The organism is Proteus alimentorum, from assembly GCF_002607735.1.
Taxonomy (GTDB): domain Bacteria; phylum Pseudomonadota; class Gammaproteobacteria; order Enterobacterales; family Enterobacteriaceae; genus Proteus; species Proteus alimentorum.
The window spans coordinates 1-57,671 of record NZ_NBVR01000027.1 but is presented as its reverse complement, the minus strand read 5'-3'; the positions used below and the strand labels follow the sequence as shown (position 1 = coordinate 57,671).

Annotated in this window: 54 protein-coding genes and 9 tRNA genes (1 of these 63 running past the window's edge); 21 read left to right on the top strand and 42 right to left on the bottom strand. The window is 39.1% G+C overall.

Annotated features, from left to right (window positions below; genetic code table 11):
• From gshA to gpt, 21 genes are all read right to left on the bottom strand, one after another.
• A protein-coding gene (gshA, locus tag B6258_RS10145) for a glutamate--cysteine ligase (RefSeq protein WP_099075161.1) crosses the window boundary here: on the bottom strand, positions 1–1,115 show its 5' portion. It extends 466 nt beyond the left edge of the window; 1,115 of the gene's 1,581 nt are visible here — the first part of the coding sequence; the start codon lies at positions 1,113–1,115; its stop codon lies off the left edge, out of view.
• Positions 1,116–1,299: 184 nt separating this feature from the next.
• A tRNA-Arg gene (locus B6258_RS10140) sits at positions 1,300–1,376 on the bottom strand.
• A 51-nt stretch (positions 1,377–1,427) separates the two neighbouring features.
• Positions 1,428–1,504, bottom strand: a tRNA-Arg gene (locus B6258_RS10135).
• A 51-nt stretch (positions 1,505–1,555) separates the two neighbouring features.
• Positions 1,556–1,632, bottom strand: a tRNA-Arg gene (locus B6258_RS10130).
• 51 nt (positions 1,633–1,683) lie between these two features.
• A tRNA-Arg gene (locus B6258_RS10125) sits at positions 1,684–1,760 on the bottom strand.
• A gap of 55 nt (positions 1,761–1,815) precedes the next feature.
• A tRNA-Arg gene (locus tag B6258_RS10120) sits at positions 1,816–1,892 on the bottom strand.
• 89 nt (positions 1,893–1,981) lie between these two features.
• Positions 1,982–2,058, bottom strand: a tRNA-Arg gene (locus B6258_RS10115).
• 89 nt (positions 2,059–2,147) lie between these two features.
• A tRNA-Arg gene (locus B6258_RS10110) sits at positions 2,148–2,224 on the bottom strand.
• 9 nt (positions 2,225–2,233) lie between these two features.
• Positions 2,234–2,326, bottom strand: a tRNA-Ser gene (locus B6258_RS10105).
• 465 nt (positions 2,327–2,791) lie between these two features.
• Positions 2,792–2,980, bottom strand: a complete 189-nt coding sequence (gene csrA / locus B6258_RS10100; RefSeq protein WP_004244778.1) for a carbon storage regulator CsrA — start codon at positions 2,978–2,980, stop codon at positions 2,792–2,794.
• A 221-nt stretch (positions 2,981–3,201) separates the two neighbouring features.
• Positions 3,202–5,829 carry an alanine--tRNA ligase gene (gene alaS, locus B6258_RS10095; RefSeq protein WP_099075160.1) on the bottom strand — a complete coding sequence of 876 codons (2,628 nt, stop codon included), beginning with the start codon at positions 5,827–5,829 and terminating at the stop codon, positions 3,202–3,204.
• 904 nt (positions 5,830–6,733) lie between these two features.
• Entirely contained in the window at positions 6,734–7,804 is a 1,071-nt protein-coding gene (gene recA, locus B6258_RS10090; protein ID WP_099075159.1) for a recombinase RecA, read from the bottom strand.
• A gap of 107 nt (positions 7,805–7,911) precedes the next feature.
• On the bottom strand, positions 7,912–8,418 hold the full coding sequence (pncC, locus tag B6258_RS10085; protein ID WP_099075158.1) for a nicotinamide-nucleotide amidase: 507 nt from the start codon (positions 8,416–8,418) through the stop codon (positions 7,912–7,914).
• Between the two features lie 36 nt (positions 8,419–8,454).
• Positions 8,455–9,654 carry a lysophospholipid transporter LplT gene (gene lplT / locus B6258_RS10080; protein WP_099075157.1) on the bottom strand — a complete coding sequence of 400 codons (1,200 nt, stop codon included), beginning with the start codon at positions 9,652–9,654 and terminating at the stop codon, positions 8,455–8,457.
• Positions 9,654–11,813 (bottom strand): bifunctional acyl-ACP--phospholipid O-acyltransferase/long-chain-fatty-acid--ACP ligase, encoded by a 2,160-nt coding sequence (gene aas / locus B6258_RS10075; protein ID WP_099075156.1) that lies wholly within the window; start codon positions 11,811–11,813, stop codon positions 9,654–9,656. The genes lplT and aas overlap by 1 nt, the downstream gene beginning before the upstream one ends.
• A 103-nt stretch (positions 11,814–11,916) precedes the next feature.
• A complete protein-coding gene (gene aroL / locus B6258_RS10070) occupies positions 11,917–12,429 on the bottom strand; it encodes a shikimate kinase AroL (protein ID WP_099075155.1) in 513 nt (170 codons plus the stop codon).
• 145 nt (positions 12,430–12,574) lie between these two features.
• Positions 12,575–13,828 (bottom strand): glutamate-5-semialdehyde dehydrogenase, encoded by a 1,254-nt coding sequence (locus tag B6258_RS10065; RefSeq protein WP_099075154.1) that lies wholly within the window; start codon positions 13,826–13,828, stop codon positions 12,575–12,577.
• A gap of 11 nt (positions 13,829–13,839) precedes the next feature.
• Complete coding sequence (gene proB, locus B6258_RS10060; protein ID WP_099075153.1) at positions 13,840–14,943, bottom strand: glutamate 5-kinase; 1,104 nt, start codon at positions 14,941–14,943, stop codon at positions 13,840–13,842.
• A gap of 115 nt (positions 14,944–15,058) precedes the next feature.
• Entirely contained in the window at positions 15,059–15,460 is a 402-nt protein-coding gene (gene crl, locus B6258_RS10055; protein WP_099075152.1) for a sigma factor-binding protein Crl, read from the bottom strand.
• 71 nt (positions 15,461–15,531) lie between these two features.
• On the bottom strand, positions 15,532–16,782 hold the full coding sequence (frsA, locus tag B6258_RS10050; protein ID WP_099075151.1) for an esterase FrsA: 1,251 nt from the start codon (positions 16,780–16,782) through the stop codon (positions 15,532–15,534).
• A gap of 202 nt (positions 16,783–16,984) precedes the next feature.
• Entirely contained in the window at positions 16,985–17,446 is a 462-nt protein-coding gene (gene gpt / locus B6258_RS10045; protein WP_006534780.1) for a xanthine phosphoribosyltransferase, read from the bottom strand.
• Between the two features lie 353 nt (positions 17,447–17,799).
• On the opposite strand from gpt, the gene pepD reads away from it, so the two are divergent.
• Positions 17,800–19,257 (top strand): beta-Ala-His dipeptidase, encoded by a 1,458-nt coding sequence (gene pepD / locus B6258_RS10040; RefSeq protein WP_099075150.1) that lies wholly within the window; start codon positions 17,800–17,802, stop codon positions 19,255–19,257.
• Positions 19,258–19,554: 297 nt separating this feature from the next.
• Complete coding sequence (locus B6258_RS10035; protein WP_099075174.1) at positions 19,555–21,717, top strand: TonB-dependent siderophore receptor; 2,163 nt, start codon at positions 19,555–19,557, stop codon at positions 21,715–21,717.
• A 75-nt stretch (positions 21,718–21,792) separates the two neighbouring features.
• On the opposite strand, the gene dinB is transcribed toward B6258_RS10035, so the two are convergent.
• The gene (gene dinB / locus B6258_RS10030) at positions 21,793–22,848 is read right to left on the bottom strand and encodes a DNA polymerase IV (RefSeq protein WP_099075149.1); all 1,056 of its coding nucleotides are present in this window, start codon (positions 22,846–22,848) and stop codon (positions 21,793–21,795) included.
• A 243-nt stretch (positions 22,849–23,091) separates the two neighbouring features.
• On the opposite strand from dinB, the gene B6258_RS10025 reads away from it, so the two are divergent.
• On the top strand, positions 23,092–23,964 hold the full coding sequence (locus tag B6258_RS10025; protein WP_099075148.1) for a glycerophosphodiester phosphodiesterase family protein: 873 nt from the start codon (positions 23,092–23,094) through the stop codon (positions 23,962–23,964).
• A gap of 97 nt (positions 23,965–24,061) precedes the next feature.
• On the opposite strand, the gene nqrM is transcribed toward B6258_RS10025, so the two are convergent.
• From nqrM to B6258_RS09985, 8 genes are all read right to left on the bottom strand, one after another.
• Complete coding sequence (gene nqrM, locus B6258_RS10020) at positions 24,062–24,289, bottom strand: (Na+)-NQR maturation NqrM (protein ID WP_099075147.1); 228 nt, start codon at positions 24,287–24,289, stop codon at positions 24,062–24,064.
• A 19-nt stretch (positions 24,290–24,308) separates the two neighbouring features.
• A complete protein-coding gene (locus tag B6258_RS10015) occupies positions 24,309–25,331 on the bottom strand; it encodes an FAD:protein FMN transferase (protein ID WP_099075146.1) in 1,023 nt (340 codons plus the stop codon).
• Positions 25,332–25,411: 80 nt separating this feature from the next.
• Positions 25,412–26,638: an NADH:ubiquinone reductase (Na(+)-transporting) subunit F gene (gene nqrF, locus B6258_RS10010; protein ID WP_099075145.1), complete on the bottom strand. Its 1,227-nt coding sequence runs from the start codon at positions 26,636–26,638 to the stop codon at positions 25,412–25,414.
• Positions 26,639–26,654: 16 nt separating this feature from the next.
• Positions 26,655–27,251 (bottom strand): NADH:ubiquinone reductase (Na(+)-transporting) subunit E, encoded by a 597-nt coding sequence (gene nqrE, locus B6258_RS10005; protein ID WP_006534792.1) that lies wholly within the window; start codon positions 27,249–27,251, stop codon positions 26,655–26,657.
• 5 nt (positions 27,252–27,256) lie between these two features.
• Positions 27,257–27,886, bottom strand: coding sequence for an NADH:ubiquinone reductase (Na(+)-transporting) subunit D (locus tag B6258_RS10000; protein WP_099075144.1), 630 nt, complete (start codon positions 27,884–27,886; stop codon positions 27,257–27,259).
• Entirely contained in the window at positions 27,879–28,667 is a 789-nt protein-coding gene (locus B6258_RS09995; RefSeq protein ID WP_099075143.1) for a Na(+)-translocating NADH-quinone reductase subunit C, read from the bottom strand. Before B6258_RS09995 ends, B6258_RS10000 begins: the two co-directional genes overlap by 8 nt.
• Entirely contained in the window at positions 28,660–29,898 is a 1,239-nt protein-coding gene (locus tag B6258_RS09990; protein WP_099075142.1) for an NADH:ubiquinone reductase (Na(+)-transporting) subunit B, read from the bottom strand. Before B6258_RS09990 ends, B6258_RS09995 begins: the two co-directional genes overlap by 8 nt.
• A 3-nt stretch (positions 29,899–29,901) precedes the next feature.
• Positions 29,902–31,242, bottom strand: coding sequence for a Na(+)-translocating NADH-quinone reductase subunit A (locus B6258_RS09985; protein ID WP_099075141.1), 1,341 nt, complete (start codon positions 31,240–31,242; stop codon positions 29,902–29,904).
• A 415-nt stretch (positions 31,243–31,657) separates the two neighbouring features.
• Between B6258_RS09985 and B6258_RS09980 the strand changes: the two genes are divergently transcribed.
• The gene (locus B6258_RS09980; protein ID WP_099075140.1) at positions 31,658–32,425 is read left to right on the top strand and encodes a L,D-transpeptidase family protein; all 768 of its coding nucleotides are present in this window, start codon (positions 31,658–31,660) and stop codon (positions 32,423–32,425) included.
• Here the strand turns inward: B6258_RS09980 and B6258_RS09975 are convergent.
• Both B6258_RS09975 and lpcA read right to left on the bottom strand, forming a co-directional pair.
• Positions 32,396–33,163, bottom strand: a complete 768-nt coding sequence (locus B6258_RS09975; protein ID WP_099075139.1) for a class II glutamine amidotransferase — start codon at positions 33,161–33,163, stop codon at positions 32,396–32,398. The genes B6258_RS09980 and B6258_RS09975 overlap by 30 nt on opposite strands.
• Positions 33,164–33,216: 53 nt before the next feature.
• A complete protein-coding gene (lpcA, locus tag B6258_RS09970; RefSeq protein ID WP_099075138.1) occupies positions 33,217–33,795 on the bottom strand; it encodes a D-sedoheptulose 7-phosphate isomerase in 579 nt (192 codons plus the stop codon).
• A gap of 238 nt (positions 33,796–34,033) precedes the next feature.
• Here lpcA and fadE point away from each other — a divergent pair, with 238 nt between their 5' ends.
• Positions 34,034–36,481 (top strand): acyl-CoA dehydrogenase FadE, encoded by a 2,448-nt coding sequence (fadE, locus tag B6258_RS09965; protein WP_099075137.1) that lies wholly within the window; start codon positions 34,034–34,036, stop codon positions 36,479–36,481.
• A gap of 109 nt (positions 36,482–36,590) precedes the next feature.
• Here fadE and lysA read toward each other — a convergent pair whose 3' ends face one another.
• Positions 36,591–37,832 (bottom strand): diaminopimelate decarboxylase, encoded by a 1,242-nt coding sequence (gene lysA, locus B6258_RS09960; RefSeq protein WP_099075136.1) that lies wholly within the window; start codon positions 37,830–37,832, stop codon positions 36,591–36,593.
• A gap of 112 nt (positions 37,833–37,944) precedes the next feature.
• Between lysA and B6258_RS09955 the strand changes: the two genes are divergently transcribed.
• Complete coding sequence (locus B6258_RS09955) at positions 37,945–38,871, top strand: LysR family transcriptional regulator (RefSeq protein WP_099075135.1); 927 nt, start codon at positions 37,945–37,947, stop codon at positions 38,869–38,871.
• Here B6258_RS09955 and B6258_RS09950 read toward each other — a convergent pair.
• Positions 38,848–39,768 carry a LysR family transcriptional regulator gene (locus B6258_RS09950; RefSeq protein WP_099075134.1) on the bottom strand — a complete coding sequence of 307 codons (921 nt, stop codon included), beginning with the start codon at positions 39,766–39,768 and terminating at the stop codon, positions 38,848–38,850. The genes B6258_RS09955 and B6258_RS09950 overlap by 24 nt on opposite strands.
• A gap of 105 nt (positions 39,769–39,873) precedes the next feature.
• On the opposite strand from B6258_RS09950, the gene B6258_RS09945 reads away from it, so the two are divergent.
• Both B6258_RS09945 and B6258_RS09940 read left to right on the top strand, forming a co-directional pair.
• Positions 39,874–40,746: an MBL fold metallo-hydrolase gene (locus B6258_RS09945; RefSeq protein WP_099075133.1), complete on the top strand. Its 873-nt coding sequence runs from the start codon at positions 39,874–39,876 to the stop codon at positions 40,744–40,746.
• Positions 40,734–41,402 carry a DsbA family protein gene (locus B6258_RS09940; RefSeq protein ID WP_099075132.1) on the top strand — a complete coding sequence of 223 codons (669 nt, stop codon included), beginning with the start codon at positions 40,734–40,736 and terminating at the stop codon, positions 41,400–41,402. Before B6258_RS09945 ends, B6258_RS09940 begins: the two co-directional genes overlap by 13 nt.
• Before the next feature lie 127 nt (positions 41,403–41,529).
• Here B6258_RS09940 and B6258_RS09935 read toward each other — a convergent pair whose 3' ends face one another.
• The gene (locus tag B6258_RS09935) at positions 41,530–42,168 is read right to left on the bottom strand and encodes a prepilin peptidase (RefSeq protein WP_099075131.1); all 639 of its coding nucleotides are present in this window, start codon (positions 42,166–42,168) and stop codon (positions 41,530–41,532) included.
• 251 nt (positions 42,169–42,419) lie between these two features.
• Here B6258_RS09935 and rsmE point away from each other — a divergent pair, with 251 nt between their 5' ends.
• The 4 genes from rsmE (at position 42,420) to ruvX (ending at position 45,243) form a co-directional block, all read left to right on the top strand.
• Positions 42,420–43,151 carry a 16S rRNA (uracil(1498)-N(3))-methyltransferase gene (gene rsmE, locus B6258_RS09930; protein ID WP_099075130.1) on the top strand — a complete coding sequence of 244 codons (732 nt, stop codon included), beginning with the start codon at positions 42,420–42,422 and terminating at the stop codon, positions 43,149–43,151.
• Between the two features lie 10 nt (positions 43,152–43,161).
• Positions 43,162–44,118 carry a glutathione synthase gene (gene gshB, locus B6258_RS09925; RefSeq protein ID WP_023581014.1) on the top strand — a complete coding sequence of 319 codons (957 nt, stop codon included), beginning with the start codon at positions 43,162–43,164 and terminating at the stop codon, positions 44,116–44,118.
• A 142-nt stretch (positions 44,119–44,260) separates the two neighbouring features.
• Positions 44,261–44,824, top strand: a complete 564-nt coding sequence (locus B6258_RS09920) for a YqgE/AlgH family protein (protein ID WP_099075129.1) — start codon at positions 44,261–44,263, stop codon at positions 44,822–44,824.
• On the top strand, positions 44,824–45,243 hold the full coding sequence (ruvX, locus tag B6258_RS09915; RefSeq protein ID WP_099075128.1) for a Holliday junction resolvase RuvX: 420 nt from the start codon (positions 44,824–44,826) through the stop codon (positions 45,241–45,243). Before B6258_RS09920 ends, ruvX begins: the two co-directional genes overlap by 1 nt.
• 47 nt (positions 45,244–45,290) lie before the next feature.
• Here ruvX and B6258_RS09910 read toward each other — a convergent pair whose 3' ends face one another.
• Complete coding sequence (locus B6258_RS09910; RefSeq protein WP_099075127.1) at positions 45,291–46,295, bottom strand: type IV pilus twitching motility protein PilT; 1,005 nt, start codon at positions 46,293–46,295, stop codon at positions 45,291–45,293.
• A 21-nt stretch (positions 46,296–46,316) separates the two neighbouring features.
• Between B6258_RS09910 and B6258_RS09905 the strand changes: the two genes are divergently transcribed.
• The 5 genes from B6258_RS09905 to hemW are packed head-to-tail and all read left to right on the top strand — an operon-like array spanning position 46,317 to position 50,152.
• Positions 46,317–47,015 carry a YggS family pyridoxal phosphate-dependent enzyme gene (locus tag B6258_RS09905; protein ID WP_099075126.1) on the top strand — a complete coding sequence of 233 codons (699 nt, stop codon included), beginning with the start codon at positions 46,317–46,319 and terminating at the stop codon, positions 47,013–47,015.
• A 14-nt stretch (positions 47,016–47,029) separates the two neighbouring features.
• Positions 47,030–47,848, top strand: a complete 819-nt coding sequence (gene proC, locus B6258_RS09900) for a pyrroline-5-carboxylate reductase (RefSeq protein ID WP_099075125.1) — start codon at positions 47,030–47,032, stop codon at positions 47,846–47,848.
• 18 nt (positions 47,849–47,866) lie between these two features.
• Positions 47,867–48,424 carry a YggT family protein gene (locus B6258_RS09895; RefSeq protein ID WP_099075124.1) on the top strand — a complete coding sequence of 186 codons (558 nt, stop codon included), beginning with the start codon at positions 47,867–47,869 and terminating at the stop codon, positions 48,422–48,424.
• 11 nt (positions 48,425–48,435) lie between these two features.
• On the top strand, positions 48,436–49,029 hold the full coding sequence (locus B6258_RS09890; protein ID WP_099075123.1) for an XTP/dITP diphosphatase: 594 nt from the start codon (positions 48,436–48,438) through the stop codon (positions 49,027–49,029).
• Positions 49,022–50,152, top strand: a complete 1,131-nt coding sequence (gene hemW, locus B6258_RS09885; protein ID WP_099075122.1) for a radical SAM family heme chaperone HemW — start codon at positions 49,022–49,024, stop codon at positions 50,150–50,152. The genes B6258_RS09890 and hemW overlap by 8 nt, the downstream gene beginning before the upstream one ends.
• A gap of 91 nt (positions 50,153–50,243) precedes the next feature.
• On the opposite strand, the gene B6258_RS09880 is transcribed toward hemW, so the two are convergent.
• The 5 genes from B6258_RS09880 to trmB form a co-directional block, all read right to left on the bottom strand.
• Positions 50,244–51,194: a siderophore ABC transporter substrate-binding protein gene (locus B6258_RS09880; RefSeq protein ID WP_099075121.1), complete on the bottom strand. Its 951-nt coding sequence runs from the start codon at positions 51,192–51,194 to the stop codon at positions 50,244–50,246.
• Positions 51,195–51,367: 173 nt separating this feature from the next.
• Entirely contained in the window at positions 51,368–52,105 is a 738-nt protein-coding gene (locus B6258_RS09875) for a DUF2884 family protein (RefSeq protein ID WP_099075120.1), read from the bottom strand.
• A 22-nt stretch (positions 52,106–52,127) separates the two neighbouring features.
• Positions 52,128–53,054, bottom strand: coding sequence for a glutaminase B (glsB, locus tag B6258_RS09870; RefSeq protein WP_099075119.1), 927 nt, complete (start codon positions 53,052–53,054; stop codon positions 52,128–52,130).
• Between the two features lie 74 nt (positions 53,055–53,128).
• Positions 53,129–53,455, bottom strand: a complete 327-nt coding sequence (locus B6258_RS09865; RefSeq protein ID WP_023581025.1) for a YggL family protein — start codon at positions 53,453–53,455, stop codon at positions 53,129–53,131.
• On the bottom strand, positions 53,455–54,174 hold the full coding sequence (trmB, locus tag B6258_RS09860) for a tRNA (guanosine(46)-N7)-methyltransferase TrmB (protein ID WP_099075118.1): 720 nt from the start codon (positions 54,172–54,174) through the stop codon (positions 53,455–53,457). The genes B6258_RS09865 and trmB overlap by 1 nt, the downstream gene beginning before the upstream one ends.
• 216 nt (positions 54,175–54,390) lie before the next feature.
• On the opposite strand from trmB, the gene mutY reads away from it, so the two are divergent.
• From mutY to B6258_RS09840, 4 genes are all read left to right on the top strand, one after another.
• Complete coding sequence (gene mutY / locus B6258_RS09855; protein ID WP_099075117.1) at positions 54,391–55,431, top strand: A/G-specific adenine glycosylase; 1,041 nt, start codon at positions 54,391–54,393, stop codon at positions 55,429–55,431.
• A gap of 29 nt (positions 55,432–55,460) precedes the next feature.
• Entirely contained in the window at positions 55,461–55,733 is a 273-nt protein-coding gene (locus tag B6258_RS09850) for an oxidative damage protection protein (protein ID WP_098943971.1), read from the top strand.
• A gap of 63 nt (positions 55,734–55,796) precedes the next feature.
• Positions 55,797–56,867 (top strand): membrane-bound lytic murein transglycosylase MltC, encoded by a 1,071-nt coding sequence (gene mltC, locus B6258_RS09845; protein ID WP_099075173.1) that lies wholly within the window; start codon positions 55,797–55,799, stop codon positions 56,865–56,867.
• A 249-nt stretch (positions 56,868–57,116) separates the two neighbouring features.
• Positions 57,117–57,192: transfer RNA gene (locus B6258_RS09840), tRNA-Phe, on the top strand.
• 199 nt (positions 57,193–57,391) lie between these two features.
• Here the strand turns inward: B6258_RS09840 and B6258_RS09835 are convergent.
• The coding region (locus tag B6258_RS09835; RefSeq protein ID WP_129586845.1) for a site-specific integrase at positions 57,392–57,671 on the bottom strand (280 nt) is incomplete at its 5' end.

Sequence of the window (57,671 nt, the reverse complement as noted above, 5' to 3'; positions counted from 1 at the left end):
CACGCTAATTCAGAGGCACTCATTTCTGGAGCATCAGCTAATACACACCAGATCAGGAATAAGTCAAGGAAGCGAATTTGAGTTTCGTCAACACCAATTGGCGTAAATGGATTGATATCAAGTGAACGAACTTCGATATATTCAATACCGCCACGTAATAACGCATCAGAAGGTGATTCATCTCCCTTAACCACACGTTTAGGACGAATAGGTGCGTAGAGTTCATTTTCAATCTGCAACACATTGGTGTTTAACTGAATATACTCACCGTCTTTCTTAACACCTAATTTAGCAAACTCTTCAGAAGGCTTATGAATCGCTTTTTTCAGTCCTTTGACATACGTTTCAAGATGATTAAAGGTAATATCTAAATCGCTTTGAGATTTATTGGTATACCCTAAATCACTTAAACGTAATGAAGTTGCATAAGGTAAATACTTCGCCCCTTTAGGCGTGCTTTCAAAGGGTAGATTTGTTTCTCTTCCTTTTAAGAAAGATCCACAAATTGCCGGTGATGCGCCAAAGAAGAATGGAATGATCCAACCAAAGCGATAGTAGTTACGAATAAGACGTAAGTAACCGTCTGAAATCGCCTCTTTCCCACTCTCTTCATCTTTTACATTTGCCCATGCTTGCCAAAATTCGATAGGCAGTGAGAAGTTGTAATGCACACCTGAAATAGTTTGCATTAGTGCGCCATAACGATTTTTAAGCCCTTCTCGGTAGAGGGTCTTAAAACGCCCTACATTAGATGAACCAAATTGAGCCAGCGTAATCTTATCTTCTGCTTCAATAAAGCAAGGCATACTCATAGGCCACATACGTTCATTATCTAAGTGACGTGCTGTATAGCGATGTAAATCACCTAAAAAATGCAAGGTATGTGCAATGTTGTCATCAACAGGTGTAATAAACTCTAATAAAGACTCTGCAAAATCTGTTGTGATCCATTTATGAGTTAATGATTTACCTAATGAAATAGGATGTTCTGTTGATGCTAAATTGCCTTCTGGCGTGACTCTTAAAGTTTCACGCTCTATACCACGGTGGATGCCACATAAAACTTTAGGGTGTGCTTCCAACCAAGAAAGCGCTTTTGATACGTCCGGGATCAAAGGTGACCTCCCGTGTTGATTGATGTTAGTAAATAGATAGGAGTTACTTTATCGCAAAGTCACTAAATTGTCGCTGATTAGATGATGTTAGCATTGTTAGTTGGTGCGAAACAAAGACGTTATATTATGAGAAATAATAGAATGGTAGAAAGCAAAAAGCCCCGCTATTGCGAGGCTTTAAAGATGGTGCATCCTGGAGGATTCGAACCTCCGACCGCTCGGTTCGTAGCCGAGTACTCTATCCAGCTGAGCTAAGGATGCAGGTCTGACGTTTTGGCTAGAAATAATTTAACTAAAGCATCTAATAAAAGATGGTGCATCCTGGAGGATTCGAACCTCCGACCGCTCGGTTCGTAGCCGAGTACTCTATCCAGCTGAGCTAAGGATGCAGGTCTGACGTTTTGGCTAGAAATAATTTAACTAAAGCATCTAATAAAAGATGGTGCATCCTGGAGGATTCGAACCTCCGACCGCTCGGTTCGTAGCCGAGTACTCTATCCAGCTGAGCTAAGGATGCAGGTCTGACGTTTTGGCTAGAAATAATTTAACTAAAGCATCTAATAAAAGATGGTGCATCCTGGAGGATTCGAACCTCCGACCGCTCGGTTCGTAGCCGAGTACTCTATCCAGCTGAGCTAAGGATGCATCGTAGTTACTTTTCTAGCTGCTCATATTGCAATTGGCAATCTGAGTAATGAGATGGTGCATCCTGGAGGATTCGAACCTCCGACCGCTCGGTTCGTAGCCGAGTACTCTATCCAGCTGAGCTAAGGATGCGCCGTTTTAATACTTTACGCTTTTAATGCAAATTATTCACCATTTGCACCAAAATAAAAACCCCATACATTAATCATGGGGTTGAAATATGGTGCATCCTGGAGGATTCGAACCTCCGACCGCTCGGTTCGTAGCCGAGTACTCTATCCAGCTGAGCTAAGGATGCGCCGTTTTAATACTTTACGCTTTTAATGCAAATTATTCACCATTTGCACCAAAATAAAAACCCCATACATTAATCATGGGGTTGAAATATGGTGCATCCTGGAGGATTCGAACCTCCGACCGCTCGGTTCGTAGCCGAGTACTCTATCCAGCTGAGCTAAGGATGCAAATCTAAATGGCGGTGAGAGAGGGATTCGAACCCTCGATGCAGCTTTTGACCGCATACTCCCTTAGCAGGGGAGCGCCTTCAGCCTCTCGGCCATCTCACCATATTTAGAACCACTCGAAGAAGTTCTTACTGAACATCTCGTCTCTGTGTGGCGCACATATTACTTTCTCAGCCTAAGAAGTCAAACGATTTTTCTCAACTTTTTACGAATATACGTTTGTTTGAACACTTCACAAACAAACTGATGCGTTTATCATCAAGATTGGCTAAAAAAGTCCTAAACACAATGATATCGCTGATGAAAAATCATTCAAGTATTTTATTCTCTTAGCAAATAAATTTATTCGTACATCAAATAATTGTGAAGCGAATGATTAGAGGTAAAAAGACTTTCAATTCTGTCAATCAGAATAAACGGATAGTGCAATAATAAATACAGCTCAAGGAGAGCAAAGATAGGAACAAAGAAAGGAATCAAAAGTCTTATAAAGAGAAAAGCGCCCAAACCCGGCAAAAGTGTGGACGCTTACGAATGAATTGTGACTAACTAAAAATGGGAATTGATTTAGTAGTTATCAGTAGGCTGAGTTTTCTCGGCCTGAATTCGTTGATAGATCTCTTCACGATGGACAGATACTTCTTTGGGTGCGTTTACGCCAATCCGTACCTGATTACCTTTAACCCCTAAAACGGTTACGGTCACATCATCGCCTATCATAAGCGTTTCACCAACTCGACGAGTTAGAATAAGCATTCTTTGCTCCTTGAAAATTTACAAGAGTCGGGTCTCTAGAATTTCCCGGCCATTATCCATCATACATTGTCAATTCGTATAATCATTATTTATCACAAGTAACTCATACTTCATAACAAAATATAAATTTAGTGATTGATTATTTAACGGATCATCAATATCTCTATAAGGCGTTATCCCTATACAAACAGGGATATCGCCTTTTTTCAGGTTGCTATCGCTTACAGATGCGATTCAACCCACTCGTCAACACTTGCCAAAGCTGCTGGTAAAGCTTCAACATCAGTACCACCCGCTTGAGCCATATCAGGGCGACCGCCACCTTTACCGCCAATTTGCTGTGCTACAAAACTAATTAGCTCACCCGCTTTAACTTTAGCAGTTAAATCTTTAGTGACCCCAACAATTAAGCTCACTTTACCATCAGAAATAGTAGAAAGCACAATAATTGCAGAACCTAATTGATTTTTTAAATCATCAACCATTGTTCTTAGCATTTTTGGCTCAACACCATTAAGCTCACGAACTAAAAGTTTGATACCTTTCACGTTTTTAGCTTGGCTACCTAAAGAGGAACTCTCTTGGGCAGCTTGCTGATCTTTTAGTTGTTGGAGTTCTTTTTCTAATAAACGATGTTTTTCTTGGACTGTTTTGATCCTTTCGACCAAGTTTGTACCATCACTTTTTAGAACTTGTGCAACAAGAGAGATAAGATCTGATTGCTCATGAATACTCTCTATTGCTGCAATGCCCGTAATCGCCTCAATACGACGAATACCTGCTGCAGTACCTGACTCACTGACAATGCGGAATAAACCAATATCCCCCGTTCTAGAAGCGTGAGTACCACCACAAAGCTCAGTAGAGAAGTCACCCATTGTTAAAACACGAACTCGTTCGTCGTATTTTTCACCAAAGAGTGCCATTGCACCTTTTTCTTTCGCATCTTCAAGATCCATTAACTCAGTGACAACCGGTGAGTTAAGACGGATTTGCGCATTTACAATATCTTCAATTTCTCGTAATTGTTCTGGTTTAACGGCTTCAAAATGAGAAAAGTCAAAACGCAGATATTTGTCGTTAACTAAAGAGCCTTTTTGAGTAACGTGCGTACCCAGAACTTGGCGCAATGCTGCGTGCAATAAGTGTGTCGCAGAGTGATTTAAACGAATAGCATCACGGCGAGCAGTATCAATGGCTGCATTGATTTTATGGTTAACAATAAATGACCCTACGTTAACTTTACCAATATGACCAATAGCTTTACCGTATTTTTGCGTATCTGTGACTTCAAACAGGCTATCTTTACCTGTTAGAACACCTTTATCACCAACTTGACCACCAGACTCTGCATAAAATGCGGTTTTATTTAAGAAGATAATACCTTCTTCACCTGCTTTTAATTCAGTGACTGATTGTCCGTTATGGAAAATAGCGGTAATTGTGCCCTGCTGTTCATCATGCTCATAACCAGAGAACTCACTGCGGCTATCCACTTTAATTAGATTATTATAATCCGTACCGAAACCACTGGATTCACGAGCACGTTTACGTTGCTCTTCCATCGCGACTTCAAAGCCTTTTTCATCAACTTTGATATTTCTTTCACGACAAACATCGGCAGTTAAATCGATAGGGAAACCATAAGTATCATAAAGACGGAAAGCGGTTTCACCTGGAAGAACGTCATCTGTTAATTGAGCAAGCTCTTCATCTAATAGTTGAAGACCACGTTCTAACGTGCGAGCAAACTGCTCTTCTTCCGTTTTTAATACTTTTTCAACGATAGCTTGTTGGCGTTTTAATTCTTCACCAGCTTCTGCCATAACGTCAATTAATGGAGCAACTAGCTTATAGAAGAAAGTATCTTTAGCGCCAAGCATATAACCATGACGTACTGCACGACGAATAATACGACGCAGAACATAGCCACGTCCTTCATTAGAAGGGATAACGCCATCGCAAATAAGGAATGAACAAGAACGAATATGATCGGCGATAACACGTAATGATTTATTTTCTAAATCCGTTGCATTAGTCACTTGTGCAACAGATTTAATTAAAGAACGGAATAAATCAATGTCATAGTTAGAGTTTACATGTTGTAAAACAGCGGTAATACGCTCTAATCCCATTCCGGTATCAACCGATGGTTTTGGCAATGGATCCATTGTACCATCTGATTGACGGTTAAATTGCATGAAGACGATATTCCAGATCTCAATATAGCGATCGCCGTCTTCTTCTGGTGAGCCTGGAGGTCCGCCCCAAATGTGGTCACCATGATCATAAAATATTTCAGTACAAGGTCCACAAGGGCCTGTGTCACCCATTTGCCAGAAGTTATCTGATGCAAATGGCGCGCCTTTGTTATCACCAATACGGATTATTCTTTCTGCTGGAATACCAATTTCTTTATTCCAAATATCATAAGCTTCATCATCTGTGGCATATACCGTTACCCAAAGTCTTTCTTTAGGTAAGTTGAACCACTCTTTGCTTGTTAATAATTCCCAAGCAAAATTGATTGCATCATGTTTGAAATAGTCACCAAAACTGAAATTACCTAGCATTTCAAAAAAGGTATGGTGACGAGCGGTATAACCCACATTTTCTAAATCGTTATGTTTACCACCAGCGCGCACACAGCGTTGCGCGGTTGTCGCTCGGGAATAAGGTCTATTATCCAATCCAAGAAATACATCTTTGAATTGGTTCATCCCTGCGTTTGTAAACAGCAATGTTGGATCGTTATTTGGAACCAAAGAACTGCTAGGTACTATTTGATGTCCTTTAGTATGAAAAAAGTCGAGAAACGCCTGACGGATCTCAGCGGTGCTTTTGCTCATAATTATCCCGAAATCAAGCTGGAAAAACAGAAATTAGAAATCTAGTTAGAGGAGGTTTATTGTTACCTCTACTTAGCCAACGAATACATAAGTAGGGATAAGATAGAATTTCTTCTGTCAGAAGTAAAACCCCCGATAAACTTATTCGTGTTGACATTGTAAATCGTCTAGTTTTTTTCTGAAAGTGGGATTGTTATCTGAGAATGGGACTTTTCTCTATTTAAGAGCAATTATCTAGTGAAATGTTAACAACTTAAAGTATTTTCATTTTGTAATTATTAAAAAGTATTTGTTATTGCTGATTTTTTATGAGATTACTCTTTATACGTTTCTTTTCTCTGAATAATCTCTTTTTCTCATAGCAATTAGTAATAAACACATAAGCATCATTACTTAAATAAGATATTAATAGCACGATAACTTACTAAAATAAAAGCGTTTATCAGTATAAAACACATCTTACATCTCAACAAACCTTTAAATACAATTTAAATTAGATCCAAATATATTGAAGATATTTATTTTTATATGTCAATTATTTATTATCTGGCGCAACCATATTATCGTAATGATTCTTATTTAGATTATTTATCCACAAGGATATATCACCAAAATTTCACTATATAAAATTTCATACAGCTAAAAAAAATAGGTTAGTAAAAAATATCGTTATATTAAATAAAGTAGTGTTAAAGGCTATTTTTTATGAGAAGAGAACAAAATAAGACTAATTTTAACCTTCTTTTGAATAAAAAATACGACATATAGCAAAAAGGAAGCTGTTTTAGAGCTTCCTTTTTTAAGTGAGTTAAATCACATTAATTGACTAGAGGTTTACAACTACGATAATCGTAATATGTTTTAATACACATTTAATTTAGCAATTTAGACATTGGCAAAAAAATTATTCTTCTGTTTCTTCAATATCTGCTGCATTATCACTATCGTTAGTAAAATCAGCTGCGCTAGTAAATTCACCAGCATGATTTAATAACATTTCACGTAGTTTAGTGTTTAACTCATCATACATTTCAGGGTGTTCTTTTAGGTAAGTTGTAGCATTGGCTTTACCTTGGCCAATTTTCTCACCATTGTAGCTGTACCATGCGCCAGCTTTCTCTACCAATTTATGTTTAACACCTAAATCAATCAGTTCACCAAAGGTATTAATACCTTCGCCATACATAATTTGGAATTCAGCTTGTTTAAATGGTGCTGCAATTTTATTTTTCACCACTTTAACGCGTGTTTCACTACCAACAACTTCATCACCGTTTTTAACAGAACCGATACGACGAATATCTAAGCGAACAGATGCGTAGAATTTAAGAGCATTACCACCTGTTGTGGTTTCTGGGTTACCAAACATAACACCGATTTTCATGCGAATTTGGTTGATGAAAATAAGCAATGTGTTGGAATTTTTCAGGTTACCCGCTAATTTACGCATAGCTTGGCTCATCATACGAGCCGCTAGGCCAACGTGTGAATCACCAATCTCACCTTCAATTTCTGCTTTTGGTGTTAAAGCAGCAACGGAGTCAACAACGATAACATCAACAGCGCCAGATCGAGATAACGCATCACAAATTTCTAAGGCTTGTTCACCCGTATCAGGCTGAGAACACAGCAGATTATCAATATCTACGCCTAGTTTTTTAGCGTAGATAGGATCTAAGGCGTGCTCAGCATCAATGAATGCACAAATTTTGCCTTCACGTTGAGCGGCAGCGATAACTTGTAATGTTAACGTTGTTTTACCAGAAGATTCTGGGCCATAGATTTCAACAATACGGCCGCGTGGTAAACCACCAGCACCTAAAGCAACGTCTAATGATAAAGAACCCGTAGAGATGGTTTCAACGTTCATGGAACGATCTTCGCCCAGACGCATGATAGACCCTTTACCAAATTGCTTTTCAATTTGACCAAGTGCTGCGGCCAATGCTTTTTGTTTGTTTTCATCAATAGCCATGTTATCTCCCTCTGGGCAGTGAAGCATAAAGATGGGTCACTACCATTAAAACGTATATGATTTTGCTTGTTGAAACTCATTATACTGTATAATCATACAGTATCAAGTTAATTATCAATAATTTCTTTAATTATTGATTTTAAAGAAAAAATAACAGATTCAGCTCTTATTTGCTCTCGTGAACCACTGAATATACAGTGTTTTGCCATAGTTTGAATACCTGTTGGCGTTTTCATTGCAAAGCCAAACCAAACTAAACCAACGGGTTTTTCTTCGCTACCACCACCGGGGCCTGCAATACCACTAACAGACACGGCAACATCTGCATTAGCTGTTATCAGCGCCCCTTTGGCCATTTGAAGAACGACTTCTTCACTCACCGCGCCGTATTTAAGCAAAGTTTGTTCATCAACGCCTATCATTTCATGCTTTGCTTCATTGCTATATGTTACAAAGCCACGGTGATAATATTCAGAACTTCCTGCAATATCAGTGATAACTTTTGCAATCCATCCGCCAGTGCAAGATTCAGCCGTTGTTATCGTACTTTTCTTTTCAAGTAACGCTTTACCTACCTCAATACTTAGGCGGGTCATTTCATCGTAATTTATCATTAAGGTTCATCTAACCTCTATTCTAAATCTCACTGTTTAAGATTTCTTTCTGGTGCAATCCCATAACCATAGCCCACCAATGGCTAGGGCAAAGATAGCACCAAAACCAATTCCGATAGCAACAACAGAGATACCAATGCTCGTAACCAGTGAGAATAATCCAAGCATTAATAGCATTGCTGTATTTTCACCGAGGTTTTGTACAGCAATAGCATTACCAGCACCTACACTGTGCTTTCCTTTGTCTTGTAATAACGCATTCAATGGCACAACAAAGAAACCACCAAAAACACCAATGATGATAAGAATTAAGTAGGATGGAATAATTGAGGTTTGCAGTGAGAAATAAACAACGCCAAGACCAATTAAAATACCGGCTGGCATACAGCGACGCACTGTTTTCAATGTCACAAATTTAGCCGCTAATCCAGCACCGACCACAATACCAATGGCAACCATCGCATTTAATACCGTCGGTGTCGTATTATCGGTCATACCTAGAGCAATAGGAACCCACTGAACAAGTAAAAAGCGTAATGTGACTCCTGCGCCCCAAAACATGCTGGTTCCCACTAAAGAAAAGCGACTTTCTTTATCAGCCCATAAAGTACGTGTAGCCTCAAGAAACAGTATGAACATTTTTTTAATGTTCCAACCACGACCAATTTGAGCTGCTGATAATTTAGGTATACCAAAGTTAACAAATACAGCTAAAGCATACATTGCAGCACAAACACCTAATGCAAAAACAATGCTCCAATCTGAGAGTAAACCACCAATAACTGATCCCAGTAAAATAGCTGCAATGGTAGAAGCTTCCATTAAGCCATTCGCTTTAACTAAACGTTCACCATCTGTTAATTCACCTAAGATGCCATATTTAGCTGGAGAATAAACCGCAGCACCAATTCCCACGAGGGCATAACCCAGGAAAGGATCAGAGCCAACACAGATAAGAAATGCGCCTACAAATTTTAAAAGGTTACCACTGAGCATAACTCTGCCTTTAGGAGTACGATCAGCAAATTGTCCCACAAAAGGGGCTAAAAGAATAAAAGCCAGCACAAAGACCATTTGTAAGACAGGTTGACTCCACTCTGGGTACAGTGACGATTTAAACTGTGCAAGAATGGCAAACAGCAAGGCATTATCGGCAAAAGCAGAAAGAAATTGCGATAAAAGTACCGCTTTCATTCCCCTACTCATTAAAGGAGGCTGGCTAATATTCTCTGGCATTAGTTGTTTTCCTGTTCAGCAAGTTTCTTCAATGAAACAAAATCCGTTTTTCCGCTTCCTAATACAGGAATATCTTTGATAAAACGAATGTCTTTCGGCACAGCGATTTCAGCAACACCTTCAGATTTTGCCAGTGTTGATAGTACACTACGATCTAACTGTCTATCTGTTGTAAAAAGAACTAACGATTCACCTCGGCGTTTATCACTTATTGATACAACTGCATGCTCACCTTGAGATGCTTTACGTGCAAGTTGCTCAACACCTTCGAGAGAAACCATTTCACCTGCAATTTTTGCAAAGCGTTTAACGCGTCCTTTTATTGTGCAGAAACCTTCGCTATCAATAGCAACAATATCACCCGTGTCGTACCAACCTTCTTCGTCAAGACCTTCAGCATTAGTCGCAACAGGAGCTTCCAGTTTTTCAGGTGATTCTACACGCAAGTATCCCATCATTACATTAGGGCCACGCAGTTGTAGTCTACCGCCTTCGGTAATACCATTCATTGGGATTAAGCGACCTTCCATCCCCGGTAATAAACGCCCTACTGTATGAGCTTTAGCACTCATAGGCACGTTGATTGAGACAACAGGTGCGCATTCTGTTACGCCATAACCTTCTAAAATACGAATACCGAATTTCTCTTGCCATAAAACACGCGTTGATTCAGAGAGCTTTTCCGCCCCAGCAACCACATATCTCACTCTGGCAAAATCATAAGGATGGGCAAATTTTCCGTAATTACCTAAAAAGGTTGATGTACCAAATAATACTGTACAATTTTGGTCATAGACTAATTCAGGTACGACTCGATAGTGTAACGGACTTGGATAAAGAAAAACGCGGGCGCCCAAGCAAATTGGCGTTAGCAAGCAAGCTGTTAAACCAAATGCATGGAATAACGGCAATGCTGACATAAATTTGTCTTTCGGTGAAAAATCAGCAATAGCACGAATTTGCTCAACGTTAGCCAATAAACTTGAATGGCTGTGAACAACACCTTTAGGCGTCCCTTCAGAGCCTGATGTAAATAGAATAACGGCTGCATCATGTGCATCTTGCGGTAACATCGCTTTTTTAGGCGTAATGAGATGTTTGAGGATCCAGCGTTTATCTTCACTGGTAACAGTCTCTTTTAGATCCTCAAGATAAATCCAATTCGCTTCTGGGGTTTGCTCAGGAATATGCAATAAATTCCCTTTTTCTAAAAACTGACGTGATGTGAAAATGGTTTTGATTGATGCCGCTTTCATCGCATTTTGTACACCTAAACTACCTGCCGTGTAGTTAAGCATTGCCACAACACGTTGACGCATTGTTGCACCTAATAGTGCAGCCGCAGTTACTGTTGTATTTGGAAGCAGTAAACCTATACGCTCTTTAGGTTCAGTGTAACGCTCAATCAATCGGCTGATCCCTAACGTTTTTTTCAGCAACCCTTGATAGGAGTCCTCTTTTAGATTGATATCTGAAATTAATGGACTAAACCGCCCATATTGAGACATTGCCTGTAAAAATGCTTCGTACAGCGTGATATTAAGGCGTGTTTGCATGATGGCTTCCATCATGATATCGCGCATGGCTTCACCCGCTAATCGACGACGCTCAGAAGATTTTTCAGCTTTTGGCATCGGTAAATCAACAGCAGGAAGTACCTTGATAGTGATTTTAGGAAAGAATTGAGATTTTATTCGTAAGCTTTTACGTACTCGTGAAAAATAGCTGAATTCAGCCCCTTCAATTCTAACAGGAACAACTTTAGCGCCTGATTTTGCGGCAATAAAAGCAGCACCTTCATAAATTTTCATCAACCCATTGGTTACGGTGATCCTTCCTTCTGGGAAAATCACAACCGGACGACCTTTATCCACTTCTTTAACCAACTGACGCACAGCCATTGGATTGGCGGGATCTAAAGGTACGATATCGGCATAGCGACCTAACCATCTTGTCGTTTTTGCAGAAGCAACAGAAGTATAAACAGCAAATACCGGATTAATAGGCAGGAATAAACGTAATAATATACCGTCAATAAAAGAAGTATGATTTGGCGTAATTATACATTTTTCATATTGTGAAAACTGATTAACAAGTCCTTCAATTCTTATTCTAAATAAGAATTTAAATAGTGTTTTAAAAAACGCTATCAACATCATATCCATATCTCATTTTGCTATAATTAGCCTTACTATAAATAGGATGTGATGAAAATAAAATAGATGTTCCCTGTTTTATCCTTTATATCAGACGACTACTTAATTATTTCATTAGTTTTGCGAGAATTGCCTCAATAATATCATTTATAGGTAGTCCCGCATCGACAATAATATCAGCACATTGCAAATATAAAGGTTCACGTTTAGCCAAAACGTCATTCATTTCTGAAACTAATGTTTTACCCGTCAAACTTGGTCTTTGTGCTTCATTGGGATCTCGGGACAAACGCTCAACTAAAGTTTCAAGAGATGCCTGTAAATAAATAATAACACCTGAAGATTTCATATAAGTACGATTTTGTTCTGCTAAAATCATACCGCCACCCGTTGAGATAACTTGATTAGGATGACTAACTTGGACTAGTGCTTCTGATTCCGTTTGCCGAAAAAAATCCCAACCTTTCTCTTGAACCATTGAAGCTATAGTTTGTTGATATTTTTGAGTTATCCAATCATCCGTATCAATAAATCTATAATTTAAAGTGAGGGAAAGCGCTTTACCTACTGTTGTTTTTCCTGCACCTCTAGGTCCGATAAGGTAAATTGTACTATCCATAAAATGCACTATCTCCATAGTGTGTTCCCTTTTAGGGGTGTAATTAAAAATTTACATACTGTAAAGTGTGAAATATCATACCTGATGTAACAAAAAAATAAAGCCACACTTTAGAAAAGTATGGCTTATTGAGTCATCTTAACAATTAGCTACGAATTGTATTATCGCCGTAACCAATCCATTTATAGGTCGTTAGGGCATCTAATCCCATAGGACCTCTAGCATGTAATTTCTGAGTACTAACAGCAACCTCGGCACCTAAACCGAATTGTCCACCATCAGTAAAACGCGTGCTTGCATTAACATACACCGCAGCAGAATCGACTTGACGAACAAAGCGATCTGCATTCGCAATAGATTGCGTTAAAATAGCGTCAGAGTGCGCAGTACCATAACGGCGAATATGGCTAATTGCCTCAGTTAAACCACTCACAACATCTACGTTTAAATCAAGTGACAACCATTCGTCGCAATAATCTGCATCTTTCACATCAACCACAGTAGCCCCGCCTTTTTTCAGCCCAGCTAATGCCTTCTCACTTGAATGCAAAGTCACCTTTTGAGCCGCCATAGCATCACTTAACTGTGGCAAAAATAGATCTGCAATATTTTCGTGTACTAAGAGCGTTTCTAAAGAGTTACACGCGCTTGGACGTTGTACTTTTGCATTGACGATAACAGTTAATGCTTTTTCTAAATCTGCACTTTCATCCACAAAAGTATGACAAACACCGATACCACCAGTGATAACTGGAATGGTTGATTGTTCACGGCAAAGTTTATGCAATCCTGCACCACCTCGTGGAATAAGCATATCAATATACTCATCCATTTTTAGCATTTTAGCGACTAACTCACGATCAGGTTTATCAATCGCCTGAATAGCGCCAGCAGGAATACCACATTTTTCTAATGCTTGTTGAATAACAGCAACAACCGCTTGGTTAGTATGGTGGGTTTCTTTTCCGCCACGAAGAATAGCCGCATTACCCGTTTTCAAACACAAAGAAGCGACATCAATTGTGACATTAGGGCGAGCTTCATAAATAACCCCCACAACACCCAACGGCACACGGCGACGCTCTAAACGTAAACCGCTATCTAGCATACGGCCATCAATCACTTGACCCACAGGATCTTCTAAACGACACACTTGTCGTACATCATCTGCAATGGCTTTTAAACGTGCAGAATTAAGTAATAAGCGATCAAGCATAGCGGCATTAATATTGGCTTCGCGAGCCGCTTGCATATCTTTTTCATTTGCGGCAAGAATTGAAGCTTCTTGTTGTTCTAATAAATCAGCCATCACTAATAATGCCTGATTTTTTTGCTCTGTTGATAGTTGAGCTAAATGCCAAGATGCCTCTCTTGCAGATTTACCCATTTGTTCTAACATCAGAAGGCTCCTTAGCTAACAATCATATCATCACGATGCACGGCAACACTGCCATACTCGTAACCTAAAATTTGACTAATTTCTTGTGAATGGTGCCCTGCAATTAAACGCAGTGCGTCACTATTATAGTGTGCAACACCATGAGCGAGATCTTTACCTTGCAAACTTTGAATGCGGATAACACATCCACGAGAGAAATCGCCTTTAATGTCTTTGATACCTTTTGGTAAAAGGGAGCTACCTTTTTCTTTAATTGCGTTTTCAGCCCCTTCATCAACCACAATCACCCCCGCAATTGGCGCACCAAAGATCCAGCGTTTACGCGCTTCTAATGGACTTTGTAAACCATGGAATAACGTCCCAACAGGTTCATCATTTATAACTTTAGCGATAACGTCAGGTTGTACGCCTGCGGCGATGACAACATCAATACCCGCACGCCCAGCAACGGTTGCTGCTTGCAGTTTTGTTGCCATACCGCCCGTGCCTAAGCCCGATACGCTATCACCTGCCATTTGGCGCAACTCATCATTGATATCAAAAACTTCGGGGATCAACTTAGCATCTGGATTACTGCGGGGATCAGCCGTATAAAGCCCTTCAATATCCGTCAATAATAACAGTTTATCTGCACCGCCTAAAATAGCCGCTAATGCTGATAAGTTATCGTTATCACCCACTTTAATTTCCGCGGTAGCAACAGCATCATTTTCATTGATAACGGGAATAATATGGTTATCTAACAGTGCATGTAATGTATCACGTGCATTTAGGAAACGTTCTCTATCTTCAATATCAGCACGCGTTAATAGCATTTGACCAATATGAATACCATAGATGGCAAATAACTGTTTCCATACTTGAATTAAGGCACTTTGCCCTACTGCGGCAAGCAACTGTTTTGAAGCAATCGTTGCGGGCAAATCAGGATAATTCAAATATTCACGTCCTGCTGCAATTGCACCTGAAGTGACAATGATAATCCGATGCCCTTTTTCGTGTTGTTTAGCACATTGGCGAACCAGCTCAACAATATGAGACTGATCCAGACGTCGTGAACCACCAGTAAGTACACTTGTCCCTAATTTAACAACCAGCGTTTGGCTGCTACTCATAACATTTACCATTCTTGTTGATTATTTAAAAAGATAATACACAGTTTTATCAGGAGAGAAGCGTTATGCCAACTGACATAACGCAAAATCTATGAAAAGTTGCCCTAACACAAAATTAGGGCTGAATGGGGAGAGGAAATTTGTTCATTTTTTCATCTGGGATGAGTGTCATCTCTAATTCACTCACCGCGAGTTGAAGAAATTCATGAAAACGAATAAGTGTTTCATTGATTGACTCAATAACATCATTCTTACTGATGTTCTGATGGAGCCAATCACCATTTTTATCGAATAGCCCAATTTGATAATGATAAATGAGCTGTTCATTATTACGTTCTAATTCCATCCACCAGCCCCAAAACTCTCGTTTTTCCGGCGCGACTTTTTTATTTACACAAACGGCTAAACAGTCAAAAAAGAACTGGCTCTCTTGGCATTGTTGCTCTCGGATATATGGACCGATTTGAGCAAAACGCTTTAATAACTTACCTCGGGTAGGGTTCAAAGATGAAGTCATAAATTCAGTCTCCTTAGAAACTCTACTGTTATATAATCTAATATAATTAGCAAGTTATTGTTTAAAATTAATTATATTAATTTATCATAGATCCAATCTGCACTTTTTTGTAACGCAAGCTCTAAATTTTCGTAAAGCGGTTTGTCATTAATAGCGAGAATGTCACCATCCATAGAGGAGCGTGCAATTAATTGCGAATCCTCTTTAGGACTCATTTCATCCCCTTTCCAATAAACGCCCATCATAGGAACAGGTATCCGTCGCCCAATCAAGCCTTGGTTTTTCAGAGAATAACTACTCAATGATAATCGAAGATTATTCTCATCAATATTCCATAATCCTAAGCGACTTGCTAACACATCAAGATACATCACAGGAATTTTTTTCTGCAATTCAGCTTGGGTAAAGAAGGAATGGATCAAAGGGCCTAAGGCAACAACGCCTTTAATCAATTTTGGGTAGATATAAGCTAAGCGCACGGCAATATTACCGCCAAAACGAAAGCCCATCACACCAACACGAGTATGATCAATCCAAGGTACTTCAGAAAGTTGTTTTAGTACTTCACCTTGTAACTGGCATGTATCTTCCGTTAGTTTTTGTTTTGCTGAATAACCAATTGCTGGCATATCCAGCGTTAGCATTGCAATACCTTTAGGGGAAAGGTAATCACGAAAGAAGCTGACATAATCGCTTTGTAAGCCATCTAATCCACCACAAAATAACACGGTAGGATAAGGCCCCCTGCAATCTTTTGGCAAATGCAGAAATCCCGTTGTCGTCCCTTTTCCCTCTAATTTAAATGTTAGTTTTTTGACGTCAAAAGAGGAAAATTTCGTCGCATTCTCAAAAGCTTTCATCGACAAAATAACAGCTTGATCAGCTAAGAAATCACCATTAATAAAGGGATATGCGGCAATGCTATAAAGATGTGCGGCTTGTAGCCAACAATCTGCTGCGGCATCACCAGACTCTTCACGTAATGCTTTTTGTTGCCAGATCATCGCTTGATGTGACCACTCAAATGACCAACCTCCTTTACGATACCCTACCACGGTATCAATAAATTTATCGTCACTACGAGGGGCATCCTGTACCGCAATTCGACTTAACACCTCTTCTATTTCAATAGGGGAAATTCCACGCCAAATCCAAAGTAAACGTTGAATAGTTCGATACCAATTTTGCTGGCTCGTACCATTAAGCACGGTATAGGTATTAATATTTGATTTTGGATGGGTGTACTGAATTAGCGTCGAGGTTTCAGCGTGTTTTGCTCGTGGCTTAAATAAAGTTTCAGAAAGATTCGTATTGTTTGCCATATCACTCTTCAAATCAGTGGATATCGTATAAAGGGGGCTTAAAAGTCTGGCTCTATCATAGCATGAAATCGACTGAAACAATGTGTATCACGACAAGCAATCGCACGAAGACACCATAACAAGAAAGAGAAAAAAGCTTAAAAACAAAAATCCCCGCCTAGGCGAGGATCTCAATTAAAACAGCAAAACGAATGCTATCAACTTATTTTTGATCGCAAACAGGTGGAATAAAAGCAACCCCCATATCCCAAGGCTGTTCAATCCAAGTATTTTGCGGAATATCAACCACAAAATCATCCACTAAAGGACGCCCTTCTGGTTTTGCAAAGATAGTGACGAAATGCGCTTTTGGATACATTTCACGGATAACTTTAGCAGTACCACCCGTATCAACTAAATCGTCAACAACGATAAAGCCTTCACCATCGCCTTCTGCTTTTTTTAAGATTTTGAGGTCACGCTGATGATCGTGGTCATAGCTAGAAATGCAGACTGTATCCACATGACGGATACCTAATTCACGAGCAAGTAATGCAGCAGGGACTAATCCCCCACGGCTGACAGCAATAATGCCTGTCCACTGTTCGACTGGTAATAAACGTTGCGCCAATTGACGGGCATGTATTTGCAACATATCCCACGTTACAACATATTTTTCGCTCATAATATTGTGATCCTAGCTACTTGAATTTCGAGAGAAGCTTTTTTGCGGAAAAAAAGGTTGCGCGAGATTATAGTGATTTGGGCACCTAAAAACCAGAGAAAACGTGAAAACAGGTGAGATTATCCTCATTTTTTTCTGTAATGTCTTTTTCTGATTAAAAAGTGAACCTTGTAAAAAATGAATACAAAATAGAGATCTAATTTCTTAGATAGAGATGTGAATAGAATGACGCATTCATCAGAAGAAAGTGATATTCTCAACTATATTGGCGTATAACGCTCAGAATAATAAAGCTAACCCTTAAAAAAGCGGTAGGCTATCAATAACACAGATGCTGTTAGAGGAGATCCATCGTGTCTGAACTATCTACTCTATCCCCACAACCACTATGGGATATTTTTGCAAAAATTTGTTCGATTCCACATCCATCACATCATGAAGAAGCCTTAGCTACCCATATTCTTTCTTGGGCAAGTGAAAAAGGACTTTTTGCAGAGCGCGATGCCGTTGGCAATATTTTAATTCGTAAGCCAGCAACCAAAGGTATGGAAGATCGTAAAGCCGTTGTTTTACAAGCACACTTAGATATGGTGCCACAAAAAAACAACGACACAGTTCACGACTTTACTAAAGATCCGATTCAACCTTATGTTGATGGTGAGTGGATCAAAGCGAAAGGCACCACATTAGGTGCAGATAATGGTGTTGGTATGGCATCTGCATTAGCGGTCTTAGCTGATGACACTGTTAAGCACGGCCCATTAGAAGTACTGCTAACTATGACGGAAGAAACCGGCATGGACGGCGCATTTGGTTTACAACCAGGTTGGTTACAAGCTGATATTCTTATCAACACAGACTCTGAAGAAGAAGGCGAAATCTACATGGGTTGTGCGGGTGGTATTGATGTTAAAACCACAGTGAGCCTTTCTTACGATGCAATTCCAGCAGGCCACGTTGTTAAGCAACTGGTTCTGAAAGGATTAAATGGCGGTCACTCTGGTGGTGATATCCATTTAGGTTTAGGTAACGCAAATAAATTATTAGCACGTTTCTTAGCGGGTCATGCAGAAGAATTATCACTGAAATTAATTGATTTCCACGGTGGTACACTGCGTAATGCGATCCCTCGTGAAGCAAACATTGTTTTTGCCATTCCAGCGGATAAAGCAAGCCAACTAGATGCAGTAAAAGCGAAATTTGAAGCGCTGTTAAAAACTGAATTAGCTATTGCTGAAAAAAATCTAAAAGTTGAATTAATTGATACAACAACAGATAAAAAAGTTTTCACAGTTGATTGCCAAGAACGCTTAATCAACCTACTTAATGCAATGCCAAATGGCGTTATTCGTATGAGTGACGACGTTGAAGGTGTGGTTGAAACTTCATTAAACGTCGGTGTTGTTAGCATTGTTGACGATAAAGTCGAGATCCTGTGCTTAATTCGTTCTCTGATTGATAGCGGTAAAACTTATGTTGTTAGCATGCTGACAGCATTAGCAAAACTGGCTAAAGCAGATATCGAAACCAAAGGCGGTTACCCAGGTTGGAAACCAGATGCAGACTCTCCTGTTATGCACTTAGTTCGTGATACTTACCAACAACTGTTTGATAAAGTGCCAAACATCATGGTTATCCACGCCGGACTTGAGTGTGGCCTGTTCAAAAAACCTTACCCTGATATGGATATGGTTTCTATTGGGCCAACAATCCGTGGTGCTCACTCACCAGACGAACGCGTTCACATTAAGAGCGTCGGTCAATACTGGCAATTATTAACTGCGATTTTAAAAGCAATCCCTGCTAAATAATCTCGCTTTAACATTAGTAATGAAACCCGCTTAATTGGCGGGTTTTTTTGTGGCTAAATTCATCACCAAAAAATAATTTATCTCACCTATTCACACCCTATTTACCTTAAAGATCATAATTTATTCCTCATAGAGTCAATTCCATAATTGCTTATTTCATTATGGAATAAAAAATAAATCTTAATAAATTAAATATATAGAATGCTAATCATTATCATTAGCATTAATGTTTTCGGGGTGATATTTTCATGGCTTCCGCATTTAAAGTTAAATAATAAAAAATTAAAGGGTTCTATTGTGTCTAATAAAAATTGCGTTGCTAGCGTCTTTATTGCCTTACCTCTCAGTTTACTCTCTGTTCAAATTCATGCGGCAGTCAATCAAAATGTACCTGAAAAGATAATTGTTACGGCATCTACATCACAAGATCCTCAAGCACCTGTTTCCGGTTTTGTCGCAACAAAAACATTATCAACAAATAAAACACCCACTGAAATTGAAAAAACACCACAATCCATTAGTGTGATCACGCGTGATCAAATGGACGCTCAAGATGTCAGTTCAGTTTCTCAGGCGTTACGTTATACACCCGGCGTTTTCACAGAATATCGTGGAAGTTCTAATCGTAATGATGAGGTTTTTATTCGTGGATACAGTTATGCACCACGTTTTCTTGACGGCCTAAGCTATGGAATGGGAGCTTCATCATCAACTGGCGCAATTGATCCGTGGTTATTAGAGCGCGTTGAAGTTGTTAGAGGACCTGCATCTGTTCTTTATGGCCAAGTAAACCCAGGTGGCCTTGTTGCAATGACCAGTAAAAGACCCACTGTATCCCCTATTCGTCACATTCAAGTACGTGCGGGTAATGATAAATTAGCAGAAACGGCTTTTGATTTCTCAGGTGCCTTAAGTGATGATAATCGTGTGCTTTATCGTCTAAACGGTATTGCAAAAACACAACATACACAAATAAAAAACTATAAAGAAGAACGTTTTGCACTTGCACCTGCGATTACTTTCTTGCCTAATGAACAGACTCGCTTAACGCTATTAAGCTTTATTCAGCAAGAGCCTGAAGCTGGATATCGTAATTTTTTACCTGCTTATGGTACGGTTAAAAGCACTCCTGCTGGTACTATTCCCTTTGATTTTGATGTCAACAATCCTGATTACCATAAATCATGGCGTCAACAATATGGTATAGGTTATGAATTCGAACACGAATTTAGTGACTCACTAAAAATTGTACAGAATGCTCGATATAGCCATATTAATCAAAAATATAAATACCTTGTATTTGGATCTTTAAGAAAAGATAACCCTTATGTCCTTGAACGCCGAGCGCAACAAGAGCAACGAGAAACAGATACATTAGGTATTGATACTCGTCTACAAGCTGACTTTACTACTGCAAAACTTAATCATACTATGATTGTGGGGATTGATTATCAATGGAGTAAAGATCAAGATAATTTACTCCGCGCAATGGGCTCTGAGTACGATCTTGATTGGCGTGATCCTAATTATCACTATCCAATTGATATGAGTTTACAAAAACCTGCGACTGATCAGCTACAGAAACGAGATCAAATCGGGTTATATCTACAAGATCAGATCCAATGGAAAAACTGGATCTTACTTGCGGGCTTACGCCAAGATTGGGCTCAAGTGCGGACTCATGATTTTTTAGCTAAAAGCGATGTTCAACAAGATGATCACAAACTAACGGGTCGCGCAGGGCTTCTATATTCTTTTGATAATGGTATTTCTCCTTATATTAGCTATAGCACCTCTTTTGAGCCTAATTTACAAACTCGTCGCGCACCAGGCACAGCACCATTTGATCCGAGTGAAGGTCGTCAATTAGAAGCGGGGATCAAATACCTCACACCGAATGAACAAACATTGGCAACACTCTCTGTTTATCAATTACAACAACGCAATGTAACCAACTACAATGCTGAAAAAGCATATTTTGAACCAGTGGGTGAAATTAGAAGCCGTGGTGTTGAAGCACAAATTAATAGCCAATTAACTGAAAATATTTCATTTATCAGCAGTTATGCTTATACCGATACTGAAGTAAGAAAAACCATTATTGAAGGAACGCAAGGAAAAGAACTCCCTCGCGTTCCTAAACATATGGCATCACTTTGGGGTCAATATGATGAAACATCTGGGTTATTTAATGGGGCTAAAGCCGGTGTTGGTGTGAGATATGTGGGTGTATCTCAAGGTGATACCAAAAATACCATCAGTGTACCGGCTGTAACACTTTACGATGCGATGATTGGTTATTCATTAGGTGAGCTATCACCTTCTTTAAAAGGTGCTGAAATTCAACTTAATATGAATAATATTGCGAATAAACACTATGTTGCCTCTTGTGCTGGTGATACTGCCTGTTTTTATGGGATTGGCAGAACAATGACAGCAACAATGAATTATCGCTGGTAATACTATATAAATTAACTATATAGATTAACTGCATTAACCATAGCCTGTCTATTGATCGGCTATGGTTTTTTATTCTTATAGTGCTAAAAGAAGTTGTCGTTCTATTTGTGGATCTTGCAAGGTGACATGAAAGCCGATTAATCGCACACCTCGGCCATTTCGGCGCTCATGCCATGCTTGGTAGGCAATATTTATTAAATCGGCTTTTTCTAAAATAGGATGAGTATGCTCTTGTGTCGTTAATTGAAAATCATCAAATTTTAGTTTAACACCTTGCCTTGCTATCCTTAAATCGGGCTTTACTTTTGTAAGTCGTCTTTCTAATTCGCTATATAACCCGTCAAGTAATGCCAAGCAATCATCCCAAGAATTAATATCTGAGGCAAAAGTGCGTTCAACTCCGACTGATTTTCTCAGTCTATCAGGGTTAATTTCGCGCTCATCGATGCCATGACTGCGTTCCCATAAATTTTGACCAAATTTCCCAAACGCTTTTACCAAAGAAATGACATCGGTACGACGAATATCAGCACACGTTTCTAACCCCATTTCTTGCAAGCGAGCAAATGTCACCTTACCTACACCCGGTATTTTATTAAGCGGTAATTTTAAAATAAAATCATCGACTTGCTCCGGTGTAATAACAAATTGCCCATTGGGTTTGTTGATATCAGAGGCAATTTTTGCGAGAAATTTAATCGGTGCAATGCCTGCGGATGCAGTGAGATTTAACTCATCAAAAATTTGTTGGCGAATTTCTTGGGCGATCAACGTTGCAGAACCGCGACAATGCATACTGTCAGATACATCAAGATAAGCTTCATCAAGTGAAAGAGGTTCAATAAGGTGGGTATAACGAGAAAAAATTTGGCGGATCTTTGCGGATGTCTCTTTATAAAGAGACATTCTGCCGGGTAAAACTTTTAAGTGAGGGCATAACTTCAACGCCGTTGCCGTTGACATAGCACTACGGACACCAAAACGGCGGGCAGGATAATTCGCTGTGCTAATCACACCTCGGCTAGAAGCATTGCCTCCAACTGCAATTGGGATCTCTTTTAGTGCCGGATTATCTCGCATTTCAATCGCAGCATAAAAACAATCCATATCAACATGAATAATTTTACGCATACAATCACCTCACCTCACCTCAATCCATTCACTGTTTAAATATACAGTAAATGGATATTAACTACAATTTTTATTCCTTCTCATCTCCCTCTATTGAGGTGTATTTCTCATAAAAATCTGAATTAGTTTGTTTATTTATAGAATTGCCACAAAGTGATGATAGATTGTTTTTGCTCGTTGATTAATTCCATTAATTTAAAATATTGTTTTGTAACTATATATAAAACAAGGAAATAATTTTTCATGATCAAATTATTCATCGCTATTTCTCTCTTTTTTTATTCTGTAATTCTTATGGCATCTCCTAAAATTATCGCACATCGTGGTGGCACAGCTGATGCCCCTGAAAATACTGAAATTGCTATAAAAACAGCTCTTTCTAATCAAGCTGATGCAATTTGGATCACAATTCAATTATCGAAAGATAATATTCCTGTCCTTTATCGCCCTAGCGATTTAAAAAGCTTAACGAATGGGCAAGGTAGTGTTTCTGACTTTACGGCGCAGGAACTTAAACAATGGGATGCAGGCTATAAATTTGGTGAAGCACAACAATTTCCTTATCGAAATAAAGGTGTCACCATTCCAACATTGGATGAGATTTTAACTCAATTCCCCACAACACAGTTTTATCTTGATTTAAAATCACCCGATGCTGATCCAGCAATCCAAGGTGAAGCATTAACCACCGTACTTTATAATCATAACGCACTAGATAGAACCCGCGTTTATTCTACAAATACTGCATTTCTTGATGCCTTACCGACTACTGTACAACGTTTTGAAAGTCGTGATATTACTCGTGATATTTTAGCCAATATCACAATGAGCCATGTTTGCCTGCTACCTGAAAATTTAGATTTTACTCGTTGGTATGGGCTTGAGCTTCACCGCAAAGTAGAAGTCGTTGAGAAATACACATTAGGTGAGGCACGCTCAGCATCTATTCTGAGTTGGGATAAAGATGCTATGTCTTGTTTTCGTGCTGGTGGCAATGCTCATATTGTTCTTTTTGGGATCAATACAGAGAAAGATTATACTCAAGCCACAGAATTAGGTGCAGATGCAGTTATGGTCGATTCACCCGCAAATATGAAAGCATTTAGAAAAGAGTAAGCGCGCTAGCTTTTAGCTTCGTGTATTTAGAAAGGAATAAAATAAAAAAGAGTGATGTAAACAGATACACCACTCTTTTTTTATTTTTATATTTTACTTAAAGAATTCTATTCTTATTAAGTAATTCATCTCTTGCTGCATCTTTTGCCATGCGTTTTTTACGTGCATCACAAGGTTCGGGGCAATCACACTCTTTCTCTATGCCCATAGCACCTAAACCGCCACAGCTACCTTGAAGGCTTTTACGTTTTACAATATAACCTAACGCCATACCAAAGAAGGCAATCAAGAATAAGATGAAGGCAAATAGAAATATTTTTAACATAACCTTCTCTCCTTACATTCTATTTTTTCAAGAATGGGGCGAATGCTTTACTATAACGCTCTTCAAACCCATTTTCAGTTTTCACTATCATAAAGACAGGAATATTTAACTCATTTGCGACTGCTAATCCTTTTTCAGGCCCTAAAACATTCAATCCTGTCGAAAAACCATCAGCACTCATGCAAGTTGGTACAATCACAGTAATAGAAACAAGGTTATGTTTAATAGGATGACCTGTGGTTGGATCAATAGTATGAGAAAAACGGACACCATTTTCTTCAAAATAGTTACGATAATCACCAGAAGTAGCAATTGAGTTATCACCTGGTTCAATAATTAACTGAACACTCTGTTTGGTGCCGTCATTTGCTGGTTTTTCAATCGCAATACGCCAAAGCTTGTCATTACCATTCACACCTTGGGTTCTTACTTCACCACCAATATCAACCATATAGTTAGTGATATTCTGTGAAATTAAATATTCAGCCACAGCATCAACACCATAACCTTTAGCAATCGAAGAGAGATCGACATAAAGCTCAGGGATCTTCTTAATGAGTGTATTACCTTCGACAGCAAGGTAATCAATTCCAATCCACTGTTTACGTTTTTCTAATTCTTCTTCAGAAGGTTGATGTGTAAATCGGCCTTCAGGGCCAAATCCCCATAAATTAACTAATGGCCCAACGGTCACATCTAAAGCCCCATCCGTCATTTTATTAATACGGATAGCTTCACTGACGACTTTAGCTGTCGCGGGTGAAACAGGAAATGGGGTATTAATTTCACGACTTTGATTGAAACGACTGAGTTCAGAATGAGGACGATATGTTGACATTTGATCGTTAACTTCTTCAAGAATACGATCAATCTCTGTTTGTAAGACGTTTTGTGGAGGTGAATTACTGTCAGGAACATATTTAATCGAGTAATAAGTTCCCATGGTTTCACCTTCTAATACCTGCTGCTTTTCACCACATGCAGATAATAGGACTAATGCTGACAGCATCACTATCCAATTTATCATCTTTCTTTTTAACATAACTCTCTCTTCTGATCATGAGCGCCCACATCAGTGGGCGCTTATCATTTCATTCATTTATGCTTTATCGGAAGTGAGGATCAACCCCCAAAGTCATCCAGCATAATGTTTTCATCTTCAACGCCTAAATCTTTGAGCATTTTAATCACTGCTGCATTCATCACTGGCGGTCCACACATATAGAATTCACAATCTTCTGGCGCTGGATGATTTTTGAGGTAGTTCTCAAATAACACATTGTGAATAAATCCAGTATAGCCAGTCCAATTATCTTCAGGCAATGCATCTGAAAGCGCGACATTCCATGTGAAGTTTTCATTTTCTTTTGCAAGCATATCGAAATCTTCAGTGTAGAACATTTCACGAACAGAACGCGCACCATACCAGAAGCTGATTTTACGTTTAGAATGCAGACGTTTTAGCTGATCAAAGATATGTGAACGCATTGGTGCCATACCCGCACCACCGCCGATGAAGATCATTTCTGCATCAGTTTCTTTAGCGAAGAACTCACCAAATGGCCCTGAAATTGTCACTTTATCACCTGGCTTTAATGACCAAATGTAAGAAGACATAATGCCTGGTGGCACATCAGGATTACGTGGCGGAGGTGTTGCAATACGCACGTTTAACATGATGATGCCATGCTCTTCAGGATAGTTTGCCATTGAATAAGCACGTACTGTGGTTTCTTTCACGTCAGAAACATAACGGAATAAATTAAATTTATCCCAATCTTCACGATACTCTTCTGGTACATCAAAATCTTCATAACGTACCGTATGAGGAGGACACTCGATTTGAATAAATCCACCAGCACGGAAAGGTACAACCTCACCTTCAGGGATTTTTAACACTAATTCTTTAATGAAAGTGGCTTTATTATCATTTGAGATAACTTCACATTCCCACTTTTTAACACCAAAGATTTCTTCCGGTAATTCTAATTTCAGGTTGTTTTTTACGTTTACCTGACACGCTAAACGACAACCTTCTTTAGCTTCACGTTTGTTAATATGGGAAAGTTCTGTCGGTAAAATATCACCACCACCTTCCAGCACTTTAACGCGACACTGACCACAAGAGCCACCGCCGCCACAAGCTGATGAAATAAAAATACCTTCGTTTGATAATACGTTAAGTAATTTATCACCTGCAGGTGCATCAAAACTTTTGTCTGGGTCTCCATTGACCTCAACTGAAATATCCCCTGTATTGACCAGTTTTGATTTTGCAAACAAAATCAACGCTGTTAATACCAATACAATCAGGGTAAACATCACGACACCTAGAATAATTATATCCATGAGTTCTTCTCACCCTTTATAGCTGAACACCAGAGAAGGACATGAAACCTAATGCCATCAACCCTGTGGTGACAAAAGTAACGCCTAACCCTTTCATACCTGCCGGTACATCCGCGTACTTCATTTTCTCACGGATAGAAGCCAGTAATACAATGGCTAACATCCAACCAATCCCAGAGCCGAAACCATAAACAATAGATTCACTAAAGTTATAGTCACGTTGTGCCATAAATGACACACCACCGAAAATGGCGCAGTTAACGGTAATAAGTGGCAAGAAGATCCCTAGTGCGTTATACAGCGCAGGGAAATAACGGTCTAAAATCATTTCTAGGATTTGTACCAGTGCCGCAATCACACCAATGAAAGTGATAAAGTTTAAGAAACTTAAATCAACACCTTCCATCAATGCATTATCACGTAACACATAGTTGTAAACCAAGTTATTCAACGGTACAGAAAGACCTAGAACAACAGTAACCGCGATACCTAATCCAAAAGCTGTTTTTACGTTTTTAGAAACGGCGAGGAATGTACACATCCCTAAGAAGAATGCGAGCGCCATATTCTCAATAAAAACAGCACGAACAAACAGGCTTATATAATGTTCCATGGCGATTAGTCCTCTTCAACCTGTGCAGGTTTTAATGTACGTAATCCCCAAATTAGCAAGCCAATAATAAAGAACGCACTTGGTGCTAACAGGAATAAACCATTTGGCTGATACCAGCCACCATTCTGGACAGATTCCATCACTGTAATGCCGAATAATTTACCAGAACCGAAAAGTTCACGTAAAAAACCAACAAGGATCAAGATAACGCCATATCCTAAGCCGTTACCAATACCATCCATAAAGCTTTCAATAGGAGGTGCTTTCATCGCATAAGCTTCAGCACGCCCCATTACAATACAGTTAGTAATGATAAGACCTACGAAAACAGAAAGTTGCTTAGAAATTTCATACGCATAAGCTTGTAGTATTTGGTCAACAACGATAACTAATGAAGCAATAATCGCCATTTGAACAATAATACGAACACTACTTGGTATGTAATTACGAATGAGTGAAATAAAGAAGCTTGAGAATGCAGTAACCAGAGTTACCGCAATTGTCATCACTAATGCGGTTTCAAGTTTTGTTGTTACCGCCAATGCAGAACACACGCCTAATACCTGTAAGGCAATCGGGTTGTTATCTAACAATGGCCCAAGTAAAACGCGTTTAATTTCTTTTGTATCAGCCATTGATCTCTCCTTCACGAACTTTTTTCAGGAATGGGCCGAAACCTTTTTCACCTAACCAGAAATCGAACATATGCTGGATACCATTTGAGGTCAGCGTCGCACCAGAAAGCCCATCAATACCATAAGGGTTACCAGCAGCTGCGCCACTACGCACAATCTTAATAGCAGGTACGCCTTCTTCATTAATTAAGCGTTTACCTTTCCATTGCGCTTTCCATTGTGGATTATCAACTTCACCACCTAAGCCTGGTGTTTCACCATGAGCATAATAGGTAATACCTTTAGAAGTCACACCATCAATATCAACCGCAATAAACGCATACATCACAGACCATAAGCCAGAACCATAAACAGGTAGAACGACTTCTGTCGTTTTGCCTTGTTCATCAAGAACAAAATACACCTCTGCGGTATTTGCACGTCGGCGAATTTTAGCTGCATCGTCTGCTGGCGATAATGCAATAGAAGTATCATCACTACGTAATGCCGCGTTTAAATCAAAATTGCCTTTACTATCCGTTAGTTCACCAGTCTGAAAATTAACAATTTTTGCTTTAATACGAGTGTCATACACTTTCAGTACATCTGCCGCACTCATTTTAGGTACGAGCAGACCCGCAACATCAAGAATATTACGTTGTTTATCAAGAAGTTTTTGTTCTTCTTGTTTAGACTTCAGTCCAACAGCTGCTCCAGCTACTACCACGGAACACACCAGACATAGAATAAATACAACGAGGAACGTTCTTGCGACGCTATCTTTGTTTTTCTCTTTAGCCACGAGCTTTTCTCCGCTTAATATTCGCCTGAACAACCACGTAATCGAACAGTGGTGCAAATAAGTTTGCGAATAAGATTGCCAGCATCATACCTTCTGGGTAAGCAGGATTGACGACACGAATAAGCACAGCCATTACGCCAATCAAAATACCGTAAGCCCATTTACCTTTATCAGTAAACGATGCGGATACTGGATCTGTTGCCATAAACATCATACCGAAAGCAAAACCACCTAATACTAAGTGCCAGTGCCAAGGCATTGAGAAGAGAGGATTGGTATCTGAACCGATGAGGTTAAACAGGTATGACATTGCAATCATGCCCACCATTACCCCTGCGACAATACGCCATGAAGCAATGCGAGCAAAAAGAATGACAGCACCGCCGATTAAAATCATCAGTGTTGAAACTTCACCGATCGACCCTGGAATATATCCAAGGAAAGCATCCATCCAAGAGATAGGTTGTTGAGTGACGGTATTTACTAATGCACTTTCCCCCGATACAGACCATTGTGATAATGGTGTCGCACCAGAGAAGCCGTCAGCAGCAGTCCAAACCAGATCACCTGAAATTTGAGCAGGATAAGCAAAGAACAAGAATGCACGACCAGCTAACGCTGGGTTTAAGAAGTTACGCCCTGTACCACCAAAGATTTCTTTCGCGATAACAACACCAAACGTAATACCTAATGCAGCCTGCCAAAGTGGTAATGTTGGCGGTACGATCAAGGCAAATAAGATTGATGTAACAAAGAAACCTTCGTTAATTTCATGGCCACGAATAAAGGCAAAAAGAACTTCCCAAAATCCACCCACCGCAAAAACAACAAGATAAATAGGTAAAAAGTAAGTTGCACCAAGTAGCATCTTACTTGCCCATCCTGCATCTGTTGTTAATGATGCACCGAGGAACTCAGCAAGGCGATAATGCCAATCTGAAGCAATAATTTGCTGTAATTCAGCACCACTATATAACTGATTAAGTGCAGGGATCGCTTGATGACCGACGTTATACATTCCCCAAAACATTGCTGGGAAAACGGCTAACCAAACTAAAATCATCATGCGTTTTAGGTCAATGGTGTCACGAACATGCCCACCATTACGCGTAACAGTACCCGGCGTATAGAATACCGTGGTCACTGCCTCATAAAGTACATACCATTTTGCTAATTTGCCACCGGGCTCAAAATGGTGCTCTACTTTTTCAAATAAATTTTTCAAACCCATGAGTTACCCTTCCTGCTCAATTTTGGTCAATACTTGGCGCAGTGCTGGGCCATACTCATATTTGCTTGGGCAAACATAAGTACATAATCCCAAATCTTCTTCATCCAATTCCAAACAACCTAATGCTTGAGAACTGTCAGTATCACCTACAACTAAATCACGTAATAAATGCGTGGCCATAATGTCTAACGGCATCACACGCTCATAGTTACCAATTGGTACCATTGAACGTTCGCCACCATTCATTGTGGTTGTAAATGCAAAGCGTTTATTTTTTAAGAAGTGACCGATAGTTGTACGAGTGATAGAAAATTTATCGCTACCCGGCATCCCCCAACCAAATAACTCTTTATCACGGCCTTCACGTAATACAGAAACTTGGTTATGGAAACGACCTAAATAGTGATGAGCCTCATCAGATTTCCATCCCCATAATACAGAGCCAGAAATAATGCGGTTTTCACCATCAACTAATTGATCCTTAGTTAACTCATAGAGATCAGCCCCTAAGCGAGTACGCACTAAACGAGGTGCTTTGACTTGAGGGCCAGCTAATGCAACAACACGCTCTGTATATAAAGAACCCGTTGTAAACAAATAACCAATAGCAATGACATCTTGATAATTTAAATGCCAAACCATTCTCTTAGCACTCACAGGTTCTAAGAAATGGATATGCGTACCAACTAATCCTGCTGGATGTGGGCCTGCAAATTGGTTATAACTAATTTGTCCGTCATTTAATTTTGTCGGTGATTTTTCACCATGACAAACATAGACTTTGCCTTCAGTTAAACGAGTTAAAACAACAAGACCATCATTAAATGCCTTCTCATTTTGCTCAATAATAACCATAGGGTCTGCTGCAAGCGGATTTGTATCCATCGCAGAGACAAAAATGGCGACAGGTGTTGTGCCTAAATGTGGAGTACGGCTATAAGGACGAGTCCTTAATGCAGTCCACATTCCCGAATTAACAAGGTTAGCTTCAACTTGTTCGCGGGTCAGATCTGAGAGCGTTGAGCTATCATAACGGTTAAAGGTGATTTCTTCGTCGCCATCAATTTCGATAACGATAGATTGGAACACACGACGTTCGCCGCGGTTAATTGCAACGACTTTACCACAAGCTGGGCTGGTGAAAACAACACCGGCATTCTTTTTATCTTCAAAAAGAATTTGCCCTTTTTTTACATGCTCACCTTCCGAAACCATCATAGAAGGACGCATACCGACATATTCTTCACCTAGCAATGCTACGCGTCGAATCGCGGGTCCGTCTTCTATCACTTGGGCAGGCGCTCCTGCAATTGGGAGGTCGAGTCCTTTTTTAATTTTAATCATAAGATTTGCACAAGTTTATCAGTTAAACCCTAAGCTACAAATTCACCCCGAAAATGTAGCGACTCTGTAATAAAAACATCTTAAGGTGTTTTTGACCCTTAAGTTATTTATCTCCGATAATTGTTACTATTTTCTCTTATTCTGCCGAACTGAATTTTATCATCTCAGCCTAAACCTGTCTGACTATTCGAGTGATTTAGCTCAAGCAAATGGGAATATTATTTTGACTGAAACGTTAACAACTCGTATAAACCGAATTAAAATATCATCTTTTTCGACGAACGCTCAAATTTCATACAGAATATTTTGTAAAAGAAAAGAAACCATATCAGATTTTAATTTACAAATTTATTGCTTCATAGCAATCTACGATCTACTTTATCAACAAATTTTAAGCTATTTTTCTGATAAAACCATGACCAGTCACGCAAAACAACTAATCAGTTTTTTAACATTAATGTTAATTTCCTTATTAGTTAACGCCGAAAATAGTTCAAGCTTTCTAATGAAACCTGTTAAAAAAAGTACAGGCCAACCTATCTATATTCAGATTTTTAAAGAAGAAAGCTTACTTGAACTTTATACGGAAAAATTAGATGGGCAATTAGAAAAAGTACGTACTTACCCTATTTGTAGCTATTCTGGAGGTCTTGGGCCTAAAAAATTTCAAGGTGACTTAAAAAGCCCTGAGGGTTTTTATCAGGTTAATTTCTCACAATTAAATCCGAATAGTCGATTTTACCGAGCTATCAATCTGGGATTTCCTAATCAATATGATAAATCAAAAGGATACACTGGCGATTTTTTAATGATCCACGGGGCATGTAAATCGGTTGGTTGCTATGCAATGACTGATCCTGTGATGGATGAAATTTATCAGTATACTGAATTGGCGCTAAAAGGCGGTCAATCTACGATTAATATTCATATTTTTCCCTTTAAAATGACCGCTGAAAATATGAAAAAACATCAGTATTCAAAAGATATGGATTTCTGGCAACAGCTTATGCCTGCCTACCAATATGTTGAAGAACGCAAACAAATCCCATCTGTTACCGTTCAAGATGGGCGTTATTTCGTTAATAGCACTTTGACTTCATCTAATAGTGTAAACCCTGTCCTTAATTTATCACAAAATAGTGAAAGCAAATGGTTACAGAATACGCACACCACGATCAAATAAAACAAACTCACCCGCAGGAATACGCTGCCAAGATTCATTTCCAGTCAATGGCAATGTTGAAATAACAGAAACCACATCATCTGATTGTGTGTGTTGCTGGAAATCGATTTCGACATCTTGATCAAGTAATTTGGCTTTGCCGAAAGGCGCTTTACGGGTGATCCAATGTAAATTGGTTGAACAATATGCCATTACAAATCGACCATCTGACAACAGCATATTAAAAACCCCTTTTTGCTTTAATTGAGAGGCTAAAACAGCGATAAAACGAAATACAGCAGGCCAATTGACAGGCGTTCGTTTATAACGACTTTCGAGCTGATTTAAGATCCAGCAAAACGCTTTTTCACTATCCGTCTGACCTATGGCTCTAAAACGCCCGGTTTCAAGCGATTGATAACCTTTTAGTTGACCATTATGCGCATAAGTCCAATTTTTGCCCCATAACTCACGGGTAAAAGGATGGGTATTTTCTAAAGAGACATTACCTCGATTTGCTTGACGAATATGAGCAATCACAGCCTCTGATTTAATGGGATATTCTTGAACAAAGCGAGCGACTGGCGAAATTGCGCTAGCTTGAGGATCTTTAAATGTACGACATCCCAATCCTTCGTAGAAAGTAATTCCCCAACCATCTTTATGAGGTCCAGTTTTACCACCTCTTGGAATTAATCCACTTAGACTGAAATTAATGTCTGTCGGTACATTTGCACTCATGCCTAACAACTCACACATCGCTCACTCCTTCTTGCCGATGTTTATTGCTAATTTATAGCAATATCAACAAATTATTTTTCCATTTCTTTTTCAATTAATTGGATCAGAATATGGATAACTTTAATATGAATTTCTTGAATACGATCAGCGTAACCGAAATGCGGTACACGAATTTCAACATCTGCGGTACCGTCCATTTTGCCGCCATCTTTACCTGTCAGCGTAATGACTTTCATGCCTTTTTCACGCGCAGCACTAATTGCTTTGATGATATTGCCTGAATTGCCTGAGGTTGAAATACCCAGTAAAACGTCACCTTCTTTACCCACAGCTTCTACATAACGAGAGAAGATATATTCATAGCCAAAATCATTACTTACACATGAAATATGGCTTACATCTGAAATAGCAATGGCGGGATAACCAGGGCGATTTTCGCGATAGCGTCCAGTTAGCTCTTCTGCAAAATGCATTGCATCACAATGAGAGCCACCATTACCGCAAGATAATACTTTACCGCCAGCTTTAAAAGAATCTGCTAATAACACCGCAGCTTTTTGGATAGCTTCAATATTTGCGTCATCTTGAAGAAAGCGAGAGAGTGTATCTGCTGCTTCTGTTAATTCACCACGGATAAGATCTTGGTACATAGGATTTTTACTCCAGAAAGGGTAATCGAAATTTTCTGTTTCTCAGTGTAACGGATTAAATGTCATGAAAGAAGATGCCTATTATGAACAAATGCTAACTTCTCTCATTTACGAATAATTTGTGAGCTACATTGTAATTAGAATGTAAATATATTGATAAAAGTTAGTGACTGAATTAGATCTAAATAACAAACAACAGGTCTGACCTCTGATCTCTTGCTAAATACAGGAGTTTATTATGACACTACTCAGTATCGTACTTTTTATCGTTCTTATTGGCTTACTTAGTTATCGCAAATTCAGTATCGCGGTAAGTAGCCTCGCACTTATTGCTTATACATTAGTAATGGGTATCGCTAATATTTGGAGTTACTGGTTACTCCTTCCCGTTGCATTGGTTTTATTACCCTTTACTATTCCTTCTATTCGTAGATCCTATATCTCAGTACCTGCACTTAAAGCATTTCAAAAAGTCATGCCTTCTATGTCTAAAACAGAACAAGAAGCTATTGATGCAGGTACAACATGGTGGGAAGGCGAGCTTTTCCGTGGTGCTCCCGACTGGAAACAACTTCATAATTACCCTAAACCACAGCTAACAGCTGAAGAGCAAGCGTTCCTTGATGGACCTGTCGAAGAAGTTTGTCGCATGACAAATGACTTTGAAATCACTCATGAATTAGCTGATTTACCTCCTGAAATTTGGCAATACCTTAAAGATAATCGCTTCTTTGCGATGATCATTAAAAAAGAGTACGGTGGGTTAGAATTTTCAGCCTATGCACAATCACGCGTATTGCAAAAGCTGTCAGGAGTGTCTGGTATTTTAGCCATCACCGTGGGTGTACCTAACTCTTTAGGCCCCGGTGAACTATTGCAACACTACGGTACCGATGAGCAGAAAAAACGCTATTTACCAGGTTTAGCCAAAGGGGATGAAATTCCTTGTTTCGCCTTAACAAGCCCTGAAGCTGGCTCCGACGCAGGCGCTATTCCTGATAGTGGCGTTGTCTGTATGGGTGAATGGCAAGGCGAGCAAGTACTTGGCCTTCGTCTAACATGGAATAAACGCTATATCACTCTTGCCCCTATCGCGACCGTATTAGGATTAGCATTTAAATTACGTGATCCTGATCATCTGTTAAGTAATGACGAAAATCCTGGCATTACCTGCGCGTTAATTCCAACTGATGTCAAAGGTGTTGAAATCGGTCATCGTCATTTCCCATTGAACGTGCCATTTATGAATGGTCCTACCCGCGGTAAAGATGTTTTTGTTCCTATTGATTACATCATTGGCGGACCCAAAATGGCAGGTCAAGGTTGGAGAATGCTGGTGGAATGTCTCTCTGTTGGCCGAGGCATTACTCTACCTTCAAACTCGACGGGTGGGTTAAAAAGTGTAGCAATGGCAACAGGCGCTTATTCTCGTGTCCGTCGTCAGTTCAAAATTCCAATTGGCAAAATGGAAGGTATTGAAGAGCCATTAGCACGTCTGGCGGGTAACGCCTATCTGTTAGATTCTGCGGCAACTTTAATTACTACAGGCATTATGCTGGGAGAAAAACCCGCCGTATTATCAGCTATTGTAAAATATCATTGTACTCATCGAGCACAACGTGGCGTTATTGATGCTATGGATATCGTTGGTGGTAAAGGGATCAGCCTAGGGCCATCAAACTTTGTCGCACGCTCTTATCAAGGCTCTCCAATTGCCATCACTGTTGAAGGTGCCAATATTTTAACTCGTAGCATGATCATTTATGGTCAAGGTGCTATCCGTTGCCACCCTTATGTATTAGATGAAATTGCAGCTGCTCGAGACAATAACCTACATGATTTTGACCGTGCTTTATTTGGTCATATCGGTCATGTGGCAAGTAATACCTTACGTAGTTTGTGGTTAGGCATCACTAATGGTCGATTAAGTAACGCACCTACTAATGATGAAACCCGTCGTTATTATCAACAAATTAACCGTCTGAGTGCCAATATGGCGCTATTATCTGATGTATCAATGGGAGTTTTAGGTGGAAGCTTAAAACGTCGTGAGCGTATTTCAGCACGTTTAGGTGACATATTAAGTCATATCTTCCTCGCTTCTGCCGCGCTTAAGCGTTATGAAGATGAAGGGCGCCATACCGCAGATTTACCTCTCGTACATTGGAGCGTAAAAGAGTGTTTATACCAAGCTGAGAATGCAATTGATGAACTGCTACGCAATTTTCCAAGCCGTGTTATTGCAGGCACGATGCGTGCAATTATTTTCCCACTGGGTAAATCTCAAAAATTACCATCAGATAAATTGGATAGTAAAGTAGCGCAACTTATCCAACAACCTTCTGAAACCCGTGATCGCATTGGTAGAGGTCAATACTTAACACCAAGTGAGCATAATCCACATGGTTTAATGGAAGAAGCCCTACTGGATATCTTAGCGGCTGAGCCTATTTTCGACCGTATTTGTCGCCTCTATGAGAAGAAATTTAGCTTTACTCAATTAGATAAATTAGCGGACAAAGCACTGGCTGATAAACGAGTAACTCAAGAAGAAGCCGATATCTTACGTAAAGCAGAGCAGAGTCGCTTACGGAGTATCAATGTTGATGAGTTTGACTTTGATGCATTGGCGGTGCCTGCAAAAAAGCCGAAAGCTGACAAAGTCAAAACAGACAAAGCAGCTTAACAACCGATAGAAAGGGAAATATTTCCCCTGATAAAACAAACACACCTCATCACGTTTAGTCATGAGGTGTGTTTACTAAGATCAAATTATTGAGATCAAAAAAGATTAACTAGAGATCTAACTCTAATGCTAATAACTCATCTATTGTTTGGCGACGACGAATTAATTGAGGAACGCCCTCTATTATCAACACTTCAGGAATAAGTGGTCGGCTATTATAATTTGATGACATTGAAGCACCGTAAGCCCCCGTATCATGAATAACTAAATAATCACCTACTTGTGCTTGAGGCAATAAACGAGGAACAACGGTGCCACCCTCTTGCTGAGTAAAAACATCTCCTGATTCACACAAAGGACCGGCCACAATCGTCTCTTGTAATTCTGTCATTGGTTTTATCTGACCATGGTTATCTAGAACTGAAATTTGATGATAACTGCCATACATTGCAGGACGCATTAAATCACTAAATCCAGCATCCACCAGCACATAATGACGGCTTCCCATTGATTTAACCGCTCTCACTTGTGAAATCAATACACCTGATTCAGCCACTAAGAAACGTCCCGGCTCAATTTCTAACTCAACAGAATGCCCTAAACGTTGTGCAATACGCTGGCGAGCCTTATCCCATAAAGAAAAATAGTGCTCCAAATCGACTGTCGCATCCCCCTCTTGATAAGGTGTTGATAATCCACCGCCTGCCGAAATGGCTTGAATATCAACTTGAGAGGTAAGCACTTGCTCTACCATCGCATCACAGACACTAGCAAGATGTTGATAATCAACACCAGAGCCAATATGCATATGAAAACCAACTAAAGTTAGATTGTATTGTTGGATCACCGCTAACGCATCAGGCACATCTTCATACCAAATACCATGTTTACTATTTTCACCACCTGTATTGGTTTTTTGACTATGTCCGTGACCAAATCCAGGATTAATTCTTATCCAAACAGCATGCCCTTGATTGCGTTCACCTAATTGACGAAGCATATCAATAGAACCGGCATTAACAGGAATATCTAACTCAACAACACGTTCAAGGGTTCTTTCATCCAGTAAATCCGCCGTAAAGACAATCTCACTTTTTTCTCTACCACCTTGATAACCTGCAACTAAAGCACGTTCAATCTCCCCTAATGAAACAGAGTCCACTTTCACACCCTGTGCTTTCATTAAACGTAAGATATGAATATTGGAGCACGCTTTTTGAGCAAACCGAACCACATCAAAAGATTTAAGCTGAGCAATACGCTGAGATATTGTATCACCTTGATAAATCCATAATGGCGTTCCATAAGTTTGTGCTAATTGGTATTGAGCCATCGTTATTGATGTTGTCATGTTATCTACTCATAAAAGTCGCTGGTGAATAAAATTATTATTTATTAACTTACAAGGGAATAAAAATATCAAATAAGCTACACTCAATTCATCTGTGATATAGGAATAGACAATGAAAACTCCTTTTAATTGGCGGCACATTGAAATTTTTCATGCTGTGATGACCACTCAAAATCTTACTGAAGCCGCAGAGTTACTGAAAACATCACAACCCACTGTCAGTAGAGAGTTATCTCGTCTTGAGCATCTATTAGCATTTAAATTATTTGATAGAATAAAAGGCCGTTTACAACCCACAACGGAAGGGCTACGTTTTTTTGAGGAAGTACAACGTTCTTATTATGGCTTAGATAGAATAATTAACGCAGCTGAAAACATTCGCCATTTTAACCAAGCAGAATTGAATATCACCTGCTTGCCCGCATTTGCTCAATCATTATTACCTTCAATTTGCCGACAATTTCTAAATACATATCCTGATGTCAACTTGACCATTGTTCCTCAAGAATCCCCGCTATTAGAAGAGTGGTTATCTGCTCAACATTATGATTTAGGATTGACTGAACACACACAACCCCCTGCGGGAACCCAACAAGAAACCTTACTTACTCTCAATGAAGTTGCTGTTTTACCCAAGTCTCACCCATTGTGTCAAAAACCATTGTTACACCCTGCTGATTTTCAAAATCAGCGTTTTATTAGTTTGTCTGCCAATGATAGCTATCGACAATTGATTGATACCGTTTTTATTAAAGATGGAATTACACGACAGCTAGTGATGGAAACGCAAAGTGCCGCCTCTATTTGTGCCATGGTGAGTGAGAATATCGGCATTTCAATTGTTAACCCGATCACCGCACTTGATTACTTAGATAAGTCTATTTGTCTTCGCTCTTTAAGCTTTTCTATCCCCTTTACCATCAGCTTAATTACCCCGTCACATCGCCCTTCATCACAACTTGTTTCCTATTTTATTGATGTAATGAAAGAGACGTTATCAGATTACCCTAAGCGACTAACTCAAGCTTTTACCCGATAAAGCCAGCCAATAAGGTGATGATGAAAACCACTCAACTAAGAAATCCAGCAATACTCTGACAGCAGCGGGCATATTTTGCCGACTCGCTAAAACAGCATAAATTCCCATCGGTAGAGCTTGATAGTTAGATAAGACTTGTTCTAACTCACCGCTTTCAAGATAAGGTTTGGCTGAATAATAAGGCTGTAGCGATATACCAGCTCCTTTTAACGTCGCTTGCAATAAAACAACTGATTCATTTGCACTTAAATTACCGCCAACAGGCACTGAATAACGTTCATCACCTAAATTAAATTCCCATAAACTACGACCAAAAAATCGGTAGGTTAAACATTGATGCTGAGCGAGTTCATCTGGCGTTTGAGGTATCCCTTTTTTTGCTAAGTAATCTTTATGAGCACACACCACCGAAAGACATGTTGCTAGCGGGCGAGCAATTAAGTTAGGCTCAAGATGATTCGTAATACGCAATGCAATATCAATACGTTCTTCCACCAAATTCACCGTTTGATTGGTAATTTGTAAATCAACCGCAATTAAAGGATAACGTTGCATAAACTCACATATTGCCACTGACAAAATACTATTTGCTAACGATTGTGAACTAGTAATACGGACAAGACCGCTGATTTGATGACGTTCTTTGGGAATATTGGCAGGAATACGTTCCGCCATTTCTAATAGCTGTAAACTCTGTTCATATACCATTTCACCGACTGATGTTAGGCTTTGTTTGCGTGTCGTTCTATGCAATAAACGCACTCCAGCCCACTCCTCCATTTCATTTAAATAGCGCGTCACCATGGCTCTAGACATACCTAGATAATCCGCAGCTTTTATCATGCTTCCCTGCTTCACAATGGTAACAAACACTTCTGATGCTTTTATTTTATCCATTTAATTTACTCGATTTACGCAACAATCAATTGCCTAAAATAGGGTTTTTCTCTTTTTTTATGCAACATATTATAGTCAGCAACAACATTATGGAGAAAACAAAAGATGAAAAAATTACTTCCTTTAACACTTGCAACTACCGCACTCTTCGCAACATCAGCGCTAGCAACTGATTTAACATTAGATATTTATAACCCAGGAGATGCGAGTGTTTTTCCTGTCTCTTCTGAAATCATTTATGGCGATAAAGATGCCGTTTTAATTGATGCACAATTTCAAAAAAATGATGCACAAGCGTTGGTTGATAAAATAAAAGCCTCTGGAAAAAACCTGACTTATATCTATATCAGCCATTCGGATCCTGATTTTTATTTTGGGTTAGATGTCATTACTGATGCATTTCCAAATGCCAAAGTGATTGCAACAGCACCCACAATTAAAGCTATTAATGAAACTCAAGCTGGAAAACTTGCCTACTGGGGGCCTGTACTTAAAGAAAATGCCCCTCAGAAAATTATCATTCCTGAAGTACTAAAAGGTGATAGTTTTTCTCTAGAAGGTGAAACTATTTCAGTCAAAGGCTTAGATGGACTATCTCCAGATAGAACATACCTGTATGTTCCAAAACTTAATGCTGTGATGGGTGGTGTTTTAGTTTCTGAAAATATTCATGTTTGGTTAGCAGATACACAAACCGTGGCAGAACGCCAACATTGGGTTAGTGCGTTACAGCAAATAAAATCACTATCTCCAAAAACTGTTATTCCTGGCCACTATTTACCAAAAGCAACGTACGATCTACAAGCTGTTGACTTTACAATGAACTACCTCATTGAAGCTGAGAAAAATCTTGAAAAGACGAAAAATTCAGATGAATTTATTGCAGCGATGGAAAAAAATCATCAGAATTTAGCTGATAAATCAAGCCTAGAACTTAGTGCAAAAGTACTAAAAGGAGAAATGCAGTGGCCTCAGTAGCAAGCAATACAGGTAATACTCAAGGTACTAAAAAATTGCACTATGTTTATGATCCTCTTTGTGGTTGGTGCTACGGCATTGCACCTCTGATTGAAGCCGTAAGCAATGCATTTCCAAATTCCATTAAGTTACATGGCGGTGGATTATTTACACCCGCAAGAGCCGTAACGGGTGGTCAATCATGGAAAACGCATGTCACGCCAATTGATGAGCGTATTAGTCAATTATCAGGCCAAGTTTTTAGTCGCGCATACCATGATGCTCTTGGTAACACTGAAATGGTATTAAACTCACTGTTACCTATTTCGGCGATCCTTGTTGCCGAAAAAATGGGAAACCGTGATGTTTGTTTACTAAAAGCACTGCAAGAGGCCTATTACCTTGATGGCTTAAATATCAGTGACAAAGATACACTGCTGTTTATTGTGAAAAAACTTGGCTTTGATGTTGAGCAATTTGCGTCCTTACTGTCCGAAATTGGCGAAACTCAAATTCAACAGCACTTAAGCCAAACACAACAATTAATGAACCAAGTAAATGGTCGAGGTTTTCCGACTTTATTTATTGAAGATAACCAAGGTTATCGCCTGATATCGGTTGAAAAATATTTAGGTGATACAAAACGTTGGCAGCAATTTATAAAAGAGAATCTATAATCTTCTTTTCAGTGTGCAGATTAATTTCCGCACACTGCCTTCTTTGTTTCGATTCTTACTATCTATTTTGTACTTTTGCTATAACAGAAACAAAAAAGATAATTAAAATCAATAAATTAAAGGAATTTCAAGACGAAAAATAGCAACCTAATACCATTAATGTTGAAAATGAAAGACAAGAGCCAAATGCCACTTTTTTTATATGATCTTTTATTGTGATTAATACTGCAAAATACACACTTAATCCTAAAAAAGAGCCAAGCAAAAGAATATAGGGTAATTTTTCAAATCCACACCATGCACCAATAGCACCAAATAATTTCACATCGCCAAAACCTAAAATACATTTTTGGCAGATAAAATATCCCCATAAATAGATGCCATAAAAAAGCCCCGTACCACCTAGAAAACCATAAAAAGCATATTCAAAAGACACTAATCCATATGCAGTGTAATTACACAACAACCCTAAAAATATTAGCCAATAAGTTAGCGTATTAGGCAAAAGAAAATAGTCAGCATCAAAGAAAGAGAGCATTAATAAATAAAAGCTTAATATAGAAAGTATTATCAATAAAGAAAGCGAATAAATTGAAAAAAACCAATATAAACAAATAATAAGATAACTTATAGCAAGTTGTTTACGACGGGTTTTAGGTAACAAAAATAAGAGTGAAAAAGGCAGACAAAACTTAATAAAAACAAGAAAATCATTCAAAAAAGAGAGTAAAGGTGTTTTTATAAAACAACAACGGCTTAATGGCATAAATATCTACTCCTTAGATACCTCGTTATCCTTGTTAAACGACTGTATAAGAGGATCCATTTAATACCGAGAATTTTCTTTATAATAACGATGAAAACATGAAATTTTGCGACAAAACACGCAATAAGATCCGCGTTATAATAATGACAAAAGCAAAGTGATAACTTGCATGCCATAATGTCATGCGTATGATGCATATCACATATTTTATTTATCACGGTTAACCATCTTTTACGTAAGGGTTTCACGTTATGCGTATTCCTCGCATTTATCATCCAGAACCACTCACAGCAGGTACTCAAACAGCATTAGCTGAAGAAGCATCTAATCATGTTGGGCGTGTATTAAGAATGTCGACTGGGCAAAAACTGGCACTGTTTGATGGTTCAAATCAGGTATTTGATGCTGAAATCATAGAAAGCACAAAAAAGTCTGTCACTGTGCAAATTAATGAAGGCATTGTTGATGATAAAGAATCCCCTCTCGACCTCCATTTAGGGCAAGTACTTTCACGAGGCGAGAAAATGGAGTTTACGATTCAAAAATCAGTTGAGTTAGGTGTTAATACGATCACGCCACTGATCTCAGAACGCTGTGGTGTTAAACTTGACCCTAGCCGTTTAGAGAAAAAACATCAGCAATGGCAAAAAATTATTATCTCGGCATGTGAACAATGTGGCAGAAATAGCATCCCACAATTAATGCCAGTGATGTCATTAGAAGAATGGTGTGCTCAAGATGATGGTAGTTTAAAACTCAATTTACATCCTAGGGCTAACCAAAGCATTAATACCTTACCCTTACCTGTTAAAAAAGTGCGCTTATTGATTGGCCCAGAGGGTGGACTTTCCCCTGAAGAGATCGCCATGACAGCAGAGCACCATTTTACTGATATTTTATTAGGTCCTCGTGTATTAAGAACTGAAACAACAGCACTCACCGCAATCACCGCTTTGCAGGTTCGGTTCGGCGATCTGGGATAAAGGAGAAGTAATGATTAAATTAGGTATTGTGATGGATCCAATTTCATCCATCAAAATCAAAAAAGACACCAGCTTTGCAATGCTATTAGAAGCGCAACGTCGTGGCTGGGAAATTCATTATATGGAGATGAACGATCTTTACCTACACCAAGGTGAAGCACGCGCTCACACTCGTTTACTCAGCGTAGAAGAAAACCCAGAAAAATGGTTTGAATTTGGCCAAGAGCAAGATATTGCTTTAGGTGAACTAGATACCATTTTAATGCGTAAAGATCCGCCTTTTGATACCGAGTTTATCTACGCAACCTATATTTTAGAACGCGCTGAAGATATGGGGACACTGATCGTTAATAAGCCACAAAGCTTACGTGACTGTAATGAAAAACTCTTTACTGCATGGTTCCCAACATTAACACCAGACACATTAGTCACTCGTGAAGCTAAGCATTTACGTGCTTTCCATGAAAAACACGGTGATGTTATTTTCAAACCATTAGATGGTATGGGTGGTGCATCAATTTTCCGCTTGAAAAAAGATGATCCAAACGTAGGTGTTATTATTGAAACATTGACAGAACATGGTCATCGTTTTTGTATGGCACAAAATTTCCTACCTGAAATTGTTAACGGCGACAAACGTATTCTTGTTGTTGATGGCGAACCTGTGCCTTATTGCTTAGCTCGAATTCCTGCAAAAGGTGAAACCCGAGGCAACTTAGCTGCTGGTGGCCGTGGAGAAGCACGCCCATTAACAGAAAGTGATTGGGCAATTGCGCGTCAAGTCGCACCTATTCTTAAACAAAAAGGTCTTATTTTTGTCGGATTAGATGTTATTGGCGATCGTTTGACTGAGATTAACGTTACAAGCCCAACATGTGCACGTGAAATTGAAGCCGCTTATCCTGATGTTTCTATTACAGGCATGTTAATGGATGCTATTGAAGTACGTTTAAACAAGAAAAACTAACTTTTAGACACTGAGGTTAAAGGGTTTAAAAGTATGAACCTAGCCCCCACATATTAATCAATAAGCGGTATACATTAAGAAATACAATGTATAAAAGGGCTAGGTTTTTTAATAAAAATGATCAGGGAACAGTACGACTATTATGAATTTACTTAACCATTTTCTTATTGCTATGCCTTCATTAAGCGATCCGTTATTTGAACGCTCGGTCGTCTATGTTTGCGAACATAATGAAAACGGTGCGATGGGTTTAATTATTAATAAACCTATCGAAGACATCTCTGTGGAAGGTGTATTAGATCAACTAGAAATTTTTTCGACTGATAGAGACGAAGCAATTAGCTTACAAAAACCTGTGATGTCAGGAGGCCCCGTTGCAGAAGAGCATGGTTTTATCTTGCATACACCGGTTTCAGGTTTTAGTTCTAGTATCAAAATTAGTGATAGTACGATGATCACAACTTCCAAAGATGTATTAGAAACCTTAGGCACAGCAAGGCAACCAGAAAAAACATTAGTCTCTCTAGGTTATTCCAGTTGGGAACAAGGCCAATTAGAGAAAGAAATTTTAGAAAATAGCTGGCTAACCGTTGAGGCCTCATCTCAAATTATTTTTGATACCCCTATTGCTGAACGTTGGCATAAAGCCGCTGAATTAATTGGGATTAATATCCACACCATTTCACCAATAGCGGGTCACGCATAATGTCAAACAGAACGGTAATGGGCTTTGATTTTGGCACTAGAAGCATTGGCGCCGCTATCGGTCAAGAAGTTACAGGAACAGCAAGGCCTTTAGCCTCATTTAAAGCAAAAGATGGTATTCCTGATTGGACTCAAATCGAAAAAATCATAAAAGAGTGGCAACCTGATTTAGTGGTTGTCGGCTTACCTCTTAATATGGATGGCACCGAACAGTTAGTCACAACTCAAGCGAAAAAGTTTGCTAATCGCCTTCATGGTCGATTTGGTGTACAAATTGCGTTGCATGATGAACGCCTTAGCACTGTAGAAGCTCGCGCCCATCTTTTTGAACGTGGTGGTTACCGTTCCTTAGATAAAGGCAGTGTAGATGCAGCATCTGCCGTTATTATTCTTGAAAGCTGGTTTGAACAGCAATTTTAAAAATAGGCTCTACCTCGTGATACCTGCCTATTTTTAGTTATACGTTATCACACAGCCTGAATTAAACCTTCATGTTGGCGTTGCTGCCGACTTAACATGAAGGTTTGCATGCCGTATTCACTACCTGTTTGCATTAATGTTGTCACTTGATGGTATTTTCCTTCACGAATAAGATGTGAAATCCCCTGCGTAACCTGCATTATTTCAAATAATGCCACACGCCCTCCTTCAGTTGAAGGCACTAACTCTTGTGAAATTATCGCCCTTAAACTGCACGCTAATTGTGATGAAATCCATTGCCGATCATTACCTGTAAATACATTCGTCACGCGCTCAAGCGTTTGTACCGCCCCTTGAGTATGCAATGTTGCCAACACCAAATGCCCTGTTTCTGCTGCCGTTAATGCCAACTTAATGCTTTGTGCATCTCTTAATTCACCTAACATAATGACATCTGGATCTTGGCGTAGAGCGCTCTTTATTGCATTGGCAGTATGTTGAACATCTCGCCCTATTTCCCTTTGCTGTACAATACTCTGTTTATTGCTATGTATAAATTCAATAGGATCTTCTAATGTCAAAATATGCTGACGTTGATATTGGTTTAAATGATTGATCATTGCCGCTAATGTCGATGATTTTCCACTCCCTGTTGCACCAGTCACTAAAATAAGTCCATGAAAATAGTTATCTAATAATGTTGAAACCGACTTAGGTACTCGAAGTTTATCTAAAGAAGGAATTTGTGTTTCAATTATTCTTAATACTGCTGAAACACCTTTTTGTTGGCGAAATAAATTAACACGGAGTCGTTGCCCACAAGATAGCGTAAGTGCTGTATCAACCTGCCCTTCGTTCTCAAAAATTTGCTTTTGAGCATCACTTAAAAAAGGCATAAGCCACATTAGTAGACTATCGGAAGTGATAGGTTTACATTGATTTTGTTGATAAAGTATTCCGTTGATCCGCAATCGAGGTACATCACCACAACAAAGGTGCAGATCCGAGGCGTTATGCTTTACACTATATGCAATTAAATTTTCCATTTTCATCTTATTATCTCCTGAGTTGCCATGAATACTATTAAACAGAATCTCGTCAATGTCAGGTCTCACATTGACACAGCCACGCAAAAATGCGGCCGTTCTTCAGAAGAAATAACCTTACTTGCAGTAAGTAAAACAAAACCTGCGAGTGACATCGAAAAAGCAATAGCATGTGGACAAACTGAATTTGGTGAAAACTATGTCCAAGAAGGTGTTGATAAAATCCATTATTTTGCTGATAACCACACCTTAATTTGGCACTTTATCGGCCCTTTACAGTCAAATAAAACACGCCTTGTTGCTGAGAATTTCGATTGGTGCCATACCATTGACAGATTAAAAATCGCTCAAAGATTAAGCGAGCAACGCCCTGACTCATTGCCACCATTAAATGTACTTATTCAAATTAATATTAGTGATGAAAACAGTAAATCAGGTATTAATCTGGCTGAGCTTGATGGGTTAGCGGCACAAATTTCTATTCTTTCAGGCATTAAATTACGAGGATTAATGGCTATTCCAGCACCTGAAAGCAATTATGAAAAACAAGTTGAAGTGCTAGAAAAAATGCATCTCGCATTTAAGCAATTACAATCTCAATATCCCAATATAGATACATTATCTATGGGAATGACAAGTGATATGGAAGCCGCTATAGCTTGTGGTTCAACACTCGTTCGTATTGGTACAGCCATTTTTGGCGCAAGAGATTACGCGACTAAGTAAAAATAGAGGTTTATATGGAACATCGTAACATCGCTTTTATTGGCGCTGGGAATATGGCTCATGCCATTATTGCAGGATTGGTTCAAGGTGGATATCCAGCACATAAAATAACCGTCAGCTCACCTTCTGCTGTTCGCCGTGAACCTTTAGAAAAAGAGTTCGGCATTCATAGTACTAATGACAATATTGATGCCGTTCAAAAAGCGGATGTTATTGTGCTGGCAGTAAAACCACAAATGATGGAAGAAGTTTGTAAGCCCTTACAAAATATCGATATGAGCAAAAAATTAGTCCTTACTATCGCTGCTGGCATTCCTGCTACACGTTATAACGACTATTTTGCGACTCAATTACAGCTTGTTCGTATTATGCCAAATACCCCAGCACTGGTAGGTAAAGGCTTAAGCGGTATGTTTGCACACAATTCACTTTCATCTCAAGATAAACAGTTTGCTGACGAATTAATGAAAAGTGTTGGCACAACTGTTTGGGTAGAGCAAGAATCTGCCATCAATGATATTATCGCCGTTGCTGGTAGTGCACCCGCTTATTTCTTCTTGTTTATGGAATCAATGCAACAAGAAGCTGAACGTTTAGGTTTTTCACCTGAAGTTGCAAGAGCGATTGTGCAACAAGCAGCAAGTGGTTCTACCGCCTTAGCTGAGAAACAACATATGTTGCCTTTCTCAACTTTACGCGAGCAAGTAACATCAAAAGGTGGAACGACAGCTGCTGCACTTATGCAATTTTATGAAGGTAAATTACCTGAAAACGTCGCTTTTGCCATGCAAGCTGCGATTAAACGTGCGCAAGAAATGGAAAAACAATTTTAATTTCATCAGGGCCAACTAATGAATTTTTTAAATTTCGTCATTCTGACTCTTCTTCAACTCTACACATCCGTCCTTCTATTACGTGTTTGGATGCAATGTGTCAGAGCTGATTTTTATAATCCTTTTTCACAATTTATCGTCAAGATCACACAGCCAATTGTTCGCCCATTAAGAAGTTTTATTCCTTCTATTGGCCCTATTGATACCGCATCAGTCTTATTAGCTTATATACTGATTCTGCTTGGTATTATTATTCCATCTTACTTATCTGGAACATCTATTCCTTTCTCTTTAATGTTCCCATTTGCCTTTATTGAACTGCTCACAGCAGCAGGTAAGATGATTTTCTGGTTGATCATTATCCGCGCCATTCTTAGCTGGGTAAGTCAAGGCCGTAATCCGATTGATCGTCTTTTATTTCAATTAACAGAACCTTTAATGGCACCAATTCGTCGTGTAATTCCGGCGATGGGCGGTTTAGATTTCTCTGCAATGATTGTTATTCTTGTGCTTTATGCCCTGAATTATCTACGTGTAGACGTTTTACAATGGCTACTTAGCGTAACGCTTTACTAAGGATAACACTTATGCAAAAAGTCGTTCTCGCAACAGGAAATCCGGGAAAGGTCAAAGAGCTAGCCTCTTTGCTTTCTGCTTTTGGTTTAGATATTGTTGCTCAAACAGAACTTGATGTTGATTCTGTTGAAGAAACTGGCTTAACCTTTGTTGAAAATGCGCTGATTAAAGCGCGCCATGCAGCAAAAGTAACAGGTCTTCCAGCAATTGCTGATGACTCGGGTATTTCGGTTGATGCTCTGGGAGGTGCTCCTGGTATTTACTCGGCACGCTATGCGGGTGTGGATGCAAGTGATCAGCAAAATCTAGATAAATTGCTTGATGCAATGAAAGACGTACCCGCTGAAAAACGCCAAGCACAATTTAACTGTGTATTGGTTTATATGCGCCATGAAAACGATCCAACTCCGTTGATTTTCCACGGTATTTGGCATGGTGTATTAAGCACAGAAATGCACGGTGAAGGTGGCTTTGGCTATGATCCTATTTTCTTTGTTCCTGAATTAAATTGTACTGCGGCGCAATTAACTAAAGAGCAAAAAAATCAGCATTCACATCGTGGTAAAGCACTTAAATTAATGTTGGATGCCCTTAAGAATGCTTAAGTTGCCCCCATTAAGTTTGTATATTCATATTCCTTGGTGTGTACAAAAATGCCCTTATTGTGATTTCAACTCACACACCTTAAAGGGTGAAGTACCGCATCAGGAATATGTGCAACATTTACTCAATGACTTAGATGCCGATCTTATTCACGTTGGTTCCCGTGAAGTGCAAACAATATTTATTGGTGGCGGTACACCTAGCTTATTAAGCGCTGAGTCAATGGCTGATTTACTCTATGGTGTGAAAGAGCGCATAGCTGTTAATCCTAACGCTGAAATAACAATGGAGGCCAATCCGGGTACGGTTGAAGCAGAACGGTTTGCTGGATTCCAACGTGCGGGTGTAAATCGTATTTCTATTGGTGTGCAAAGTTTTGGCAACGATAAGCTTATTCGCTTAGGACGTATTCATGATGCTGATGAAGCTAAAAATGCGGCACGTTTAGCCAAAGAATTAGGCTTACGTAGCTTTAATTTAGATTTAATGCATGGATTACCAGACCAATCATTATCTCAAGCACTTTCGGATTTACAGCAAGCAATAGCGTTATCTCCCCCACATTTGTCTTGGTATCAATTAACCATTGAACCCAATACGCAATTTGGCTCTCGCCCCCCAAAATTACCTGATGACGATATGCTGTGGGATATTTTTTCAGAAGGCGATAAATTACTGACAGCAGCAGGTTATAAACAATATGAAACATCGGCATATTGTAAGCTAGGCTTTCAGTGTGAGCACAACTTAAACTATTGGCGTTTTGGGGATTATTTAGGCATCGGTTGTGGTGCTCATGGAAAAATAAGCTTTGAAGATGGTCGCATAATGCGAACAGTAAAAACCAAGCACCCTAAAGGTTTTATGGAGGGTCGTTATCTCCACCAGCAAAATTTTGTTGATAATGATGACCGTCCATTTGAATTTTTTATGAACCGTTTTCGCCTATTAGAAGCATTTCCAAGACAAGATTTCAGCGATTATACGGGGCTTGCCGAAGAGATTATTCGCCATCAAATAGATGAAGCACTCGCATTGGGTTATATCAGTGAAACCGATACGCACTGGCAAATAACCCCTCATGGTAAGTTATTCCTCAACTCTTTGCTTGAGCTATTTCTCTAAATTATTTATCGCTCAATAACTCAAATGCCCATACTGTTATTCACAATATGGGCATTTATTTATAAAGAAGTTATTAAAAGATCATAAAATCTTAAAGTGCGCTTTCTACCGCTTCAATCTGTTTTGTTAAGCTATCTAATCCACCACCAGAGAGATACCAAAGATCAGCTTGTAGATAAACAATTCCACCTTTTTTATAAGCAGATGTCGTTTTAATTTCATCGTTTTCAAAAGTAGCTTTTTCTAATTTGCCAGCACCAATCGCCTCACTACGATCAACAATGAAAATCACATCAGGGTTTGCTTTTGCGATCATTTCAGAGGTAACGACACGACGTTTACCTTTGTCTTCTTCAGCAACAGGGGGTAATTCGGCTTTCTTCACTTTAACCACATCATAAATAACACTTTGGTTATTTGGCATCAAATTGCCCGCATTGTGCATCAGCACTAATACTTTTTTATCCGACTCTACTGCTTTTTTCTGAGCTTGCTCAATAACAGTATTTAACTTAGCAATTTGTTCTTGAGTCGCTTGCTGTTTATCAAATAACTCACCTAATAACTTGATATTTGACTCAACGGAATTGAGATAATTAGCACTATTAGTCCCTAAATTAACCGTAGGTGCAATTTTTGCCAACGCATCATAAGACGCACCTTGGCGACCCGTAATAATAATTAAATCAGGTTTAATCTCAGCTAATTTTTCTAAGTCAGGCGCTTTCATACCGCCGACATTAGCAACGTTACTTGCAATACTTTCTTTAATATAAGCAGGTGCATTACCTAATGGCAATCCTACTACTTTATCAGCTAAACCTAGCTGAACTAAAGAATCATATAAACCAAAATCAAACAGAACAACTTTTGAAGGGTTCTTAGTGACCGACGTTTCACCCAATAGATGTTTAATCACCATCTTGTCATTCTGCTGACTAATAACTTGGTTAGGTTGGTATTCGATTGGTGTTTTACTTAACGCGGAGAAACTCGTTACAGAAAAGATAGATGCGATGACTAAAGGAAGGATCTTCTTCATTAATTTTGCCCTGTTTAAGTGGAATACTCAAACAGGGCATTCTAAACAGCTCCTCTTACAAGTCAATTGAACAAGAATGATTTTCATTATTATTTTCAATTATTGTGAGTTTGCCATTTGTAAAGCTCATTAATTATCCGGTTAATAACCCAAACATTAGAGAGACAAAGCAGCTACTTCTTTAATGCATTAATTAATTCAACACGCTGATTTTCCATTTGCGTGATTTTGCTACAAGCTTGCTGACCAAATTGAGTAAACGCAGCTTCTTGTTGCTTCCACTCCTGATCTATAATTTTTTGGAAACCATCTAAACTGCCTAATAATCCGCCTAAGGCTTTTTTACTGTCGCCACCTGCGGCTGCTAATAACTGCTTTTTCCCCAATTCATTAATACTGTCTTGCAACATACCACCTAGACTGCTTTCTACGATTTCACGGCCTTTAGCTTCAACTTCTTTGATGGCTTGAGAATGGAACGTAATGTTATTCGATTCTATGCTGACCACTCGATCCATTTGCTGATTAAGATCTTTCTCTAATCGACTTAATCTGTTGAGAATATTGCTTTCTTTGCCAAAAGCTTCAATCACGACTTTATCAAGCACTTTGCGAGAATCTTGCAGTTTTACCCCCGTTTCAGTTCTTAACCAAGGTACATCTCGTCTTACTGTTGCTTGATATTTTTTTGCTAATTCTTGCTGTTGTGGTGTCAATGTGGCACTTTTTTCATTTTGAAATAGTGTGCCATCAGGATAAATCACCATTAAACCATGTGAACCCGCGACTTCAACAAATTCAGTGGTTATGCGTAAATCATCTTTTGGCATTACAGCACAATCAAAACTGGGTGATGCATTTGCTGTACCTGCAACAAAAAACAGTGTGACAGCAATATTTCTTAAATTCATAACAACTCTCCTGAAAACACACTTAAAAAATTGAACGCCCTACTTTATTTGCTAATAATTCAAGTGCTGCACAACCTGCTAATGAGTTACCTGATTTATCCAGCTCTGGTGACCAAACTGCAACCGTAAAGGCATCAGGAACAACGGCAATAATGCCACCCCCTACGCCTGATTTTCCGGGAATACCAATACGAAATGCAAATTCACCAGCACCATCGTACATACCACAAGTTAACATTAACGCATTTATTTGTCGGGTTTGTCTTGGCGTAATAATCTGATTTTTATTGCCCACACTCGTACCTTGATTAGCTAAATAGCTAAAACATCGCACTAACTCGGAGCAACTCATTTCAATTGAGCAATAGTGAAAATACGTTTCAAGCACTGTAATAACATCATTCTCAAAATTACCAAAAGATTTCATCAGATAAGCGATTGATGCATTTCGACTAAGATGCTCCATCTCTGATTTTGCCACCACGGAGTTATAGCAAATGTCAGGAGTATCAGTCAGAAAACGGATCACTTCTAACATTCTTTGCTTAGGTGCACTTAATCGAGACTGCAACATATCTGTGATAACAATGGCACCCGCATTAATGAAAGGATTGCGCGGTATTCCTTTTTCCATTTCTAGCTGTATCAAGGAATTAAAAGGCAGGCCTGATGGTTCTTTTCCTACACGTTGCCAAATTTCATTTTCTTCATAACGAGTTAAAGCAAGCGTTAAGCTAAGTACCTTAGAAATAGATTGAATCGAAAAACGCTTATCTGCCATACCTGACTGATAGAGTTCGCCATCAACCGTATAAACAGCCATAGCAAGCTGTTCTGGCGGTATTTGAGCCAATGCGGGAATATAATCCGCGACTTTTCCTTGCCCGATTAAGGGGCGAATTTGTTGCAAAATATCTGACAATAATGCGTTAGATAACGTTGTAGTCACAGTCCCTTCCCCAGACAGACAAGGGCATCCTTTTGGATGCCCTTGTAATTATTTGCTAAATGTATAACTTTCTATCAATCCCACCAAACATCAAATAGTTCAGAGGTCTGTACATCTTGCATTTTGCTTTCTTTAAGGAAGTTTTCGACTAATTGGCGATGCTCTTCTGTACATTTACCAATTTGTTGTAAGCAGATCAAGCCTTCCCAGCTCAGGTAACCACTTGCATCAAATGCCAGCCCGTTTGGCTCAATAACTTTGAGGATCAGTTCATCAACAAAGCGATCTACTTCCTCAATTGGGGTATTTTCTGGGAAAGTCCATTTAACTGAGAAACCTAATTCCTGAAATTCATCGATACGCATTTTTTTGCGTAAGCGGCGACTACGTTGTTTAGCCATTATTTTACCCTCTTAAACATAAGATCCCAGACTCCATGCCCTAAACGATGACCGCGTTTTTCAAATTTAGTCACAGGGCGTGTTTCTGGTCGTGGTACATAATCCTGAGTTTCTGACAAATTCTGATAACCTTCAACACTTGTCATCACTTCAAGCATATGTTCTGCATATGGTTCCCAATCTGTCGCCATATGAAAAACACCGTCTAACGTTAATTTTTTTAAAATTAATTCTGCAAAAGGCACTTGAACAATACGACGTTTATTATGACGCGCTTTGTGCCATGGATCAGGAAAGAATAGCTGAACCATTTTTAAACTATTATCTGGGATCATATGATTGAGCACTTCAATCGCATCGTGACACATGACTCTCAGATTAGTTAATTGTTCTTCTTCAGCATTAGCAAGACAAGCACCAACACCCGGGGCATGTACTTCAATACCGAAATAATTATTTTCTGGTGTATTTTTTGCCATAGTCACGAGCGATGCGCCCATGCCGAAGCCAATTTCTAAAATTACAGGCGCTTCGCGTCCAAAAACCTGACTGAAGTCGATGGGTTCCGGCTGATATTCAACACCAAAGGCAGGCCACTGTGTTTCTAATGCTTGCTCTTGACGAGGCGTTAAACGACCTTGTCTACGAACAAAACTACGAACGCGTCGTAAAGCACGCCCTTCTTCATTGAATTCCGGAGAAATTACATTCTTGATCATGTCTAATACTGTCAGTCGTTAGGCCAATTATTTACTTAAAAGCGTTATAATGTCGCTATAGTGCAACTTAACCGACATTATCCAAAGATCGCTAAGTTTAGCAAGAGTCACTCATAGAAGCATCACTCTATAAGATAAATATTAAGAGTGTTTACAGTTTATTCTCTCTGTGGTGCAATCTTACCTTAATCAGAACATGAGTTAATAAAATAAAACATGATGGAAGCACTGCAATTTTCGCAAGTCGTACTCAACTGGTATCACAAATATGGGCGTAAAACGCTCCCTTGGCAGCAAGAAAAAACGCCTTATCACGTATGGTTATCTGAGGTAATGCTGCAACAAACCCAAGTTGCGACAGTTATTCCTTATTTTGAACGCTTTATTGCACGTTTTCCTGATGTCAGTGCATTAGCTAAAGCGCCTCTCGATGAAGTCCTTCATCTCTGGACTGGCCTTGGCTATTACGCAAGAGCCAGAAATTTGCATAAAGCGGCACAACACATTGTAGATAAACATCAAGGGCAATTTCCTGATACCTTTGAGGAAGTTTGTGCCTTACCCGGTGTTGGACGTTCAACCGCCGGTGCTATTTTATCGTTATCACTGAAAAAACCTTATCCAATTCTTGATGGTAATGTGAAGCGCGTTTTAGCACGTTGCTATGCTGTTGAAGGCTGGCCGGGTAAAAAAGAAGTTGAAAATAAATTGTGGGAGATCAGCGAAAACGTCACTCCCACTGAAGGTGTTGAGTATTTTAATCAGGCAATGATGGATTTAGGTGCAATGGTTTGCACAAGAAGCAAGCCTAAATGTGAATTATGCCCATTAAATACTGGCTGTATCGCTTATGCTCAAAACAACTGGGCGGATTACCCTGGGAAAAAACCGAAAAAAACCATCCCAGAAAAAACAACTTATTTTCTTATTTTACAATATGATAATCTTGTTTGGTTAGATAAAAGACCACCAGCAGGAATATGGGGTGGGCTATTTGCCTTTCCTCAATTTGAAACAAAAGCGCTTTTAGAACAGTGGTTAGTTGAGCATGGGCTTGATAATAATGAATCAGAGCAACTGATTTCATTTAGACATACTTTTAGCCACTTTCATTTAGATATTGTGCCAATTTGCGTAAAACTCTCAGCGTTTACCTCTATAATGGAGGAGCAAAAAGGACTTTGGTATAACTTACAGACGCCTGCTACCGTAGGGTTAGCAGCACCTGTAGAGAATTTACTTAGACAATTAGCCTAAGCTAATACCTGCGATATTGAGGATTTATTATGAGCAGAACTATTTTTTGTACTTTCCTTAACAAAGAAGCCGATGGGCTTGATTTTCAGTTGTACCCAGGAGAAATTGGAAAGCGCATTTTCAATGAAATCTCAAAAGAAGCATGGGCTCAATGGATGACAAAACAAACCATGCTTATCAATGAGAAAAAACTTAACACCATGAATCCTGATGATCGCAAACTATTAGAACAAGAAATGGTGCGATTTTTATTCGAAGGCCATGATGTTCATATTGACGGCTACACACCACCTGAAAAATAATATTCACATTTCCAGAGCCTTTAAGGCTCTGGTATTTTATTCACCATAGCGATGCAATTGACCATGAAAAAAATCCTTCTCTTGCTAATTATCGCCCCTCTACTCATTTCTTGTAGTAGTCAACCACCAAAAACATTTGAACCCGATTACGCAAAGGACACCAATGCGTTCGATATTCTTATGGGGCAATTTGCCAATAATATCGAAATGATTTGGGGTATGAAGGAAGTATTAATCGCAGGCCCTAAAGATTACGTAAAATATACCAATGCTTATAAAACACGTAGCCATATTAATTTTGAAGCAGGTACAATTACGATAGAAACTTTAGGTGATGATACACCTCAATTTCAATTGCATAAGGCGATAGTCACCACATTATTAATGGGTGAAGATCCAGGTTCTATTGACCTCTACTCTGACGTTAATAATATTCCCCACAGTACTGAGCCGTTTTTATCTGGACAGGTTCTTGATAATACGGGACAACCTATACGCTGGGAATGGCGAGCCAATAAATTTGCAGATTATCTGATTGCCAATAAATTACAAAAACGCCAATCAGGATTAAATACAATCTGGTATGTCACCATTAATCTTGTTCCTAATCACCTTGATAAACGTGCTCATAAATATTTACCGTTAGTTCAACAAGCTGCGGCTAAATATGGTGTTGAGCCTTCACTTATCCTTGCTATTATGCAAATTGAATCCAGCTTTAACCCTTATGCAGTCAGTAGTTCTGATGCGCTTGGTTTAATGCAGATTATGCCAGCAACCGCAGGACGTGATGTATTCCGAATGCAAGGAAAATCTGGGCAACCAAGTCGTAGTTACTTATTTGATCCTGCTAATAATATCGATGCAGGTGCGGCTTATATCTCAATACTGCAAAATAGTTATCTTGGAGATATCAAAGATCCAGTTTCACGCCGTTATGCTGTTATACAGGCTTACAACGGTGGTGCTGGTAGTGTGTTACGGATATTCCATAACGATAAAAAACAAGCTGCAGCCATGATTAACAACTTAGAGCCAACGCAGGTGTATACCACATTACGTAATAAGCATCCTGCCGACCAATCTCGTCGTTATCTTGAGAAAGTCAGTACAGCCCAACGTAACTATCGTTAGTTATTATTTAATCTAAAAACAAAGCTTTCTCAATAAATTTGGGGAAGCTTTGTTGTTATTGAGACTTAATAAACGGTTTTATCACCATGTGTTTTTTGAGCATAGCAAAAGGCTTTAGCTTTATTTTTGCTCGCTCTCCGTGACAAATAGCGTTTTATTAACCAATAAGTTTAAAAAAACAGCAATCAAACCATTTTGTGATAAATAACGTTGACGAGCAAGGCGATATCGGGTTTAATACGCCCCGTTGCCCGAATAGCTCAGTCGGTAGAGCAGGGGATTGAAAATCCCCGTGTCCTTGGTTCGATTCCGAGTTCGGGCACCATCTTTCATTTGTTCGTCAGTGAGTTAAATCACTGAGAGGGCAAACAAGAGTTGAAAAATATAATTTAGCACTGTCACTTTATGTTAAAACTCTTAAAATAAACAGTCTTGTTCATACCAAGGCTGTTTTTTTTTTATTTGTAACTTTTACTTTCTTTCCTAATCACTGTCAAATCTTGATACTCCTCCTGTTATTTTCATCACATCAATTCTGCTTCTAATATATCTCGCAAGTTATCAACACTTTCATCAATGTATTCTAATGTCGATGTAATGCTGGCATGACCTAATAGCCTTTTCACAACATAAAGATTACGTTCTGGTGATTGCATCATATGCGTTGCAACAGTATGTCGAAAGCGATGTGGTGATATGATAAAGTTACATTCTGCTGATAAGCGTTTGAAAAATGAGCGTAATGGATATTCTCCCATTATCTTGGGATGTTTCTTTCTTTTCATTAAATCAAACCATCCAACA

What these genes read in the sequence shown, in the direction of transcription:
- csrA (WP_004244778.1), bottom strand. Translation starts at nt 2,980, where the DNA reads ATGCTTATTCTAACTCGTCGAGTTGGTGAAACGCTTATGATAGGCGAT.
- alaS (WP_099075160.1), bottom strand. Translation starts at nt 5,829, where the DNA reads ATGAGCAAAAGCACCGCTGAGATCCGTCAGGCGTTTCTCGACTTTTTT.
- recA (WP_099075159.1), bottom strand. Translation starts at nt 7,804, where the DNA reads ATGGCTATTGATGAAAACAAACAAAAAGCATTGGCCGCAGCACTTGGT.
- pncC (WP_099075158.1), bottom strand. Translation starts at nt 8,418, where the DNA reads ATGATAAATTACGATGAAATGACCCGCCTAAGTATTGAGGTAGGTAAA.
- lplT (WP_099075157.1), bottom strand. Translation starts at nt 9,654, where the DNA reads ATGCCAGAGAATATTAGCCAGCCTCCTTTAATGAGTAGGGGAATGAAA.
- aas (WP_099075156.1), bottom strand. Translation starts at nt 11,813, where the DNA reads ATGATGTTGATAGCGTTTTTTAAAACACTATTTAAATTCTTATTTAGA.
- aroL (WP_099075155.1), bottom strand. Translation starts at nt 12,429, where the DNA reads ATGGATAGTACAATTTACCTTATCGGACCTAGAGGTGCAGGAAAAACA.
- B6258_RS10065 (WP_099075154.1), bottom strand. Translation starts at nt 13,828, where the DNA reads ATGTTAGAACAAATGGGTAAATCTGCAAGAGAGGCATCTTGGCATTTA.
- proB (WP_099075153.1), bottom strand. Translation starts at nt 14,943, where the DNA reads ATGAGTAGCAGCCAAACGCTGGTTGTTAAATTAGGGACAAGTGTACTT.
- crl (WP_099075152.1), bottom strand. Translation starts at nt 15,460, where the DNA reads ATGACTTCATCTTTGAACCCTACCCGAGGTAAGTTATTAAAGCGTTTT.
- frsA (WP_099075151.1), bottom strand. Translation starts at nt 16,782, where the DNA reads ATGGCAAACAATACGAATCTTTCTGAAACTTTATTTAAGCCACGAGCA.
- gpt (WP_006534780.1), bottom strand. Translation starts at nt 17,446, where the DNA reads ATGAGCGAAAAATATGTTGTAACGTGGGATATGTTGCAAATACATGCC.
- dinB (WP_099075149.1), bottom strand. Translation starts at nt 22,848, where the DNA reads ATGCGTAAAATTATTCATGTTGATATGGATTGTTTTTATGCTGCGATT.
- B6258_RS10025 (WP_099075148.1), top strand. Translation starts at nt 23,092, where the DNA reads ATGATCAAATTATTCATCGCTATTTCTCTCTTTTTTTATTCTGTAATT.
- nqrM (WP_099075147.1), bottom strand. Translation starts at nt 24,289, where the DNA reads ATGTTAAAAATATTTCTATTTGCCTTCATCTTATTCTTGATTGCCTTC.
- B6258_RS10015 (WP_099075146.1), bottom strand. Translation starts at nt 25,331, where the DNA reads ATGTTAAAAAGAAAGATGATAAATTGGATAGTGATGCTGTCAGCATTA.
- nqrF (WP_099075145.1), bottom strand. Translation starts at nt 26,638, where the DNA reads ATGGATATAATTATTCTAGGTGTCGTGATGTTTACCCTGATTGTATTG.
- nqrE (WP_006534792.1), bottom strand. Translation starts at nt 27,251, where the DNA reads ATGGAACATTATATAAGCCTGTTTGTTCGTGCTGTTTTTATTGAGAAT.
- B6258_RS10000 (WP_099075144.1), bottom strand. Translation starts at nt 27,886, where the DNA reads ATGGCTGATACAAAAGAAATTAAACGCGTTTTACTTGGGCCATTGTTA.
- B6258_RS09990 (WP_099075142.1), bottom strand. Translation starts at nt 29,898, where the DNA reads ATGGGTTTGAAAAATTTATTTGAAAAAGTAGAGCACCATTTTGAGCCC.
- B6258_RS09985 (WP_099075141.1), bottom strand. Translation starts at nt 31,242, where the DNA reads ATGATTAAAATTAAAAAAGGACTCGACCTCCCAATTGCAGGAGCGCCT.
- B6258_RS09980 (WP_099075140.1), top strand. Translation starts at nt 31,658, where the DNA reads ATGACCAGTCACGCAAAACAACTAATCAGTTTTTTAACATTAATGTTA.
- B6258_RS09975 (WP_099075139.1), bottom strand. Translation starts at nt 33,163, where the DNA reads ATGTGTGAGTTGTTAGGCATGAGTGCAAATGTACCGACAGACATTAAT.
- lpcA (WP_099075138.1), bottom strand. Translation starts at nt 33,795, where the DNA reads ATGTACCAAGATCTTATCCGTGGTGAATTAACAGAAGCAGCAGATACA.
- fadE (WP_099075137.1), top strand. Translation starts at nt 34,034, where the DNA reads ATGACACTACTCAGTATCGTACTTTTTATCGTTCTTATTGGCTTACTT.
- lysA (WP_099075136.1), bottom strand. Translation starts at nt 37,832, where the DNA reads ATGACAACATCAATAACGATGGCTCAATACCAATTAGCACAAACTTAT.
- B6258_RS09955 (WP_099075135.1), top strand. Translation starts at nt 37,945, where the DNA reads ATGAAAACTCCTTTTAATTGGCGGCACATTGAAATTTTTCATGCTGTG.
- B6258_RS09950 (WP_099075134.1), bottom strand. Translation starts at nt 39,768, where the DNA reads ATGGATAAAATAAAAGCATCAGAAGTGTTTGTTACCATTGTGAAGCAG.
- B6258_RS09945 (WP_099075133.1), top strand. Translation starts at nt 39,874, where the DNA reads ATGAAAAAATTACTTCCTTTAACACTTGCAACTACCGCACTCTTCGCA.
- B6258_RS09935 (WP_099075131.1), bottom strand. Translation starts at nt 42,168, where the DNA reads ATGCCATTAAGCCGTTGTTGTTTTATAAAAACACCTTTACTCTCTTTT.
- rsmE (WP_099075130.1), top strand. Translation starts at nt 42,420, where the DNA reads ATGCGTATTCCTCGCATTTATCATCCAGAACCACTCACAGCAGGTACT.
- gshB (WP_023581014.1), top strand. Translation starts at nt 43,162, where the DNA reads ATGATTAAATTAGGTATTGTGATGGATCCAATTTCATCCATCAAAATC.
- B6258_RS09920 (WP_099075129.1), top strand. Translation starts at nt 44,261, where the DNA reads ATGAATTTACTTAACCATTTTCTTATTGCTATGCCTTCATTAAGCGAT.
- ruvX (WP_099075128.1), top strand. Translation starts at nt 44,824, where the DNA reads ATGTCAAACAGAACGGTAATGGGCTTTGATTTTGGCACTAGAAGCATT.
- B6258_RS09910 (WP_099075127.1), bottom strand. Translation starts at nt 46,295, where the DNA reads ATGAAAATGGAAAATTTAATTGCATATAGTGTAAAGCATAACGCCTCG.
- B6258_RS09905 (WP_099075126.1), top strand. Translation starts at nt 46,317, where the DNA reads ATGAATACTATTAAACAGAATCTCGTCAATGTCAGGTCTCACATTGAC.
- proC (WP_099075125.1), top strand. Translation starts at nt 47,030, where the DNA reads ATGGAACATCGTAACATCGCTTTTATTGGCGCTGGGAATATGGCTCAT.
- B6258_RS09895 (WP_099075124.1), top strand. Translation starts at nt 47,867, where the DNA reads ATGAATTTTTTAAATTTCGTCATTCTGACTCTTCTTCAACTCTACACA.
- B6258_RS09890 (WP_099075123.1), top strand. Translation starts at nt 48,436, where the DNA reads ATGCAAAAAGTCGTTCTCGCAACAGGAAATCCGGGAAAGGTCAAAGAG.
- hemW (WP_099075122.1), top strand. Translation starts at nt 49,022, where the DNA reads ATGCTTAAGTTGCCCCCATTAAGTTTGTATATTCATATTCCTTGGTGT.
- B6258_RS09880 (WP_099075121.1), bottom strand. Translation starts at nt 51,194, where the DNA reads ATGAAGAAGATCCTTCCTTTAGTCATCGCATCTATCTTTTCTGTAACG.
- B6258_RS09875 (WP_099075120.1), bottom strand. Translation starts at nt 52,105, where the DNA reads ATGAATTTAAGAAATATTGCTGTCACACTGTTTTTTGTTGCAGGTACA.
- B6258_RS09865 (WP_023581025.1), bottom strand. Translation starts at nt 53,455, where the DNA reads ATGGCTAAACAACGTAGTCGCCGCTTACGCAAAAAAATGCGTATCGAT.
- trmB (WP_099075118.1), bottom strand. Translation starts at nt 54,174, where the DNA reads ATGATCAAGAATGTAATTTCTCCGGAATTCAATGAAGAAGGGCGTGCT.
- mutY (WP_099075117.1), top strand. Translation starts at nt 54,391, where the DNA reads ATGATGGAAGCACTGCAATTTTCGCAAGTCGTACTCAACTGGTATCAC.
- B6258_RS09850 (WP_098943971.1), top strand. Translation starts at nt 55,461, where the DNA reads ATGAGCAGAACTATTTTTTGTACTTTCCTTAACAAAGAAGCCGATGGG.
- mltC (WP_099075173.1), top strand. Translation starts at nt 55,797, where the DNA reads ATGAAAAAAATCCTTCTCTTGCTAATTATCGCCCCTCTACTCATTTCT.